Raw genomic sequence first — 57,671 nt, 5'->3', positions numbered from 1 at the left:
AGGAGCAGGCGGGCACGGTCCAGGGCGCGGCGCACCGAGTGCTCCAGCACGGCCAGGTCTTCCAGGGGCTTGATCAGGTAATCGGCAGCGCCCAGGCGCAGGGCTTCGACAGCGTCGTTCATGACACCGGCACCGGACACGACAATCACCGGCGTTTGCGGGGCAAGCTCGGTCACCTGGCGAATCAGCTCCAGGCCGCCCATCTGGGGCATGCGCAGGTCGCAGATCACAAGGTCGGGCTTGTCGCGCTCGAATACCTGGAGACCCTGTTGGCCATTACTGGCCTGCAGGACGCTGAAGCCACTGTCTTCCAAGTAGGCCGCGAGGCTCGCGCGCACTACTTCGTCGTCATCGATTATCAGCAGCGTGGCACTGGTTTTTTGCATGTGGGCAAACGGCGCCAGAATTAGGTTGGCGTAGGCGGCTCGGCAATGGCCGGGCTCACGTACTGGATTCGCTTTCTAGCCTCTCTGTCCTACAAAGCATTGGGATTTCGCCCATGCACAACGGTAAAGCAGAGGTGCCCTTCTAAGGCGCAGACGGTACTCCCATCCGTGAGGGGTTTCAAGCTCATGGCGATGGTCGCCGGGCGTCTTTACCCTGCAAATCACCGGGAGTTATAAGAACCGCTTGGACCACAACACAAAGTAAGGTTGGAGCACGCATAAAAAAAGGCGACCATCAAGAGGTCGCCTTATTTCATTTCAAGATGTCACGGCTTAAAAGTCGTCGACAACCTTGCCATCCTTGACCTTGAACTCACGGTTCTGCAGGTAGGCGTTACGGATAAAGGTGTACTTGTCGCCGCTGATCAGCTTCTCGCTGTCGAGCAGGCTGGCGCGCACGTCAACGACGTTGAGGCCGAAGGTGCTGTTACGCCAGCCGATGTCGTTCATGTAGCGGTACGGCTGGGTGTAGCTGTCGACGTACTTGGACGGCGCATCACGCAAGGTGCTTGGGCCCAGCAATGGGATCATCACGTAGGGGCCGCTGCCGACGCCCCAGTAGCCGAGGGTCTGGCCGAAGTCTTCGTCGCTGCGCTGCAGCCCCATTTTGGTGCCGACATCGATAAAGCCCAGCACGCCAAAGGTGGTGTTGACCAACAGGCGAGCGGTGTCGACGCCTGCATTGTGCGGCTTGAGTTGCAGCACGTTGTTGGCCAGGTTGCCGACATCGCCGATGTTACGGAAGAAGTTGTGAACGCCGTCCTGCACAAACTGCGGGGTGACGAACTGATAGCCCTGGGCGATCGGCTTGAGGGCGTAGGTATCAACGGTGTCGTTGAAGGTGAAGATCGGGCGGTTGACGCTTTCCCATGGATCATCTTCCGACGCGGCTTGAGCGGCGAACGGTGCCAACAGGATGGTGGCACACACCGATAGCTGAGCGAAGTAGTGGCTCCAGCGCATAGCTTTTGCTCCTTGAATGGTCTGTCATGGGCGCTATGCCCTGAATAAGGCCGTCAGTATATGACGGAAGTGTGTGTTTAGGCAGCTACCAGGGTCCTGTCTCACGAAAAATGCACAAAATTCCTACAAACACTGTCAGTGTCATGGCCTTGTCATGCCACCCCGATAGTGTTGCTGCTATTTCAGGGACGTTCAGATGCCACACGCCGAGATTGCCATCGCCACAGCCTCCTCGTTGACCGCCGTGCTATTTGGCCTGAGTGGCTGCCTGGTGGATTTCGGTTCCCTGGCGCGTACCGACTCGCCCTGCCCCGGCTGCGTGGCTACACCCGGCGCCTTGAAAAGCCTGCGTAGCCTGAAAGAACAAGGCGTGCCCTGCGCCTGGCTGGATGAACTGCCCCCATCGGTGACCGCGCCCCTTTCCGCCAGCCTGCCGAGCTGGATCAAGGCCGCCTCGCCCTCCTCCATCCGCTGGCCCGCGCCCCACGCCTGCTGGCAAGCCTTGATGGAGTTGAACATTGAGCGCCTGGAAGGCTGCGTGCTGGTCAGCGGCGAGCCGCGCCTGCTGCAATCGGGCTTGAATGCCGGGTTGTGGACTATCGGCCTGGCGTCCTGTGGCTCGCTCTGCGGCCTGTCACCCGAGCAATGGCAGGCACTGACCGCGCAGCAACGCGAATACAAGCGCGGCAAGGCGACGGTAGCGCTCTATGGTCTGGGCGTGCACTCGGTGATCGACCACCTGGGCGAGTTGGGCAGTTGCCTGGCGGACATCAGCCTGCGCCGGCTCAAAGGCGAGAAGCCCTGATCAAGATCATGCACGGTTGGCCGCAGTGGATTAATCTACAGGCCAGCCCGTAGACCTTTCACGGCGTGCCGTGGTCTATGCCAGTGACTATCGATAAAAGGAAAGACGTCATGCCTGATCGCAAAAAGCTGGAAGAACAGGTCGAGATTCTGCGTGGGCAGTTGGAACAGGAGCCGCCGCTGTCGGAAGAAAAACGTGAAGCGCTGGAAGCCCTGATTGCCAAGTTTGAATTACAACTCGAACTTGAACCGGCGACTCAGACACCCAGTATTTCCGACGATGTGAATCAAGCGGCCATAGAGTTCGACGCTGAACACCCGGTCATTTCCGGGACATTGCGCAATATCATGATCACCCTGGGCAATATCGGCATCTAACCCGAACACAGGCCCAGCAAAAAACCAAAATGTGGGAGGGGGCTTGCTCCCGATAGCAGAAGTTCAGACACAGATGCTGTGACTGACACGCCGCTATCGGGAGCAAGCCCCCTCCCACATTTAGTTTTGTGTGCAGGCCTACTGGCGCGCCAGGCGCACGTTCAGGAATTGGGTGTTCTCAGTGCTGCGGTACGGGTTGATATCCAACCCTCCTCGACGCACATAGCGCGCATACACCGTCAACTTCTCCGGCTTGAGCAAGCGCTGCAGGTCGAGAAAGATGCGTTCCACGCACTGCTCATGAAAGTCCGAGTGCTGGCGAAAACTCACGATATATTCCAGCAGGCTGGCGTGATCCAGCGCCGCGCCACGGTACTCCACCACCACACTGCCCCAATCGGGCTGGCTGGTCACCGGGCAGTTGGATTTGAGCAGGTGGCTGTGCACACTCTCCTCAACAACACGCGAGTCATCACAGCGCAGCAGCTCCGGGCGCGGGTGCTCGTAGCTGCTGACATTGATATCCAGGCCGTCAATACACGCACCCGGCAACGCCATCACACCTTCGGCCTCGATGTCGGCCAGGCTGCGGATGCGCACGGTCACCGGCTTGCCGGCAGCGGCGCTGAGGTCAGTGCGCAAGGTAGCTTCAAGGCTTTGCGTATCGGCAAACGCAGTCTGGTTCAGCGAGTTGAGGTACAACTTGAACGACTTGGACTCGATGATGTTCGGCGAGTCCGCCGGAATGCTGAACTCACCGATGGCCACCACCGGCTTGCCCGATGGCAGCAACCAGGACAATTCAAAGCAGTTCCAGAAATCCACGCCCTTGTACGGCAGGGTGTCGGCGCTCAGGCCCAGTTCGGCCCACTTGGCGGCACGCGGAATCGGGAACAGCAACGAAGGCGTATAGGTAGAGATGTATTCACTGGACTTGCCCAGCGGCGAATGTTCGGCTGCGGGATGCATGGCGGAAACCTGGCTAAATAAACCGCGCCAGTCTACCAGCCTTTGCCCCCTGCCTTAACAAACGCCTCACTCAACGGTCAGCTTGCCGACCATGCCCGCCTGATAATGGCCGGGAAGGTTGCAAGCGAACTCCAGGCCAGTGGCCTTGGTGAAGGTCCACGTCAGTTCGGCCGTCTTGCCCGGCTCCACCAACACACTGTTGGGATCGTCATGCTTCATGCCGCCCATATCGCCGTGGCCCATGGCGCTGTGGTCCATCTTGCCCATACCGGTGGCGGTGAGCATGCCGCTGGCTTGCATCTGCAGCATCTCTTTCTGGTGAGCGGCATGCATCGCCGCGTCGCCCAGGTTGAATTCGTGGAGCAACCGGCCTTTGTTGACCAGTACAAACCGCACGGTTTCACCGGCTTTTACGTCCAGGCTCTTGGGCTCGAAGGCAATGTCCTGCAGGGTGACTTCCACGGTACGCGTGGCCTTGGCTGCCGGAGCCGGCTGGCCGAACGCGTAACCATGAGCCGCATCCGCCAGCGCATTGAAGCTAAGCGCCAATAAGCAGCCCGCCATTAACAGGGATGTACGCAACGCCATTTCTCACGCTCCAAAAATAGGTGACCAGCTTGGGCCGCACTTTAAGATAGCCTCGCTGCCAGCCAGCTGACTGCTAGATTACAACTTTGTCAGCTTGCGCCCATACCCTTGCGCCCACGGTATAAAGGCCCGCGCTTACCCCTTGCCAAGAGCCCAACATGAAACTGCTGATCGTCGAAGACCAACCCAAAACCGGCCACTATCTGCGTCAAGGCTTGGCCGAGGCGGGCTTTACCACCGAACTGGTGGCCGACGGCACGACCGGCCAGCACCTGGCGCTGAGCGGGGATTATGACTTGTTGATCCTCGATGTGATGCTTCCGGGCCGCGACGGCTGGCAGATCCTGCAGGCGGTGCGCAGTGCCGGCCTGGACATGCCGGTGCTGTTCCTCACCGCTCGCGATGCGGTGGAGGACCGCGTACATGGCCTGGAACTGGGCGCCGACGACTACCTGGTCAAGCCCTTCGCCTTTTCCGAACTGCTGGCCCGGGTGCGCACTTTGTTACGCCGTGGCAGCAGCACACCGCAGGAAACCACCCTGCAACTGGCCGACCTGCGCCTGGACCTGATCCGTCGCCGCGTCGAGCGCGACGGCCAGCGCATCGACCTCACCGCCAAGGAGTTTGCCCTGCTGGAAATGCTGCTGCGTCGCCAGGGCGAGGTGCTGCCCAAGACGCTGATCGCGTCCCAGGTGTGGGACATGAATTTCGACAGCGACACCAACATTATCGAAGTGGCGATCCGCCGCCTGCGCCTGAAAGTCGACGATAACTTCCCCAACAAACTGATCCACACCGTGCGCGGCATGGGTTACGTGCTGGAGGAGCGCTTCACGTGATCAAGCGCCTGTCCCTGACCAGCCGCCTGGCGCTGCTGTTTGCCGCCTGCACCGCGGTGGTCTCGTTGATCGCCGGCGTACTGTTCAATCGCGCCAGCGAAGCGCACTTCGTCGAGCTGGACCAGCAACTGCTCGACAGCAAGCTGGTGGCCCTGCGCAGTGCCTTGCAGGGTGTCGACTCACGTGAAGCCTTCGCCCTGCGCGGCCCGCAATTGCGCGCCGAGCTGGATCACCAGCCCGACTTCACCGTGCGCATCACGGCGGCCGGCCAGCGCTGGGTGGACGGTGCGCCGAACCTCAGCGTGCCCGCCGCCCCGGGCCTGCACAGCCTGCAAAACGCAGGCACCGACTACCGTGTGTACAACGCGCCGTTGACGCCCGGCCAACCCGGTTCGCCACAGCTGAGCCTGATACTCGACATCACCCACCACCAGCACTTCCTGGAGCATATGCAACGCTTGATCTGGCTGACCGTCGGCCTCTCCGCGCTGGCTACCGCCCTGCTCGGCGCCTGGGCTGCGCGCAGTGGGTTGCGACCGTTGCGGCGCATGGGCGAGGTGGCCGCCAGCGTATCAGCCCACTCGCTGACCCAACGCCTGCCCCAGGCGCAAATGCCGGTGGAGCTGGCGGAACTGGCCCAAGCTTTTAACGCCATGCTGGAGCGCCTGGACGACGCGTTCCAACGCCTCTCGGCGTTTTCCGCCGATATCGCCCACGAACTGCGTACCCCGCTATCGAACCTGCTGACCCAAACCCAGGTCATTCTCACCCAGCCACGCCCACTGGAGGATTACCGCGAGGCGCTGCACAGCAACCTGGAAGAGTTGCAGTGGATGGCGCAACTGGTCAACGACATGCTGTACCTGGCCAAGGCCGACCACGGCTTGCTGATGCCCAACCGTGAAGCCCTGAATCTGGGCGATGAGGTCGACGCACTGTTGGAGTTTTTTACCCTGCTGGCAGAGGATGCGCAGGTCACGCTGGTACGCGAAGGCAGCGCCCATACGCTGGGCGATCGCGGCATGTTGCGCCGGGCCCTGTCGAACTTGCTGGATAACGCGCTGCGGTTTACTCCACCAGGCGGTGAAGTGCGGGTGCGGATAGAGAGTGGCGTGACACTGACAGTTGAGAACACCGGGGAAGGTATTCCTGCGCAGCTGTTGCCGCGGTTGTTTGACCGGTTCTACCGAGCCGACCCGTCAAGACGGCCAGGCAGCAGTGAACATGCGGGGCTGGGGTTGGCGATTACCCAGTCGATTGTGCGGGCGCATGGGGGGAGGATTTATTGTGAGTCGCAGGCGGGCTGGACCAGGTTTGTGATTGAGTTGCCCAAGGGAGATTGATGCAAGCTGGGCCGGCCCTATCGGGGGCAAGCCCCCTCCCACATTTTGCCCTCATTGTTCCTGTATAAACGCGGTCCAGTGTGGGAGGGGGCTTGCCCCCGATAGCGGTCTAAGACCTTACGAATATCTCAAGGCATGGGCCGGCTCAATCTTCGCCGCCCGATACGCCGGGTAAATCGTCGCCAAAAAGCTCAACACAAACCCCGCCGAGCAAATCAGCAACACATCCCCACCTTGCAGCTCCGAAGGCAGGTTGCTGACAAAATACACATCCGAACTGAAGATATGCTGCCCGCTCACCCGCTCCAGCCAACCTACCAGTTCACTGACGTTCAGCGCCGCAATCACCCCCAGTACGCCGCCGATCAAGGTGCCGACCACGCCGATCACCGTGCCCTGCACCATGAAGATAGCCATGATCTGCCGAGGCGTGGCGCCGATGGTGCGCAGGATCGCGATGTCCGCGCCCTTGTCGTTCACCACCATGATCAACGTGGCGATGATGTTGAACGCAGCGACTGCGACGATCATCAGCAACAACAGACCGATCATGGTCTTTTCCATCTTCATCGCGCTGAACAGGCTGCCCTGGGTGTGGGTCCAGTCATCCGGCTTGTAAGCCGCGCCGAGGCTGGCAGCGATATCCGCCGAGACTTTGGGCGCTGCGTACAGGTCCTTCACCGCCAGGCGCACGCTTTGCACCTGGTTGGGCTGCCAATGCTGGATTTCTGCCGCGTCGGCCATGTGGATCAGGGCCATGGAGCCATCCAGCTCGGCGCCGACTTTGAAGATACCCACCACGTTCAACCGCTGCATACGCGGGGTGATGCCACCCGGCGCGCTGCTCAGTTCCGGCACGATCAGGGTCAGCTTGTCGCCCACGTTCAGGCGAAAGCGCCGCGCGGTGATATCACCGACCACCACGCCAAACTCGCCGGGTTTGAGGTCGTCCAGTTTGCCGCGCACGATGTGCTGGGTCACGATCGACACCTTGCCTTCCTGGGCCGGGTCGACGCCGCTGATCTCGATCGGCTGCATGGCGCCCTTGTAGGAGAACATGCCGTCCATCTGCGTGAAGGGTACGGCGGCGGTGACTTGGGGATTCTTCATCGCCGCGGCCGCCACCGGTTGCCAGTCATCAATCGGCTTTACGCCGACGATGGTGGCGTGGGGCACCATGCCGAGGATGCGCGAGCTCATTTCGCGCTGGAAGCCGTTCATCACAGACAGCACCACGATCATGGCCAATACGCCCAGGGCGAGGCCGATCATCGAGGTCATCGAGATAAACGAGACAAAACGGTTACGGCGCTTGGCGCGGGTATAGCGCGTGCCGATGAAAATGGATAACGGTCTGAACATTCGCGTACACCGCCTGAAAAAATGAAAAAGCCCGACGCCAGGCGCCAGGCTTGAAACAGGTCAGATGGCGACCAGGTGACCTTCCTGCAGGTGCAACACGCGGTCCATCTGCCGGGCCATGCTCATGTCATGGGTCACCACCAGGAACGCGGTGCGCATCTGGGTGCTCAGTTCCAGCATCAAGTCCTTGATGCCCTGGGCGGTGTGGGAGTCGAGGTTGCCGGTGGGCTCGTCGAGCATCACCAGGCCCGGGTTGTTCACCAGGGCGCGGGCAATCGCCACACGCTGGCGCTCACCGCCGGAGAGTTCGGCCGGCTTGTGCTCCAGGCGATGGCCGAGGCCGACGCGTTCCAGCAAGGCGGTGGCACGTTGGCGCGCCTCCGGGATCGCGGTCTTGCCGATCAACAGCGGCATGCACACGTTTTCCAGGGCGGTGAATTCCGGCAGCAGGTGGTGAAACTGGTACACAAAGCCCAGCGAGCGGTTACGCAGTTGGCCTCGGGCCTTTTCATTCAACGCCGACAGTTCTTCGCCGGCCAGCCATACGCTGCCCTGGGACGGCGTATCGAGGCCGCCCAACAGGTTCAGCAAGGTGCTTTTGCCGGAGCCGGAACTGCCGACGATCGCCACGCGTTCGCCCGGATGCAGTTCCAGTTGCAGGTTCGACAGCACGACCACCGATTCCGGGCCTTCCTCGTAGGATTTGCCCAGGTTGCGGCAGCTCAGGATTGCTTTTTCACTCATGCCCGATTCACTCATAACGTAATGCCTGTGCTGGCTGGGTACGTGCCGCGCGCCAGGCTGGATACAGGGTGGCAAGGAAGCTCAGGACCAACGCGGCGCCGCCCACCATCAGCACGTCCTGGGTTTGCACCTGGGACGGCAAGTAGTCGATGAAGTAGACGTCAGCGTTGAGAAACTTGTGGCCGATCACTTTTTCAAGCAAGGCGATGGCGGCGCTGACGTTCAGCGCGGCCAGAATGCCCACCGCGGTACCGATCAGGGTGCCGACCACGCCAATCACGGTGCCCTGCACCATGAAGATCGCCATGATCTGCCCCGGCGTGGCGCCCAGGGTACGCAGGATGGCGATATCGCCCTTCTTGTCGTTCACTACCATCACCAGCGTGGAAATGATGTTGAACGCAGCCACGGCGACGATCAGCAGCAACAGCAGGCCGATCATGGCTTTCTCCATGCGGATGGCCTGGTAGAGGTTGCCGTGGGTACGGGTCCAGTCGCGGGCGTAATACTCGGATTCACCCAAGTGCTGGGCAATTTCCCAGGCGCCGCGCGGGGCGTCGAACAGGTCGTTGAACTTCAGCCGCAGGCCCTGCACCTGGTCGGGCTGCCAGCGATGCAGGCGGGCCAGGTCGGTGAGGTTGGTCAGGCCGATGTAACCGTCGATCTCGCCGGCGCCGACGTGGAAGGTGCCCACCACGGTAAAGCGCTTCATGCGCGGGAACATGCCGGCCGGGGTCACGGTGACTTCCGGCGCAACGAAGGTCAGCTTGTCGCCAACCCCCACGCCCAGCTTGGCTGCGGCCTTGTCACCAATAACGATGCCGAAGCTGCCGGGCGCCAGCTCGTCGAGCTTACCTTGCAGCATGAACTTGTCGATGATCGAGACGTTGCGCTCCTGGGCCGGGTCGATGCCATTGAGCAGGATCTTCTGCACCTTGCCGTCGTTGGTCAGCAACCCCTGCATCTGGGTAAACGGCGCGACCGCCACCACCTTGGGGTTCTGCTTGACCTTGGCGGCCAGGCTTTGCCAGTCGTTGATGGGCGCATCGCCCTCAATGGTCGCGTGGGGCACCATGCCCAGCACGCGGGTACGCATCTCATGATCGAAGCCGTTCATCACCGACAGCACCACGATCATCACAACCACGCCCAGGGCGAGACCGATCATCGAGGTCAAGGAAATGAACGACACAAAATGATTGCGACGCTTTGCACGGGTATAACGCGTGCCGATAAAAACGAAGAGAGGTCTGAACATGTCGGGGCTTGTTCGGAGGAAAAGAAGACGTCCCGGTGGCGGGGTCTGGTAAGCAGCTTTACACTCAGACCATTACCGTTACCTGGGGTTCGCCATGTCGACATTAGATGAAGAAGAGCGCCGCGAATACTACCGTATCGACGACATGATCGCACTTCAAATCAGCACATTGTCTGGCCCCGACGCGGCGAGCAAGGAAGTGTTGCTGGATGATTCGCCGCTGTTCAATCTGCTCAGCGAACTGCACCTGAGCGAATTCGAAGCCCAGCACCTGCTGCGTCAGATCAGCGAGAAAGATCGCAGCCTGGCGGCCTTCCTCAAAGTGCAAAACAAGCGCCTGGATCTGCTCAGCCAAGTCATGGCCCGCGGCCTGCTGGCTGAAGTGGGCGCGCCGCAACCGGTGATTCTTTCCGAAGGCGGCATCGACTTCCGGCACCCTACCCCGCTGGCCCCCGATACCCATCTGGCAGTCAAGCTGGTGCTGATGCCCCAAGCGCTCGGCCTGTTACTGCGCGCACGGGTAACCCATTGCGATCCCCAGGGCGAGGGCTTTGATGTGGGCACGGAATTCGAATCCATGACCGATGCCCAACGCCAACTGCTGGCGCGCTACATCCTGCAAAAGCAGGCGCAGGAACGCCGTCTGGCGCGAGAGCAAAGCGACGACCTCTGAATACCTATTCATTCCGCCAGCGATCCTGGCGCAAAGGAGCAACTGTGACCCTGATCTACGGCCATCGCGGTGCCAAAGGCGAAGCACCGGAAAATACCCTGACCAGTTTTCAGGAATGCCTCAAGCACGGCGTACGTCGTTGCGAACTGGACCTGCACCTGTCCATGGACGGCGAGCTGATGGTCATCCATGACCCGACCCTCAAGCGCACCGCCGACCGGCGCGGCAAGGTCGTCGAGTACTCGGCGGCTGATCTGGTGAAGATGGACGCGCGCAAAGGCGGCCCGGGTTGGGTCAGCCCGTGCCCGATCCCACGCCTGGAGGAGCTGTTCGAAAAGTGCGACTTCGATCACTGGCAACTGGAAGTCAAAAGCGCTTCACGCACTCGCGCTGCAACCACCGTGCTGGCAATCCGTGAGATGGCCGTACGCTTTGGCCTGATGGACAAGGTCACGGTGACCTCAAGCTCTCGGGAGGTGTTGAAAGCCGCGGTAGAACTCACCCCGGACCTGTCACGCGGCCTGGTGGCCGAATACGCCTGGCTCGACCCGTTGAAAGTCGCGCAGAACTACGGCTGTGAGTACCTGGCATTGAACTGGACGTTATGCACCCCTGAGCGCCTGGAGAAAGCCCAGCGCCAGGGTTTGCATGTATCCGTGTGGACGGTCAACGAACCTGCGCTGATGCGCAGGCTCGCCGACTTCGGCGTAGATAGCCTGATTACAGACTTTCCCGGTTTGGCCACTGCCACTCTCGGGAATTACTGAAATCGGTCTCCCCGGCCGGCTCAGGCCACCGGCCGGAGCCGCTCAAAAAAGCCGGTTGAGGCCGTCGTAGGCGGCTACCCGATAGGCTTCGGCCATGGTCGGGTAGTTGAAGGTGGTGTTGACGAAATACTTGAGGGTATTTTGCTCACCCGGCTGGTTCATGATCGCCTGGCCAATGTGCACGATCTCCGACGCCTGGTAGCCGAAGCAATGCACGCCGAGTACTTCCAGGGTCTCGCGGTGGAACAGGATCTTCAGCATGCCTTGCGGCTCACCGGCGATCTGCGCACGTGCCATGCTCTTGAAGAACGCCTTGCCGACTTCGTAAGGCACCTTGGCCTTGGTCAGTTCGTGCTCGTTCTTGCCGATGGAGCTGATCTCGGGAATCGTGTAGATCCCGGTCGGTACGTCGTTCACGTAGCGCCAGCTGCCGTTGTCGACAATGCTGCCAGCGGCCGAGCGGCCCTGGTCATGGGCGGCACTGGCCAGGCTTGGCCAGCCGATCACGTCACCGGCACCGTAGATATTGGTTACGCAGGTGCGGTAGTTCTCGTCCACCTCGATCTGGCCACGGCTGTTGACCTTGACCCCGATATTTTCCATACCCAGCTTGTCGGTGTTGCCGGTACGGCCATTGCACCACAGCAAGGCGTCGGCCTTGATCTTCTTGCCGGACTTGAGGTGCAGGATCACACCGTTGTCCAGGCCTTCGACCCGCTCGTACTCTTCGTTGTGGCGCACGGTGATGTTGTTGTTGCTGAAGTGGTAGCTCAACGCCTGGGAAATTTCCGAGTCGAGGAAGCTCAGTAACTGGTCACGGTTGTCCACCAGCTCCACCAGTACCCCCAGGCCGCTGAAGATCGAGGCGTATTCGCAGCCGATCACGCCGGCGCCATAGATGATCAGTTTGCGCGGGGTGTGGCCCAGGCTGAGGATGGTGTCGCTATCGTAGATACGCGGGTGGTGGAAATCGATGTCCGCCGGGCGATACGGGCGCGAACCGGTGGCGATGATGATGTGCTTGGCCACCAGCTTCTCGACCACGCCATTGGCGCAGACCACTTCGACGGTTTGCTCGTCGGCGAAGCTGCCGGTGCCGAAGAACAGGTCGACGCGGTTACGGGCGTAGTAGCCGGTACGCGAAGCGACTTGCTTGGAGATGACTTTTTCGGCGCTTTTCAACACGTCCGGGAACGAGAACCAGCGCGGCTCGCCAATGGCCCGGAACATCGGGTTGGTGTTGAACTGCATGATCTGGCGCACGGAGTGACGCAACGCCTTGGACGGGATGGTACCCAGGTGGGTGCAGTTACCGCCGACCTGACGACGGCTATCGACCATCGCCACCTTGCGCCCTGCTTTGGCAGCGTTCATCGCCGCACCTTCTCCAGCCGGGCCGGAACCCAGTACCACCACGTCGTAGTTGTAGACAGCCATGCGTACTCCTCAGAACAGGCCAGGCGTACGGTTGGACGCCGGGCTAAATCATGCCGCGGCCAGCGGTCATGAAGGACAATTTGGCTCAAGTGTGTGAACCGGGGCACAGTCTATAGAAGGCCGAGCGCCGCGAACATTAACCCTTGGTCGCGTCGTAGGCCAGTGTTGCCATACTACAGGACGCAAATCAGCGCCGAATTGAGGGTGAGCCTTATGCGACAACTATTTTTTTGTTTAATGCTGATAGTGTCGCTCACGACGCACGCCAACGATGCAAAGCGGCTCAAGCAGGCAAGCTTCCCCGCACAGGTCGAGGGGCTGGCCCTGAAAAACCAGGCGGTGTTCAACTATCTTTGGGCGGATGTGTATGCGGCGGCGCTGTATGCACCGGCTGACCTCGCTGCAAAGCAAGCCTGGGAGCAACAGAAGGCTGTGCGCCTGGCGTTGTATTACTTTCGCGACATTGACCGCGATGATGTAATCAAGGCGGCCACGGTAACCCTGGAACGCCAGCAAGCCAATGCTCGATTAAAGCCGCAGTTGGATCAGTTGCACGCCAGCTTTCGCAACGTCCGCAGCGGTGATCGTTATGCCCTGGATTTTCGTCCGGGCCGTGGGTTGAAGCTGGAGATCAATGAGCAGGTGGTGTTCAGCAGTCGTGATGAGGAACTGGCGCGGGCCTACCTGGGCATCTGGCTGGCGCCCAAAGGACTGTCTGATGAGTTGCGCGACAAGTTGCTGAATTGATGTGTCGGCTGTAGCACCGCCATCGGGGGCAAGCCCCCTCCCACAGTTGACCGAGGCCACCCTGAAGGAATACGACCCAATGTGGGAGGGGGCTTGCCCCCGATGAGGCCCTCCAGGCAACGCAAAACCCACAGCCATAAAAAAGCCCCGAACCAGTCGGGGCTTTCTCATTCAGCCCAAAGGCTTAGCGCGGGAACGCAGGCGGGTTGACCCCAGCCATGTCTTCCATCACGCGAACCACTTGGCAGCTGTAGCCAAACTCGTTGTCGTACCACACGTACAGCACAACACGGTTGTCCTGGGTGATGGTCGCTTCAGCGTCCACCACACCGGCGTGGCGCGAGCCAACGAAGTCGGTGGAGACCACTTCCTGCGAGTTGACGAAGTCGATCTGCTTGTGCAGATCGGAGTGCAGCGCCATGTAGCGCAGGTACTCGTTCATCTCTTCGCGGGTGGCGGCTTTCTCAAGGTTGAGGTTGAGAATAGCCATCGACACGTTCGGCGTCGGTACACGGATCGCGTTACCGGTCAGCTTGCCGGCCAGCTCAGGCAGGGCCTTGGCAGCAGCGGTGGCAGCACCGGTCTCGGTGATCACCATGTTCAACGCGGCGCTACGACCACGGCGATCGCCCTTGTGGAAGTTGTCGATCAGGTTCTGGTCGTTGGTGTACGAGTGAACGGTTTCAACGTGGCCGTTGACGATACCGAACTTGTCATTCACAGCTTTGAGCACCGGCACGATGGCGTTGGTGGTGCAGGAAGCGGCGGACACGATCTTGTCGTCAGCGGTGATTTCAGCGTGGTTGATGCCGTGCACGATGTTCTTGAGCTTGCCTTTGCCAGGCGCGGTCAACACGACACGGTCGATACCCGGGCAAGCCAGGTGCTGGCCCAGGCCCTCGGCATCACGCCATACGCCGGTGTTGTCCACCAGCAGGGCGTCCTGGATGCCGTACTGGGTGTAATCCACCTCGGTCGGGTTCTTCGCGTAGATCACCTGGATCAGGTTACCGTTGGCGGTAATGGTGTTGTTTTCTTCGTCAATGGTGATGGTGCCGTTGAACGAGCCGTGTACCGAATCGCGACGCAGCAGGCTGGCGCGCTTGGTCAGGTCGTTCTCGGCGCCTTTGCGCACCACGATGGCACGCAGGCGCAGGCCGTCGCCGCCACCGGTTTTCTCGATCAGGATGCGCGCCAGCAGGCGGCCGATACGGCCGAAGCCGTACAGCACCACGTCGGTGCCTTTGCGGGCGGCAGCGTTTTGCTGGCCAACCACATCGGCCATTTCTTCACGCACGAACTGCTCGGCACTGCGGCCGGCGCCTTCCTTGCGGAATTTGTAGGCCAACTTGCCCAGATCTACCGAAGCCGCGCCGAGCTTGAGCTCGCTCATGGCTTTAAGCAGTGGGAATGTTTCGTGGACGGAGAGTTCGCTGTCGTCGGCGGAGCGATGGCGCGCAAAGCGGTGAGCTTTGAGAATCGCGATGACAGACTGGTTGATCAGGCTGCGGCCATAGATCGAGCTCACCACATTGTTATTGCGGTACAGCTGGCCGATAAGCGGAATCATCGCTTCTGCGAGTGCTTCACGGTCGATCCATTCACCAAGACACTGGTCGGGCTTCTGAGTCACGGGAACCTTCCACATGTAGGGGCAGAAAAAAGGGGCTACATTATGCCGTCCGAGTGTCCGGGGAGCAATGCGCCCCGGACAACAAAAACGGCTTGCGAAAAACTGAAACCTCGCTGGAGCCCAGTAAATACGCGGGCTCCAGAAGGCCACCAGTCGAGCGCCATCGCCGACTTGTCCGTAACCCTCCTAAACATTCGCGCATTTTGGCACTACATATTGAGTCAAAACCGGTCATTGTTTGTCTTAGCCACTACATTTCCTGTAAACCGTAATAGGCACAGTCAGCAACTGACAGGCGGCACCTGGGGCCGTTACAATTACCGACTTTGTCGCAACGCTTGGAGCTCAACCTTCCGTGCCCGTTCTGCGTCTACCGCTACTCCCTGCCGCGGCAGGTAAACAGCACTGGGGCAACCTGCCCGGTGCCGCCCTGAGCCTGGCCATTGCCGAGGCTGCCAGCGCAGCCAAGCGCTTTACCCTGCTGCTCACCGCCGACAGCCAAAGTGCCGAACGGTTGGAGCAGGAGCTGAGCTTCTTCGCCCCGGATTTGCCGGTGCTGCATTTTCCCGACTGGGAAACCCTGCCTTACGACCTGTTCTCGCCGCACCAGGACATCATCTCCCAGCGCATCGCCAGCCTGTACCGCTTGCCGGAACTGGCCCACGGCGTGCTGGTGGTGCCGATCACCACGGCGCTGCACCGCCTGGCGCCGACCAAGTTCCTGCTCGGCAGCAGCCTGGTGCTGGATATCGGCCAGAAGCTCGACGTAGAACAGATGCGCACGCGCCTGGAAGCCAGCGGCTATCGCTGCGTCGACACGGTGTACGAGCACGGTGAGTTCGCAGTGCGCGGCGCCCTGATCGACCTGTTCCCGATGGGCAGCAAGTTGCCGTATCGCATCGACCTGTTCGATGACGAAATCGAGACCTTGCGCACCTTTGATCCGGAAAACCAGCGCTCCATCGACAAGGTCGACTCGATCAAGCTGCTGCCGGCGCGGGAGTTCCCGCTGCAAAAAGACGCGGTCACCCGTTTCAAGGCGCGCTTTCGTGAGCGCTTTGACGTGGATTTCCGTCGCTGCCCAATCTTCCAGGACTTAAGCAGCGGGATTACCCCAGCGGGTATCGAGTACTACCTGCCATTGTTCTTCGACGAAACCTCCACCCTCTTCGACTACCTGCCCCAGGACACCCAGGTGTTCTCGCTGCCAGGCATCGAGCAGGCGGCGGAAAACTTCTGGAACGACGTGCGCAACCGCTATGAAGAGCGCCGCGTCGATCCGTCCCGGCCTTTATTGCCGCCCGCCGAATTGTTCCTTCCCGTAGAAGACTGCTTCGCCCGCTTGAAAAACTGGCCGCGCGTGGTCGCCAGCCAACAAGATGTAGACGCCGGCAGTGGTCGGGAACGCTTCCCCGCGGGAACCCTGCCCGACCTGGCGATCCAGGCCAAAGCCACGCAACCGTTGGAAGCGCTGTCCAACTTCCTCGGTGACTTCCCTGGCCGCGTGCTGTTTACCGCCGAGTCCGCCGGGCGCCGCGAAGTGCTGCTGGAGCTGTTGGAACGCTTGAAACTGCGGCCCAAGACCGTCGACAGCTGGCCGGATTTTGTAAATAGCAAAGAGCGCCTGGCGATCACCATCGCCCCCTTGGACGAAGGCTTGTTGCTGGACGACCCGGCCCTCGCACTGATCGCCGAGAGCCCGCTTTTCGGCCAGCGCGTGATGCAACGCCGTCGCCGGGAAAAACGCGCAGACGCCAACAATGACGCAGTGATCAAGAACCTCACCGAGCTGCGCGAAGGCGCCCCGGTGGTGCACATCGACCATGGTGTAGGCCGCTACCTGGGCTTGCAGACACTGGAGATCGACAACCAGGCCGCCGAATTCCTCACCATGGAATACGCCGAGGGCGCCAAGCTCTACGTGCCGGTGGCCAGCCTGCACCTGATCGCCCGTTACACCGGTAGCGACGACGCTTTGGCACCGTTGCATCGCCTGGGCTCCGAGACCTGGCAGAAAGCCAAGCGCAAGGCCGCCGAACAGGTTCGCGACGTGGCCGCAGAATTGCTCGACATCTATGCCCGCCGTGCCGCCCGCGAAGGTTACGCGTTCGCTGACCCGAAAGCCGACTACGCCACCTTCAGTGCCGGCTTCGCCTTCGAAGAAACTCCGGACCAGCAAACCACCATCGAGGCGGTGCGCGCCGACATGCTCGCGCCCAAGCCGATGGACCGCCTGGTGTGTGGCGACGTGGGCTTCGGCAAAACCGAAGTGGCCATGCGCGCCGCCTTTATTGCAGTGCACGGCGGTCGCCAGGTGGCGATCCTGGTGCCGACTACCCTGCTCGCCCAGCAGCACTACAACAGCTTCCGCGACCGCTTTGCCGACTGGCCAGTGACCGTGGAGGTGATGAGCCGCTTCAAGTCCGCCAAGGAAGTGAATGCCGCCGTTGCCGACCTGGCCGAGGGCAAGATCGATATCGTCATCGGCACCCACAAACTGCTGTCGGACGACGTGAAGATCAAGAATCTGGGCCTGGTGATCATCGACGAAGAACACCGCTTCGGTGTGCGTCAGAAAGAACAGCTCAAGGCCCTGCGCAGTGAAGTCGACATCCTTACCCTCACCGCTACGCCGATTCCGCGCACGCTGAACATGGCCGTATCGGGTATGCGCGACCTGTCGATCATCGCGACGCCACCCGCACGCCGCCTGTCAGTGCGCACCTTCGTGATGGAGCAGAACAAGAGCACGGTCAAGGAAGCACTGCTGCGTGAACTGCTGCGCGGCGGCCAGGTGTATTACCTGCATAACGATGTGAAGACCATCGAGAAATGCGCCGCCGACCTCGCCGAACTGGTGCCGGAAGCCCGTATCGCCATCGGCCACGGGCAGATGCGCGAGCGCGAACTCGAACAGGTAATGAGCGACTTCTACCACAAGCGCTTCAACGTGCTGATCGCCTCGACCATCATCGAGACCGGCATCGACGTGCCCAGCGCCAACACCATCATCATCGAGCGCGCCGACAAGTTCGGCCTGGCGCAGCTGCACCAACTGCGCGGCCGCGTCGGGCGCAGTCACCACCAGGCCTACGCCTACCTGCTTACACCGCCGCGCCAGCAAATTACCAGCGACGCGGAAAAGCGCCTGGAAGCCATCGCCAACACCCAGGACCTCGGCGCCGGCTTTGTGCTGGCCACCAACGACCTGGAAATCCGTGGCGCCGGCGAACTGCTGGGGGACGGCCAGAGCGGGCAGATCCAGGCGGTCGGCTTCACGCTATATATGGAGATGCTCGAACGCGCAGTGAAAGCCATCCGCAAGGGCGAACAACCGAACCTCGATCAACCCCTGGGCGGCGGCCCGGAGATCAACCTGCGCTTGCCGGCATTGATTCCTGAAGACTACCTGCCGGATGTTCATGCGCGACTGATCCTCTACAAGCGCATCGCCTCGGCCACCGACGAAGAGGGCCTCAAGGACCTGCAAGTAGAGATGATCGACCGCTTCGGACTGCTGCCCGAACCGACCAAGAACCTGGTGCGCCTGACCCTGCTCAAGTTGCAGGCCGAGCAGTTGGGGATCAAGAAGGTCGACGCCGGGCCGCAAGGTGGGCGTATCGAATTCGAAGCGCAGACGCCGGTCGACCCGTTGGTACTGATCAAGCTGATCCAGGGCCAGCCCAACCGCTACAAGTTCGAAGGGGCTACGCTGTTCAAGTTCATGGTGCCGATGGAACGTGCCGAAGAACGCTTCAATACCCTGGAGGCGCTGTTTGAGCGCCTCATCCCGAAATCCGCTTGAAGGACGCCGCCATGCGCTTGTTCCGCATTCTGAGCCTGTTGTTGGTGGTACTCACGCCTTCGGCATTTGCCGACAGCCCGTACCAGGTGGAAATGATCCTGGTGCGCCAGAATGCCGAGCCGGTGATCAACAGCCGCGCCGCGCCGGAAAACTGGGATGAAGGTGCACCGCGCCTGGGCGAGCGGCTGAGCCCGCCGCGCCTGGGCAACATCGTCGAAAAATTGCGCGCCGATTCCAACTACACCGTGCTCGCGCACAAGGCCTGGGAACAGAACCTGGGCGAGCAGCCGGTGAGGATCGCGATCACCGACGGCCAGGAGCAATTCGGCCAGTTCCCTATCGAAGGCGTGCTGAGCCTGCAACTGGGTCGTTTCACCGACATCGATGCCGACTTCTGGATCAACCAGTTCGACGGCAACGGCAGCGTGATCGCCAGTGAACACCTGGCGCAGAAAGACGTACGCACCAAGAACAACCAGCTTAATTACCTGGACGGCGGCCACCTGGCGTTGCTGATCAAGATCACCTCGCTGACCGCCAAGCCGCCCAGCGCACCACCGCCCGACATGCAGGACTGATCCAGCGCCATGCCCCTCACTTCGCCTCTGACCAAACCCCTGGCCCCTTCGTGGGCCAATCGCTTCAAAGAGCAGAGCCTGGAGCGCGGGCGGCGTTACGCACTGGAAAATCGCGTGCGCATCGTCGAGTGCGGTGACAGCACCATTACCGCCAGTTGCGAAGGCTCCGGCGGTAACGTCTATCGGCAAACCATCTCGTTGCGTGAGTCGGCCAAGGGCCTGCTGATCCTGGTGGATAGCCGCTGTACCTGCCCGGTGCACACCAACTGCAAACACATCGCGGCGGTGTTGCTCAAGGTCCAGGAAACCCTGGCCTATCCGGCGGCGACCCAGGATGCGCAACTGCTGGAAAAACTCCAGGCCGTGCTGGATAACCGCGTGGTCCTGCCGCAGGTGGTCATGGAGGATGTGCGGCCCGTGCCACGCCTGTGGCTGGCCAGCGTCGAGTTCAGCGCGTTCGAACCGCGCAACGGCAAGATGCAGCGCTATATCCAGCACCGTGCGGCACTGTCGTTCAACTACCTGGGCAATTACGTCAGTGGGCAAAAGAACGCCGATATCATCGTGCGCCAGGACACCCAAAGCCTGCGAATCAAGCGCCACCCCGAGCTGGAACAAGCCTGTCGCGAACAGCTGCGTCTGCTGGGTTTCAAGATCGCTACGCGCCAAAGCAAGGCCTTGCCTGAAAGCGCCGGCGAGCTGTTCGAGATGGTCAATGACAGCGCCTGGCTGAACTTCACGCTCAACTCATCGCCCACGCTGCGGGCCGAGGGCTGGGAGCTGCAAATCGATGAAGACTTCGGTTTCGACCTGAGCCCGGTGGACGACTGGTACGCCAGCGTCGATGAAGCGCCGGAGCGTGACTGGTTCGACCTGGAGTTGGGCATCATCGTCAATGGCGAGCGGTTGAGCCTGCTGCCGATCCTGTTGAACCTGATGCGCTCCCACACCGAGATCCTCAACCCGGAAAAACTCGCAAGGCGCCGCGATGATGAACTGATCCTGGTGAATATCCCCGGGCTGCCCAACGGCCACGGCCCGCTGCAAGTGGCGCTGCCCTACGGGCGCTTGAAGCCGGTGCTGGCGACTCTCGGCGAGTTCTACCTGCAAGAAACCGGCACCACGACGTTGCGCCTGGCCAAGGCCGACGCGATCAGGCTCAACCCGCTGGAAGACCTGCCGTTGCAATGGGAGGGTGGCGAGAAGATCCGCAACTTCGCCCAACGCCTGCGGGACATCAAGGACTTCACCTGCGTGGCGCCCGAGGGCCTGAACGCAACCTTGCGCCCCTATCAACTGGAAGGCTTGAGCTGGATGCAGTCACTGCGCCAGTTGGAAGTGGGCGGGATTCTCGCGGACGACATGGGCCTGGGCAAAACCCTGCAAACCCTGGCGCATATTCTCACCGAGAAAATCGCCGGGCGCCTTGATCGGCCCTGCATGGTCGTGATGCCCACCAGCCTGATTCCGAACTGGCTCGACGAAGCAGCGCACTTCACCCCGCAACTGCGGGTGCAGGCGCTGTACGGCGCAGGGCGCAAGAAACACTTCGCCAACCTGCACGACTACGACCTGCTGCTGACCACCTATGCCCTGCTGCCCAAGGACATCGACACGCTCGCCGCCCTGCCCTTGCACGTCTTGATCCTGGATGAAGCGCAGTACATCAAGAACCCGTCCAGCAAGGCCGCCCAGGCCGCACGCGAGCTGAATGCCCGCCAGCGCCTGTGCCTGAGCGGCACGCCATTGGAAAACCACTTGGGTGAACTGTGGTCGCTGTTCCACTTCCTGTTGCCGGGTTGGCTGGGCGACGTGAAGAGCTTCAACCGTGATTACCGCGTGCCGATTGAAAAGCGCGCCAGCGAAGTGCGACTTCAGCACCTCAACGGTCGGATCAAGCCCTTCCTGCTACGCCGTACCAAGGAACAGGTGGCCACGGAATTACCGCCCAAGACCGAGATCATCCACTGGGTCGACCTCAACGAGGCCCAGCGCGACGTGTACGAAACCATGCGTCTGGCCATGGATAAAAAAGTCCGCGACGAAATCACCCGCAAGGGCGTGGCCCGCAGCCAGATCATCATCCTTGAAGCGCTGCTCAAACTGCGACAAGTGTGCTGCGACCTGCGCCTGGTCAACGACGCCACTCTGCCGGCGCGTGGCAGCAGCTCGGGCAAGCTCGACAGCCTGATGGACATGCTTGACGAGCTGTTTGCCGAAGGTCGCAGGATTCTGCTGTTCTCGCAGTTCACTTCGATGCTGAGCCTGATCGAAATCGAACTGAAAAAACGCGGGATTGCCTACGCATTGCTGACCGGCCAGACCCGTGACCGACGTACACCGGTGAAGGATTTCCAGAGCGGCAAGTTGCAGATCTTTTTGATCAGCTTGAAGGCCGGTGGCGTGGGTTTGAACCTGACCGAAGCCGACACGGTGATTCACTACGACCCGTGGTGGAACCCGGCCACGGAAAACCAGGCCACCGACCGTGCGTATCGCATCGGGCAGGAAAAGCCAGTGTTTGTGTACAAGATGATTGCGCGGGGCACGGTGGAGGAGAAAATTCAGCACTTGCAGAAGGAGAAATCCGACTTGGCGGCGGGCGTGCTGGATGGGCGTACGACTGGGGATTGGCAGTTGGGTAATGAGGATATCGAGGCGCTCTTCGCACCACTGCCTAATAAGCAAGAGAAGCGCTGACTGTTAGATCGCTATCGCAGGCAAGCCAGCTCCCACACTTGAATGTATTCACACATCAAAATGTGGGAGCTGGCTTGCCTGCGATGGCCGCGACGCGGTCCTCAGCCAGGCAAAGGAGCAAACAGCGCCTCAATATCCCGCTGCTCCAGCTTCCAACCGGCACTGGCGCCCCCTTCCAACACACCATCAGCCAAGGCCGCCTTTTCCAACTGCAACGCCTGGATCTTCTCTTCCACCGTGCCCCGGGCAATCATCTTGTACACAAACACCGGCTTATCCTGGCCTATACGATAAGCCCGGTCGGTGGCCTGACTCTCCACTGCAGGGTTCCACCACGGATCGTAATGAATCACCGTATCGGCCGCCGTCAGGTTCAAGCCCGTACCGCCCGCTTTCAGGCTGATCAGGAACAACGGTGTCTTGCCGTCCTGGAAGTTCTTCACTGGCGTACGTCGGTCAAGGGTGTCTCCCGTCAGGATCGAATACTCAAGCCCACGCTGCTTGAGCTCTTCTTCAATCAACGCCAGCATCGAGGTGAATTGCGAGAACAACAAAATCCGCCGCCCCTCGCTGAGTAACTCTTCCAGCATCTCCATCAGGCTGCCCAACTTGCCAGTGCCGGCCTTGACAGCTTTAGTCACCGGCGCAGATTTGACCAGGCGCAAGTCACAGCACACCTGGCGCAGTTTGAGCAGTGCTTCGAGAATGATGATTTGGCTACGGGCCACGCCATGCCGACTGATTTCGTCGCGCACCTTCTTGTCCATCGCCACGCGTACCGTTTCGTAGACATCCCGCTGTGCGTCGCTCAGCTCGACCCAGTGGACGATTTCGGACTTGGGCGGTAATTCCGTCGCGACCTGCTCCTTTTTACGTCGCAACAGGAACGGTTTGATACGTGCGCTGAGGTGCTGCATACGCTGCGCATTACCGTGTTTCTCGATGGGCGTACGGTAATCACGATTAAAGGTTTTGCTGTCGCCCAACCAGCCCGGTAACAGGAAGTGGAACAGCGACCACAGCTCACCCAAGTGGTTTTCCAAAGGCGTACCGCTCAAGCATAAACGCTGACCGGCCTCCAACTGACGAGCAGCCTGGGCCGCTTTGCTGTTGGGGTTCTTGATGTTTTGCGCTTCGTCCAGGATCAGCACGCTCCAGCGCTGAGGCTGCAGGACTTCGAGGTCCCGCGGCAACAGTGCATAGGTGGTGAGTACCAGGTCGTAATCGGTCAAGCGCATGAAGTCAGCCTGACGCTGCGCACCGTGCAGTGCCAGGACTTTGAGCTGTGGCGTAAAACGCGCAGCTTCGTCCATCCAGTTCGGGATCAAGCTGGTGGGCATTACCGCCAGTGCAGGCGCCTGTAAACGGCCAGACTGCTTTTCGCAGAGCAAATGTGCGAGCGCCTGCAGGGTTTTGCCAAGCCCCATGTCGTCACCCAGGATCCCGCCGACTTCCAGCTCGCGCAGTGTTTGCATCCAGTTCAGCCCTTCGAGCTGATAGCCGCGCAGTTCCGCGTTCAGGCCCCGAGGAGCCGGCACATGAACGTGAATGGAGTCTTTAAGGCGCTTGGCGAAATCACGCAGTCGCTTGCCGCCCTGCCAGACCAAGGGTAGTGCATCCAGGTTACTGAGCCGTGCCGCATCCGGCGCACTCAGCCGCAGTGCATCGCCTTCCGGTGCACGCAGGTAGAGTTCGCCGAGGGTCGCCATCAGGGGTTTGATACGACCGTAGGGCAGCGCGACTTTGGTATGAGTTCGGGCGCCCAGACTGACCAACACGCGCTCCTGATCATCACGCTCGGCCATGTAGGCGGCGTCAAGCAGTTTGGGTTGACGACGCATCAAGTCTAATACGATTGGCAGCAGACTGTGACGCTCGCCGTTGACCTCAATGCCCAGCTCAAGGTCAAACCACTCGTGGCCGGGCGACTCTTCGATGTCCGCGTACCAGCCGTCTACAGCCTCCACATCGTAATAAAACCCCGGATGGATGACGACGTCCCACCCTGCCTCACGCAAAACCGACAGCCCGCTCTCAACAAACGCCAGCCAGGCTTCATCATTGGGTAGATCGAACATCTCTCCTGCACTGGCAGGCAGCGCACGGGTTTTACGATTGACCGTTTTGAAGCCGATTTTTGTGAGCGTCTTGCGCAGGGCTTTTTCAGCCGCCGGCTTGCGTTGAATGCGCTGGGTTTCGGTGCCGTTGAGAAACAGGATGTCCTCAGTGCCCTTGCCGCTGACCTGGCTGGTGTTGTAACGGAAAGCCAAGGCAGCGCGGTGTTCCAGGGTGATCACCCGCCGATAGTCGGTCTGGCTGTACATGTAGGACTCGTCGCTTCCCAAGGTAAGGCACCCTTGAGGCTCCAACGTATCGACTACACGCTCGGTCAGCTTGCGCGGCGGCGGAATCACCTTGGACGCCGCGCTGATGCGATGACTGAATAACGCGACTTGATCAGCAGGAATCATCGGCAAGTTGCACAGATGCATGGCCAGATTCTCATCCAGCCCGTGCTCAACCACCCCGATTGCCATGTTATCGAGGTCAAGATAATGAAGCGGTTTGAGGGGCAACACGTCGTCCAACTCGAGCCCGTCACTGATCCAACTGGGAATGTAATTGCCATCGGGCATCACAGCCCAATCGAAACGAGCGGTGCGGGCCGGGCCAGGGTTAAGCGCCAGTCTTGGGCCCACCTCAAGAAACAGGCGCTGGGTTTTCAACGCCAATTGGAGAATTTCAGCCCCCATCTCGCCCGCCAGCTGAAAGCTGCTGCCATAACTCCCATAAGAGCGGCCCAACATCAGCAGTCGACCAATACGCGTATCCAGCTCATGCATATAACCAGGGGCGCGCCGCAATGTCTCATCCATCGAGTACAGCGGCCTGATATCGCTGTAGTCACCTTTTTTCGTCAAGCGCGCCCGGTACACGTCCAACAACCAGCCACTGGAATAAACCTCGGGAGTGATCTGATACAGCAAACAGGTACCGGTATTCTTGGGCTGAACCTCACCCACCTGGGTGGGCTCAGGAATACTCTCAAGCCAGCTTTCGAGCTGCGGACTCAGACGGTCGGCCACCTGCTTTTTCGGTTCGTTCAGCTCGTCATACAGCGCGGTCAACGTAAACAAGGTTGCAGCGGCGTGCTTGCAATTGATCGCCACCGGGCAAGAACACACGCACCTGAGGCCCGTCCAACGGGATGTTGCCCCCTCCAGGGTAATCGCCAGGCTATAGACATTCCGGCCAGACCCCTTGCACTGTGCAATCAGTCTGTCCTGTCCGAATTCTTTTATCTCAAGACGATTTTCGCCAGCATACTCAAAGCCACGCTCCAGCGAGCGAGGGTCAAAGTATTCCTGCCAATCCAACTCGACGATACGTGCAATCAGGTCATTCATGGAGCAGAACTCTACAGCGGTCAGCAACGAGATTTAAAGCAGGGCGACTCCTACAAGGCGGTAAGAGATAGCTACAGCCATATCCAGACGCTTCTTACACCAAGCTTCTTAACAGCACAGGCGCCGTTCACTCAATCAGATGAGCGTCCCGCAACGCTGTGAGAGCCGTCAACCAGCGCGGATCCTGTTTGTAATCAGTCGACGCAACCGCCTGCCCACGCATACGCGCAATCCGCGCCGACGGCGTAACCTTCATCCGCTGCGCGGCGGTGAGTGCCAGCTCGGCAGCCGCGCGGTCATTGCACACCAGCCCCATGTCACAACCCGCCGTCAGCGCCGCCTCGATCCGACTCGCCGCATCGCCGACCACATGGGCGCCCGCCATGGACAGGTCATCACTGAAAATCACCCCGTCGAACTGCAACTCGCCGCGCAGGATGTCCTGCAACCAACGGCGTGAGAACCCGGCGGGCTGGCTGTCGACCTGCGGGTAGATCACATGCGCAGGCATTACTGCGGCCAATTGCTTGCTCAAGCGTGCGAAAGGCACCAGGTCATTGGCACGAATCTGTTCCAGGCTGCGTTCGTCATTGGGAATCGCGACGTGGGAATCGGCCTCGGCCCAACCGTGCCCGGGGAAGTGCTTGCCGGTGGCGGCCATGCCGGCGCTGTTCATGCCGCGAATAAAGGCACCGGCCAGTACGGCGGCGCGCTCGGGGTCGCCTTCGAAGGAGCGAGTGCCGACCACGGCGCTGCGTTGGTAATCCAGGTCCAGCACTGGGGCGAAACTCAGGTCGAGACCCACGGCCAGTACTTCGGTGGCCATGATCCAGCCGCACTGTTCTGCCAGGTATTCAGCGTTGGGGTTATCGGCCAGCGCGCGCATGGCTGGCAGGCGCACAAAGCCCTGGCGCAGGCGCTGTACGCGCCCGCCTTCCTGGTCGACCGCCAGCAGCAGGTCCGGGCGCACCGCACGGATCGCCGCACTCAGCTCGCGAACCTGGCGTGGATGCTCGATATTGCGCGCAAAAATAATCAGGCCGCCCACTTCCGGTTGGCGCAACAGGTGACGATCCTCGGCCGTCAGCCAGGTACCGGCAACGTCGACCATCAAAGAACCTTGCAGGGCAGCAGTCATAAACCTTCCTTAAATAACGCACACAACCCGTCGTGCTGACCAGGCACGGTCAGCACGACGGGTTACGGATAAATAGCTGAAATCGGCATGGCGGCTAGCTTAGCGGATGCAAGTGGCCACGCACACCCAGGGGCGATCAAACCTTGGCGGCGACCGGTGCAGTTTTGCTGCGCGGGCGCAGTTGGGCGGCGGCCATGGTCGAGTCGGTGACGCCGGTCTCGGCGCGCATACCCGCAGCGAGGAACGGTACCATCAGGCGCATCACCTGTTCGATCGAGGTGTTCACGCCGAAATCGGTCTCGGCTATCGCTCGCAACGCCTTGATCCCGGACATGCTGAACGCCGCAGCGCCGAGCATGAAATGCACGCGCCAGAACAGTTCGATAGGCGGAATACGTGGGGCCGCCTCGTTGACCAGCAACATATAGCGGCGGAATACTTTGCCGTACATGTCTTCCAGGTAACGACGCAGGTGGCCTTGGCTCTGGCTGAACGCCAGGCCCAGCAGGCGCATGAAGATCGACAGGTCATTACCACTGCGAGGTTGCACGACCAACGCCTGCTCTACAAGAATTTCCAGCAGCTCTTCCAGGCTTGGCTTGTGATCAGCCTTGGCCTGGCGGCGCTCCAACTCACGGTCGAGGCTGGCACAGAATGGCCCCAGGAAGCGGGAAAACACCGCTTGGATCAGGGCTTTTTTCGAGCCGAAATGATAGTTCACGGCAGCGAGGTTGACCCCAGCCTTGCTGGTGATCAGCCGCAATGAGGTTTCAGCAAATCCTTTTTCCGCGAACAATTGCTCGGCAGCATCGAGAATGCGTTCAACGGTTTCCGACTGGGCCATGGCTACTCCGCCTGACAAACACTTGTTTGAAACATACGTTTCAGAGTGTGTCTTGTCAAGCCTGCGGGTTCGCTTTCCGGCCGGGCAGTCACCCCTTTCATCGCTATTTAATCACATCCCTTTCGCCGTGTAGGCAACACCCTATCTACGTTGTAGGAAGGGTGACGCATGACCGTCCAGCGGAGTCGCGCAAAAGGATGATTGCCAAGCGCAGTTCACTGTATATAATCCCAGTCACTGTATAAAAAGACAGAGCGATCAACATGCTAAAACTGACGCCACGCCAAGCCGAGATTCTGGCCTTCATCAAGCGCTGCCTTGATGACAACGGTTACCCGCCTACCCGTGCGGAGATTGCCCTGGAACTGGGGTTCAAGTCCCCGAATGCCGCGGAAGAACACCTCAAGGCGCTCGCTCGCAAAGGCGCGATCGAGATGACTCCAGGGGCTTCACGCGGTATCCGCATCCCTGGCTTTGAAGCCAAGGCCGACGAATCGACACTACCGATCATCGGCCGCGTCGCTGCCGGTGCGCCGATCCTGGCGCAGCAGCACGTCGAGGAATCCTGCAACATCAACCCGACCTTCTTCCATCCTCGCGCCGACTATCTGTTGCGTGTTCACGGCATGAGCATGAAGGACGTAGGCATCTTCGATGGCGACCTGCTCGCCGTGCATACCACCCGTGAAGCCCGCAATGGCCAGATCGTCGTCGCCCGTATCGGCGATGAGGTCACGGTCAAACGCTTCAAGCGTGAAGGCAGCAAGGTCTGGCTACTGGCCGAGAACCCTGAGTTCGCCCCGATTGAAGTCAACCTGAAAGATCAGGACCTGGTGATCGAAGGCTTGAGTGTCGGCGTCATTCGCCGCTAAAGGAGGCATCATGCAGCTCGTGCACACCCCACAACACACACAACTGTCGCTGTTCGAGGCCTTTATGGCCCAACCCCTTGCGCCCATCCTCAAGGAAACGGTCGAAGCCCCCTGGGGCGGTGAACCTGAGGCGTTCAGTGAATTGTCGTTGCGCGGTGCAGCCGAAAGCTGCCTGAACCTGCTGGCGCCAATTCTGCGCGAATTGAGCGAAGACCAGGACGCACGCTGGCTGACGCTGATCGCCCCGCCCGCCAGCCTGACCCAGGCCTGGCTGCGGGACGCCGGCCTCAACCGCGAGCGCATCCTGCTGTTGCAGCCACGGGGAGCGCAGAGCGCCCAGCAGTTGACCTGTGAGGCCTTGCGTCTAGGCCGCAGTCATACGGTGGTGAGCTGGTTGAATCCGTTGAATGCGAGCGCCAAGCAGCAACTCATCAGTGCCGCACGTACGGGCGACGCTCAGAGTTTGAATATTCGTTTGGGATAAAACTACAGCTTGGCTTGCAGTGATCGGGCTTGGAAGCCCCTTCACCACAAGACTTCAGTGAAGTACCCGCGGGCCGTCGTCCTTCTCCGGCTCGCCTTCAGCCAGGCGACCTGCCATCTGCACGCCCACGCTCAACATGGCTTTAGCCACTTCCACGTGCTGGCCCTGCAGGAACACTTTGGCATCTTCGGAAAAATCCAGAATAACCAGAGAACCTTCGTCCTCAGCCCGGCGCAGTTCGATTCGGCCATCAGGCAGTTCAACAATTTCCAGAAAGGACGTTGGCATAAAAGTCTGTTCTCCACGAAAGGCCGAGATTATATCAGTCATCCACCCAGCCTCGCAGAGGAACCGGGCAGGTTTCTTTACGGCTTGATGAATGGTGCCCGGCGAGCGCCTACCTTCAGCACTCGTTCAACCCCTCACGGAAACGCAGCGCCATCTTTTTCAGCTCCTGGCGCCAGCCTTCCAACTCTTCGCGCCCCAAGGGCTTGGGCTCATCCTGTTCCAACGCCACGGCAACGATCAGCGGCTGGGTGACATCGCCCTTGGGCACATGGGGAATACGTGGTGGATGGAACATATCGGCATGGGCCTTGAGCAGCCGTGCCACCCAACTGTCAGGGCTCTGGGCCATTTCCACCAACTCGGCCAACTCAGGGATCGCCATCGAATCGAGCACTTCACGATTCATGATCATTTCTGCACGGGGGGCACCCGCCTGGGGCAAGCGGTAGAACCCTGCAATTTCATGACACAGCCCCAGCAACGCGCCATAGAGATGGAACAAGGCCGCTTCGCGTCCCGCCTGCACCAGCGCGATGGCATTCATCTCCTTCCCTTCCTCTGCACGGCCAAGGGCGTCCAGGGATAAACCCGCGAAGTAAATTTTCTGATTGGTACGGGTATAGAGTTCGTTGGCCATGACGGCAATCTCCACAACGAATAGGCGTGATGCTGGCTGAACAGTGTCACGGATCAGCCGAACGTACTGCAAGTGCAAATGTGGGAGGGGGCTTGCTCCCGATGGCGGTGGGTCAGTTACAGATGTATCAACTGACACTCCCTCATCGGGGGCAAGCCCCCTCCCACATTGGATCTTCAGCACATTCGGTGGATCAAGCGCCCTGGCGCTTGTCCTCGACCTTCCACTTGCCGCCGTCGTAGAACGCTTTCCAGCCGGTAGGCTTGCCGTCCACTTCGGTCTGCACGTACTGCTCCTTGGTCTTGCGGCTGTAGCGGATTACGGCTGGGCGACCATCCGGGTCCTTCTTCGGCGCTTCACACAGGAAGTGGTACTTCGGATCGATCTCGTCCTTGTGCGGCACGATCTCCATCACCAGCGGCGCACGGGTCTCGCGGTTTTTCGGGAACTGGCTGGCAGCCAGGAACAGCCCCGAAGCACCGTCACGCAGGATGTAGGTGTCGTTGACCTTTTCGCACTTGAGCTCCGGCATCTTCACCGGATCCATCTTCGGCGGCGCCGCATCACCGCTTTTGAGCAGTTTGCGCGTGTTCTTGCAGGTCGGATTGGTGCAGCCGAAGAACTTGCCGAAACGGCCGGTCTTGAGCTGCATCTCGCTGCCGCACTTATCGCATTCCAGGCTCGGACCTTCATAGCCTTTGATACGGTAGGTGCCCTCTTCGATCTCGTAGCCATTGCAATCGGGGTTGTTACCGCAGATGTGCAACTTGTGCTTCTCGTCCAGCAGGTAGGCGTCCATCGCCGTGCTGCAGATCGGGCAGCGGTGCTTGCCACGCAGCACCAGCGACTCGGATTCACCCTCGTCATCAGCCGCGATTTCATCACCCGGCACCAGGTTGACGGTCGCCTTGCAGCGCTCTTTGGGCGGCAGGCTGTAGCCTGAGCAACCGAGGAACACGCCCGTGGAGGCGGTACGAATCTGCATTGGTCGACCGCAGGTGGTGCACGGAATATCCGTCATCACCGGCTGGTTGGCGCGCATACCGCTCTCAGGGTTCTCGGCTACTTCGAGTTTTTTCTTGAAGTCGCCGTAGAACTCATCCAGCACGTTTTTCCAGTCGCGTTCGCCCTGGGCCACGTCATCGAGGTTCTCTTCCATGCCGGCGGTGAAGCCGTAGTCCATCAGGTTGGAGAAGCTCTCGGACAGACGCTCGGTAACGATATCGCCCATCTTTTCCGAATAGAAACGACGGTTGTGCAGCGCGACGTAGCCACGGTCCTGGATGGTAGAAATGATCGCTGCATAGGTCGACGGGCGACCGATACCGCGCTTTTCCATCTCTTTCACCAGGCTGGCTTCGGAATAGCGCGCCGGCGGCTTGGTGAAGTGCTGGGACGGGTCGAGCTTGATCAGCTTCAACGTATCGCCCTGGGCCATGTCCGGCAGCACGTCGTCATCGCCAGGCTTGGCGATTTGCGGCATGACACGGGTGTAGCCGTCGAACTTGAGGATACGGCCCTTGGCGCGCAGCTCGAAGTCGCCAGCGCCCACACTGACAGTGGTAGACAGGTATTGCGCCGGCAGCATCTGGCAGGCCAGGAACTGGCGCCAGATCAGCTCGTAGAGGCGCTCAGCGTCACGCTCCATGCCGCTCAGCTTGGCGGGCGTGGTGTTGGCGTCGGAAGGACGAATCGCTTCGTGAGCCTCTTGTGCGCCTTCCTTGCTGCTGTAGACGTTCGGCTTCTCCGGCAGATAGGTCTTGCCGAACTCGCTTTCAATATACGTGCGCGCCATCGCCACCGCGTCTTGCGACAGGTTGGTGGAGTCGGTACGCATGTAGGTGATGTAACCGGCTTCATACAGACGCTGGGCCATCATCATGGTCTTCTTCACCCCGAAGCCCAGGCGGTTGCTCGCGGCCTGTTGCAGGGTAGAAGTGATAAACGGCGCCGACGGCTTGCTGCTGGTCGGTTTGTCTTCGCGCTTGACGATGCTGTAGCTGGAGGCCTTGAGCTTCTCCAGCGCGGCCATGGCCTGGGCTTCGTTCAGCGGCTTGAAGGCCTCGCCTTTCTCGCGGGCCACTTCAAAGCGCACGTTGGCGCCCTTGGCGGTGCCGAGATCGGCGTGCACTTCCCAGTATTCTTCGGGGTTGAACGCACGAATCTCACGCTCACGCTCCACCACCAGCTTCACCGCAACCGATTGCACACGGCCGGCGGACAAACCACGGGCAATTTTCGCCCACAGCAGTGGCGAGACCATGTAGCCCACGACGCGGTCGAGGAAGCGACGGGCCTGCTGGGCGTTGACGCGGTCAATATCCAGCTCGCCCGGCTTGGAGAAGGCTTCCTGGATGGCTTTCTTGGTGATTTCGTTGAACACCACACGCTTGTAGCGGCTGTCATCACCGCCGATGGCTTCGCGCAGGTGCCAGGCAATGGCTTCCCCTTCGCGGTCCAAGTCCGTCGCGAGATAGATGGTGTCAGCATCCTTGGCGAGCCGGCGCAGCTCTTCGATGACCTTTTCCTTGCCCGGAAGGATTTCGTACTTGGCCTTCCAGCCATGGTCCGGGTCCACACCCATGCGCGAGACCAGCTGCTTGCGCGCTTTCTCTTTAGGGCTGAGCACCGGACCTTCGCCCGCGGCCGCCTTGCCGCGCTTGGCGGCAGGCTCCTTGCTGGCGCTAGCCGAACCGCTGGTGGGCAGGTCTCGGATATGGCCGATACTCGACTTCACCACGTACTCGTTGCCCAAGTACTTGTTGATGGTCTTGGCCTTAGCCGGGGATTCCACAATGACCAGCGATTTGCCCATGGATCGGAAAATTCCTGAATTCGAGAAGTGAAAGGCAGTTGGCGCCTGTCGCGGCAACGCTATATATAGTGGCAACAAGGTGAGGTCAAGCGCAGCATTCTGCGCGACCTGCCCTTATTGCCCTTTAAAAAGACTGGGTTCGGCCTGGACCAAAGCAAAGCGCGGGACCTGCTCGCCGTCAACTTCAACGGTCTGAAGGAACATGCTCAAGGGACGCACCCAAAAGCCGTATTCGCCATACAGTGCTTGGTAAAACACCACTTCTTCTTCGGTTTCGGAGTGCCGTGCCACGCTGAAAACGCGGTACTGCGGCCCCTTATAATGTTGGTAGAGCCCTGGTTCGACTTTCATGCTCTGGCCCTCGTACAAAATTTGTTGAAAAAAAATATTAAAAAGTTCCAAAAAACAAAAACCGGGGCACTGGGCCCCGGCTTCCGTCAACCGAACGTTTAGACGCGTTCGAAGACGGTGGAGATGCCTTGGCCGAGACCAATGCACATGGTTGCAACCCCAAGGTTGCCGCCATTTTGCTTCATCACGTTAAGCAAAGTGCCGGAGATACGTGCACCGGAGCAACCGAATGGGTGGCCCAGGGCAATCGCACCGCCGTGCAGGTTAACCTTCTCGTTCATCTTGTCGAGTACTTTCAAATCTTTCAGCACTGGCAGGGCCTGTGCGGCGAAAGCTTCGTTGAGCTCGAAGAAGTCGATATCGGAGATGGAAAGGCCCGCGCGCTTCAAGGCTTTTTGTGTGGCCGGTACTGGACCATAGCCCATGATCGCCGGGTCCACACCTGCTACCGCCATCGAACGGATCACGGCCAGCGGCTGGATACCCAGGTCCTGGGCACGCTGCGCCGACATCACGATCATGCACGAAGCACCGTCGGTGATCTGCGACGACGTACCGGCTGTCACGGTGCCGCCCTTTGGATTGAACGCAGGCTTCAACGCCGCGAGGCTTTCCAGGGTGGTGTCCGGACGAATGGTTTCGTCGTAGTCGAACAGTTTCAGGAAACCGTTCTCGTCGTAGCCGTTCATCGGGATGATCTCATCCTTGAACTTGCCTTCCACGGTCGCCTTGTGGGCGAGCTGGTGGGAACGCAGGCCGAACGCGTCCTGGGCTTCGCGAGTGATGCCGTGCATCTTGCCGAGCATTTCTGCGGTCAGACCCATCATGCCCGAGGCTTTTGCCGCGTACAGCGACATGTGCGGGTTGGGATCGACGCCGTGCATCATGCTGACGTGGCCCATGTGCTCCACGCCGCCGACCACGAATACATCACCGTTGCCGGTCATGATCGCTTGCGCAGCGGTGTGCAGCGCGCTCATCGACGAGCCACACAGGCGGCTGACGGTCTGGCCCGCTGCGGTGTGCGGGATCTGAGTCATCAACGACGCCATGCGCGCGATGTTCCAGCCCTGCTCCAGGGTCTGGTTGACGCAGCCCCAGATCACGTCTTCGACTTCGTTCGGGTCAACCTTGACGTTACGTTCCAGCAGCTTGCTGATCAGGTGCGCCGACATGTCTTCAGCGCGGGTGTTGCGGTGCATGCCGCCCTTGGAGCGGCCCATCGGAGTACGACCGAAGTCGACAATCACGACGTCTCTTGGATTCAAGCTCATAAATATTCTCGCTCTAGTCGATTGGGCGCTTAACCGAAGAAGCTCTGGCCATTCTTGGCCATTTCACGCAGCTTCGCGGTCGGGTGGTACAGCGGGCCCAAATCAGCGTATTTGTCAGCCAGGGCAACGAACTCGGCCACACCGATCGAATCGATGTAGCGCAGTGCACCACCACGGAATGGAGGGAAACCAATACCGTACACCAGGCCCATATCGGCTTCGGCGGCGGTTTCGACGATGCCGTCTTCCAGGCAACGTACGGTTTCCAGGCACAGGGCGATCATCATCCAGTTGATGATGTCCTCGTCCGACACCTCACGCTGTTCGTAGATGACCGGAGCGAGCACTTCGTGCACCGACGGGTCGGCGACTTTCTTCTGCTTGCCCTTCTTGTCGGCCTCGTAGGCGTAGAAGCCCTTGCCGTTCTTCTGGCCCAGGCGCTTGGCCTCGTACAGCGCGTCGATCGCCGAGCGGCGGTCGTCTTTCATGCGGTCCGGGAAGCCTTCAGCCATCACGTCGCGACCGTGGTGGCCGGTGTCGATACCGACCACGTCCATCAGGTACGCCGGGCCCATGGGCCAGCCGAATTTTTCCATGACCTTGTCGATGCGCACGAAGTCCACACCGGCACTGACCAACTTGGCGAAACCGCCGAAGTACGGGAACAGCACGCGGTTGACCAAAAAGCCCGGGCAGTCATTGACCACGATCGGGTTCTTGCCCATTTTCTTGGCGTAGGCAACGGTGGTGGCAACGGCCAGCTCGCTGGACTTCTCGCCACGGATCACTTCCACCAGCGGCATCATGTGCACCGGGTTGAAGAAGTGCATACCGACGAAGTTTTCCGGACGCTTGAGGGCCTTGGCCAGCAGCGAGATGGAAATGGTCGAGGTGTTGGACGCCAGGATGGTGTCGTCTTTGACCTGGGCTTCCACTTCAGCCAATACCGCCTGCTTGACCTTCGGGTTCTCGACTACCGCTTCGACCACCAGGTCGACGTGGCCGAAATCGCCGTAGGACAGCGTAGGACGAATGCCATTGAGCACTTCAGCCATTTTTGCAGCGGTCATGCGACCTTTATCAACGCGGCCCACCAGCAGCTTGGCGGCTTCGGCCAGGCCCTGCTCGATACCGTGCTCGTTGATGTCTTTCATCAGGATCGGCGTGCCTTTGGACGCCGACTGATAGGCGATACCGCCGCCCATGATACCGGCGCCGAGTACGGCAGCCTGTTTCACGTCCTTGGCAATTTCGTCGTAGGCCTTGGCCTTTTTCTTCAGTTCCTGATCGTTCAGGAACAGGCCGATCAGGCTCTGGGCCGCCGAGGTTTTCGCCAGTTTGACGAAGCCTGCCGCTTCCACTTCCAGGGCTTTGTCGCGACCGAAGTTCGCGGCCTTCTGGATGGTCTTGATCGCTTCAACCGGGGCCGGGTAGTTCGGGCCGGCCTGGCCTGCCACGAAACCTTTGGCGGTTTCGAACGACATCATCTGTTCGATAGCGTTGAGCTTGAGTTTTTCCAGCTTCGGCTGACGCTTGGCCTTGTAGTCAAATTCGCCGCTGATGGCGCCCTTGATCAGGTTCAGCGCGGCTTCGGCCAGTTTGTCCGGAGCCACCACTGCGTCGACGGCACCGACCTTCAGTGCGTCCTCGGCCTTGTTTTCCTTACCGGCGGCGATCCATTCGATCGCATTGTCGGCACCGATCAGGCGCGGCAGGCGCACGGTACCGCCGAAGCCCGGGTAGATGCCCAGTTTGACTTCCGGCAGGCCGATCTTGGCGGTCGCGGACATGACACGGAAATCCGCTGCCAGGCACATTTCCAGGCCGCCACCCAACGCAATGCCATTGATCGCGGCAACGGTCGGCACGTTGAGGTCTTCGAAATCGCTGAAGATCTTGTTGGCTTCGAGGTTGCCAGCCACCAGCTCGGCATCGGGCAGCTTGAAGTTGTCGACGAATTCGGTGATGTCAGCGCCGACGATAAACACGTCCTTGCCGCTGGAGACGATCACGCCCTTGACCGAAGCATCTGCTTTGATGGTGTCTACGGCCTGACGCAGTTCGTTCAGGGTTAGACGGTTGAACTTGTTGACGGACTCACCCTTGAGGTCGAATTTCAATTCGACGATGCCACTTTCAAGAGCCTTAACCGTGATGGCTTTACCTTCGTAAATCATCAACTGATCTCCACGATATGGAAGCTGAACAGTACACACCGGACGCTGGTCGCTGGTTTGACATTGACAGTTGCATCAATGCTCACGCCAATCAGCCAGGCACACCCGCCAGTGCGATAGTCGGGATTCTGTACGAGTCGTCTGACAGGCAAACGCTCAATTCATACGCCCGTTTGATTTGGGTACGCCACCTTCATCCAATTCCGAGCAATTGTCAATCGCTCCAAAGGCTAGGAAAAACGCGACTTTCCAGTCATTTCAGAACCCGGACCACAGGCAGGCAACCCGTCAATATTCAAATATTCACAAGATCAATAATAGAAAAGATGTGGGAAGCGGCTGTACAGAAAGGGATATACGGCTAGGCTAGCGGGAACTTGCAGATTTACCGGCCTGCCTGGCCACCTCCAGCCCGATGATGAAGTCGGGCTTTTTATTGCCCGGCCTCTGTAGGAGTGTCAGGCCAAGGCCCTGAGCAACGCATCAATATCCTTCAACACACTCATGTCGCCCTTCTCGCCCCAGTACAAGGCGATCATCTGCTTGTCGGCCTCGACCTTGTAGACGTTCGCCGGCAGCGTCGCAAAATACGGCAACAACTTTTCATCCACACACTCTTCGCGCCATTGATTGACCCACACACCCGGCTCCAACTGCCAGTAACTCCAGATAGCCGGCGTGCTCCCACGCCGCGGTCGACAGTACTGCGCACAAGGGCTCGGCGGCTCTTGCTTGAGCCAGTGCGGCCATTCCTGGGGCGCCAACTGCATGGCCAGGCCGATGCGGCGTGCCTCCATGCGCAGGGCCATGCGCCCGCTCTGCCCACGCGACGGGCGCAGCCAGGCCAGGGGGCTTAAAACCACCGCAAGGATTGACACCACTATCCACACCGTCATATGTGTACTCCCGAATTTCTAGATGAGCGGATTTGACCTGACGCAACCCCATCCGCTTGAAAGCAGCCATACTGAACTTATTGCAGTCCCTTGGAGGAACGCCTCATGCCCTACAAACATATTCTGGTCGCTGTCGATCTGACCGAAGAGTGCGATCCGGTGATCAAGCGCGCGCAGGAATCCGCATTGGCCAATGGCGCCATACTGTCGCTGGTGCATATCGTCGAGCCCATGGCCATGGCCTTTGGCGGTGACGTACCGATGGACCTTTCCCAGTTGCAGCAACAACAATTCGACCAGGCCAAGGAGCGCCTGGACCGTTTGATTCTCAAATACCCGCACCTGAAAAAGGAAGACTGCCACCTGACATACGGCCAACCGCGTCAGGAAATCCACCACTTGGCCAAGGAAAAGGCCTGTGACCTGATCGTGGTCGGCAGCCACGGCCGTCATGGCCTGGCACTGTTGCTGGGCTCCACCGCCAATGATGTATTGCACGGCGCGCCTTGCGATGTACTGGCCGTCAAACTGGCAAAGAGTTCGTAAGACCGATGAAGGTCTAATGTGGGAGCTGGCTTGCCTGCGATAGCAGCCTGTCAGTTGATGCATCAGGTGGCTGTTACACCGCTATCGCAGGCAAGCCAGCTCCCACAGTTGAATCGCATTTCATATTAAAAAGCCCGGCGCTCATAGAAGAGTGCCGGGCTTTTTTATTGCGGTGCAATCACTCAGGCATCCAGCTCGGCCCAACGCTCAACCAACGCTTCCAGCTCCTGGTTCAACGTCTCCAGGGAAGCGATGACCGCAGCGGTTTCTGCAGCCGGGCGCAGGTAGAAACCGGCGTCAGCCATTTGCGCTTCTACCGCGGCAATCTGCTGTTCCTTGGCGTCGATCTCACCCGGCAAGGCTTCCAGCTCACGCTGCAGCTTGTAGCTGAGTTTCTTCTTGGCCGCGGGTGCAGCTTCCTGGGCCGGTGCAACCTCTTGCACAGGAGTCACCACCGCCGAGGTCAGGTCGGCCTTGCCGGACTTGCTCTCGGTCACGCCCAGCAGACGTGGCGAACCACCCTGACGCAACCAGTCCTGGTAACCACCGACGTATTCGCGCACCTTGCCTTCACCTTCAAAGACCAGGGTGCTGGTGACCACGTTGTCCAGGAATTCCCGGTCGTGGCTGACCATCAGCACAGTGCCGTTGAACGTCAGCAGCACTTCTTCGAGCAACTCAAGGGTTTCCACATCCAAGTCGTTGGTCGGTTCGTCGAGCACCAGCAGGTTGGCCGGTTTGCTGAACAGCTTGGCCAGCAGCAAACGCGCGCGCTCACCACCAGACAGGGCCTTGACCGGCGTACGCGCACGTTGCGGGCTGAACAGGAAGTCGCCCAGGTAGCTGAGTACGTGGCGGCTCTGGCCGTCGATGTCGATAAAGTCGCGACCTTCGGCGACGTTGTCGATCACGGTCTTTTCCAGGTCCAACTGGTGGCGCAACTGGTCAAAGTAGGCCACGTCGATGCGTGTGCCCTCTTCCACCTTGCCGCTGGTCGGCTGCAGACCGCTGAGCATCAGCTTGAGCAAGGTGGTCTTGCCAGTGCCGTTGGCGCCCAGCAGGCCGATACGGTCGCCGCGCTGCAGGACCATGGAGAAGTCCTTGATCAGGAACGGGCCGTCCGGGTGATGGAAGCTGACATTCTCCAGCACCATTACCTGCTTGCCCGACTTGTCGGCGGTGTCCAGCTGGATATTGGCCTTGCCGGTACGCTCGCGGCGCTCACTGCGCTCCACGCGCAAGGCTTTCAAGGCACGCACGCGGCCTTCGTTACGGGTGCGACGGGCCTTGATGCCCTGGCGGATCCAGACTTCTTCCTGGGCCAGCTTTTTGTCAAACAGCGCGTTGGCGGTTTCTTCGGCAGCCAGGGCGGCTTCCTTGTGCACCAGGAAGCTGGCGTAGTCGCCGTTCCAGTCGATCAGGCCGCCACGGTCCAGTTCGAGGATGCGCGTGGCCAGGCTCTGCAGGAAAGCACGGTCGTGCGTGATAAACAGCACGGCGCCCTGGAAGTCCTTGATGGCTTCTTCAAGCCAGGCGATGGCGCCGATGTCCAGGTGGTTGGTCGGTTCGTCGAGCAGCAGCAGGTCCGGCTCGGACACCAGGGCCTGGGCCAGCAGCACACGGCGACGCCAGCCCCCGGACAATTCGGCGAGGGTCTTGTCGGCCGGCAGTTGCAGGCGGCTCAGGGTGCTGTCCACCAGTTGCTGCAAGCGCCAGCCATCACGGGCTTCGAGGTCTTGCTGGACGTGCATCAGCTTGTCCAGGTCTTCCTCGGTGACGCAGTTCTGCGCCAGGTGATGGTATTGCGCGAGCAACTCGCCGACGCCGTCCAGGCCTTCGGCAACCACGTCGAACACTGTCCGTCCGTCGGCCACCGGCAATTCTTGCGGCAATTCGCCGATCTTGAGGCCCGGGGCACGCCAGACAGAGCCGTCATCAGGCTTCTGGTCGCCTTTTACCAGCTTCATCATGCTGGACTTGCCGGTGCCGTTGCGGCCGATGATGCACACCCGCTCACCACGGGCGATCTGCCAGGACACCTTGTCCAACAACGGCATGGCGCCGAAAGCAAGGGACACATCGCTGAATTTGAGCAGGGTCATACGCTTCTCCAAAAACTGGGCGCGCATTCTACCTGACTTGAGGGTGGGATGCGGTCGGCATTTTCTCTATTGACACGTTCTGTAGGACATTTCCGGCGAACTTGAACGAACCAGACGGCAAAGCTTTCGCGGGCCGCTGGCAAAAGGCTAAGCTAGAGGCAATCAGTGTCGGCAGTGCCGGTGCTAGTCGTGATTTCTCTGCACGGACGTCTCATGCGCAGTCGCCTTTTCAACTTTTTATCTTGTCTGCTTCTTTCCGCCACTGCCGTTCAAACCGCCCAGGCGGTGGACCTCACCACCCAACGTCAGTATTACGATCAAGCCAAACGCGCCCTGGCCAAGGGCGACAGCGGCCCGTACATGCAATACAGCCAGGCCCTGGCCGACTACCCGCTCACGCCGTACCTGGCGTATGACGAGCTGACTGCACGCCTGAAAACCGCGAGCAACGAGGAAATCGAACAGTTCCTCGCCAAACACGGCGACCTGCCCCAGGCCAACTGGATGAAACTGCGTTGGCTGCGCTGGCTGGCCGAGCGTGGCGATTGGCAGACCTTTGAAAAGTACTACGACACCAAGCTCAATTTCGTCGAGCTGGACTGCCTGCATGGCCAGTACCAGCTCAGCCACAATCTGAAGGCTGAAGGCTACAAGACCGCTGAAAAGTTGTGGATGACCGGCAAATCCCAGCCCGCCGCCTGTGACGCCACCTTCGGCCAATGGGCCGCTGCCGGCCAACTGACCGAACAGAAGATTTGGGACCGCACCAAGCTCGCCGCCGAAGCCCGCAATTACGCGCTGGCCAACAGCCTGGTGAAGACCCTGCCAACCCTCGGCGTCCAAGGCCGCCTGATGGTGGATGTGGCGCAAAAGCCTGACATGCTCAGCGATCCGTCACGCTTCCTGCCGGCCACCGAGGCGATGTCTGACGCCGTCGGCCTGGGCCTGCGCCGCCTGGCCCGCCAGGATCCGGACAAGGCCATGGCCCTGCTCGACGGCTACGCCAGCAGCATGCACTTCTCCCGTGACGAAAAGGTGTCGATTGCCCGCGAGATTGGCCTGACCCTGGCCAAGCGCTTCGACCCACGTGCGCTGGACGTGATGACCAAGTACGACCCGGAACTGCGCGACAACACCGTGTCCGAATGGCGCCTGCGCCTGCTGTTGCGCCTGGCACGCTGGGAAGATGCCTACCAGTTGACCCGCAAACTCCCACAAGACCTGGCCACCACTAACCGCTGGCGCTACTGGCAGGCGCGCAGCCTGGAGCTGGCCGAACCGAAAAACCCGCAGGCCCTGGTGCTGTACAAAAACGTGGCCAAGGAACGGGACTTCTACGGTTTCCTTGCTGCTGACCGTTCCAAATCCCCTTACCAACTGAACAACAAGCCGCTGGTGATGAGCCAGGCATTGGTCAACAAGGTCCGCAATACCCCCGGGGTGCGCCGCGCCCTGGAGTTCTACGCCCGTGGCCAGATCGTGGACGGTCGCCGCGAGTGGTACCACGTCAGCCGGCACTTCAACCGTGACGAAATGGTCGCCCAGGCCAAGTTGGCCTACGACATGAAGTGGTACTTCCCGGCGATCCGTACCATCAGCCAGGCGCAGTACTGGGACGACCTGGACATCCGCTTCCCGATGGCGCACCGCGATACCCTGGTGCGCGAAGCCAAGGTGCGCGGCCTGCATTCAAGCTGGATATTTGCCATCACGCGTCAGGAAAGCGCGTTTATGGACGATGCCCGCTCCGGCGTTGGCGCCAGCGGCCTGATGCAACTGATGCCCGGCACCGCCAAGGAAACCGCACGCAAATTCAGCATCCCCCTGGCCTCCCCGGCCCAGGTGCTGGACCCGGATAAAAATATCCAGCTCGGCGCCGCCTACCTGAGCCAGGTGCACAGCCAGTTCAACGGCAACCGTGTGCTCGCTTCCGCCGCCTACAACGCCGGCCCCGGCCGCGTGCGCCAATGGCTGCGCGGTGCAGACCACCTGAGCTTCGATGTGTGGGTTGAAAGCATCCCGTTCGACGAAACCCGCCAGTATGTGCAGAACGTGCTGTCTTATTCGGTGATCTACGGGCAGAAGCTCAATTCGCCGCAGCCGCTGGTGGATTGGCATGAGCGGTACTTCGACGACCAGTAAGGCACTGAACCTGCTTCCAATGTGGGAGGGGGCTTGCTCCCGATAGCGGTGGGTCAGCAACAAAACTGCTGATTGACACTCTGCTATCGGGAGCAAGCCCCCTCTCACATTGGCATTTCTGCAATGCTTATGGCGCTAGTGATCTGCGCTGAACTGCAGCGCCGCCAACCGCGCATACAGTGGATTGCTCGCAATCAACTCCTGGTGCGTGCCCACCGCCACCAGTTTGCCCTGATCCATCACCGCTATTCGATCGGCATTCTTGACGGTCGCCAGACGGTGAGCGATCACCAGTGTGGTTCTTCCTTGCATCAATTGCGGCAGCGCTTGCTGGATCAGGTGCTCACTCTGCGCGTCGAGGGCGCTGGTGGCTTCGTCCAGCAGCAGGATCGGCGCGTCGACCAACAAGGCGCGGGCGATGGCCAGGCGTTGGCGCTGGCCGCCAGAGAGGCCCAGGCCACCGTCGCCGAGGTGGGTCTGGTAGCCCTCGGGCATTTGCAGGATGAAATCGTGGGCATGGGCGATGCGCGCAGCGGCTTCGACCTGGGCCATGGTGGCGGACGGGTTGCCGTAGCGAATGTTGTCCTCGACGCTGCCGAAAAACAGCGCCGGGCTCTGGGACACCAGTGCAAAGTGGCGACGCAGGTCCAGGGGGTCCAGCTCGGTCAGCGGGCGGCCTTCGAGCAGGATGCGCCCTTGCTGGGGATCGTAGAAGCGCAGCAGCAGGTCGAAGATTGTCGATTTACCCGCGCCTGATGGGCCTACCAGCGCCAGGGTTTCGCCGGGATTGATGGTCAGGTTCAAGCCATCAATGGCGTAACTGTCCGGCCGTGAGGGGTAGCAAAAGCGCAGATCTTGCAGCTCCATGCGGCCACTGACCCGCTGCGGCAAGCGTTCGCTGCCATCGGCCGGCGCCTGGATGTCGTTGCTCGACTGCAACAGCTCACCGATACGCTCGGCCGCACCGGCAGCGCGCTGCAACTCGCCGAGCACTTCGCTCAGAGTGCCAACCGCACTGCCGACTATCAGGCTATAGAACACAAACGCCGCCAGCTCACCGCCGGAAATGCGCCCGCTGATCACGTCCATGCCGCCTACCCATAGCATCACGCCCACGGCGCCGAGCACCAGCATGATCACCAGGGTTATCAGCCAGGAGCGTTGCAGGATGCGTTTACGTGCGGTGGTGAACGCGTCCTCCACGGTAACAGCGAAACGCTGTTCGTCCTGCACCTGGTGGTTGTAGGCCTGCACCGTTTTGATCTGGCCCAAGGTCTCGGCAACATAGCTGCCGACGTCGGCAATACGATCCTGGCTCAAACGCGACAGGCTGCGCACCCGGCGCCCGAAGATCAGGATCGGCGCCAGTACCAGCGGCAGCGCCACCACCACGATGCTGGTGAGCTTGGGGTTGGTGATGAACAGCAACACGATGCCGCCGATGACCATCAGGGCGTTGCGCAGGAACAGCGACAGCGACGAGCCGATCACCGATTGCAGCAACGTGGTATCGGTGGTCAGCCGCGACTGGATCTCCGAGCTGCGGTTGTTCTCATAGAAGCCTGGGTGCAGGTAGATCAGGTGGTTGAACACTTGCCGGCGAATATCGGCCACCACGCGCTCGCCAATCCACGACACCAGGTAAAACCGCGTGAACGTACCCACAGCCAGGCCCAGCACCAGCACCATGAACAAGCCGATGGACTGGTTGAGCAAGTGCGGTGACTGGGTCATGAAACCCTGGTCGACCAGAAGGCGAATGCCCTGCCCCATGGACAAGGTGATGCCGGCGGTGACGATCAGCGCCAGCAAGGCGCCCAGGGCCTGCCAGCGGTAGGGCGCAATAAAGCGGCTGGCCAGGCGGATCGCACGGCGTTGACGGGTTGAGAGCATGGAAGGCACCACCAATGAGGAATCTGTACTTCAACATTGGGGGAACTTGCGCAAATAACAATGAGTCAGGTTAATTATGCCCGCCGATACAGGCCGCTAGAGGCTATCGGTCTAAGACTCATCTGGAAATATGTACCGGTTTCTGGTGGACTGGGTGTTCGAACCGATGAGCGTGCAAGGAGTTGTAACAGCGCGTTCATGCGGGGGATTTAAGATAGGTACACAACCTGATGAGGAGACAGGCCATGACCTTGCAAGATAGCAGCAACGCCAAGATTGAAGTGATCCGCCAGCAGCAGGTGTTGCCTTGCTCGTATATCGATGCCAAGGGCCACGAAGTGCAGATTACCGAAGAGATGATCCAGCAAGCCTGCAGCGAGCTGGAACAGCGACTGGTCAAACCTGCCCAGCAAGGCTGAAGTGCCCACGCTCTTTCAAACCCGGCCCAGGTGGCCGGGTTTTTTATGGGTGTTTACAGCGTTTCAGCGCCCAGAGCCGAAACGATAGCCGACAGCGCCGTCGACTCGCCCTTGATGCGCACTTTCAGGCCATCTATCTCACGGCGCTGCGGGTAGTGCTTGCGCAGCAAATCGAAGGACTGGCGCTGCTCCTGCACGGTCCCCACCAGGCTGCGACGAAAATCTGCATCATCACGGCGCGGGTCGTACACGCTGCGGCACAGGGCCGCCAGTGCCCAGACCGGATCGGTTGAAGCGTCCAGGTGGACTTCGGCCAGCCACGGTGCCGGCAATAAATCACTGAGCTGAACGCTCGGTTCGTGGCCCAGGTGCGCGCAAAATGCCTGGTAGATCTGCGCGGTGCCGCGCTGCTTGCCATCGAGGCTGTAGCCGGCGATATGCGGCGTGGCCAGCACGCACAGGTCAGCCAGGTCGACGTCCACTTGCGGCTCGCCTTCCCACACATCCAGCACCGCTTGCAGGTCTTCGCGGGCCAGCAGCACCTCGCGCAGCGCGGCGTTGTCCACCACCGCGCCACGGCTGGCGTTGATCAGCCAGGTGCCGGGCTTGAGTTGCTCCAGGCGCTGGCGGTCGAATAAATGCCAGGTGGCGCCATTGCCGGACTTGATCAGCGGCGTGTGCAAGCTGATCACATCGCACTGCTCGATGATCTGTTGCAGGCTGACGTAGTCGCCGTCCTCGGCGATCTGGCGCGGCGGGTCGCACACCAGCACGTTCCAACCCAGGCCCTTGAGGACCTTGACCAGTCGCCCGCCCACCTCACCGGCACCGACGACACCGTAGGTGCGCGAGCCCAACTCGACGCCTTCGATTTCGGCCAGGGTGTGCAAGCTGCCGAGTACGTAATCCACAACCCCCCGCGCATTGCAGCCAGGCGCGCTGGCCCACTGGATCCCTGCCCGCTTGAAAAAGTCCAGGTCCAGATGGTCGGTGCCGATGGTGCAGGTGCCGACAAAGCGTACGTTGCTGCCTTCGAGCAGGGCACGGTTGACGTTGGTCACCGAGCGCACCAGCAGCACGTCGGCCTGCTCGACGGTAGCGCGGTCGATGGACCGCCCAGGCACGCGGCGAATCTCGCCAAACCCCTGGAAAAAGTCATCAAGCAGCGGAATATTTTCGTCGGCAACAATCAGCATGGCAGGCTCCTTTGGCGGATCAGCAGTGTACAGGCATGGGATTCAACTAACACAACAGATCCCTGTGGGGCTGCATTACAAATCAGCAACACAGGTTTTTTCCTGACCACTGCGTCAAAGCGTAGAATCCGCCGTCCTTGCGACTGCTTTTTTATTGGACACCTGTACGTGAACACTGCCACCGCTACCCTTTCCCGCCCAGCCCGCATCAGCCGGGAAGTGCGCGGCCTGCTGACGCTGGCCTTGCCGATCATGATCGGCCAATTGGCAACTACTGCGATGAGTTTTGTCGATGCGGTGATGGCCGGGCGTGTCAGCCCCCAGGACCTTGCGGCGGTCGGCCTGGGTAACTCGATCTGGATCCCGGTGTACCTGCTGATGACCGGCACCTTGCTGGCCACCACGCCGAAAGTGGCCGAGCGCTATGGCGCGGGAAAACTCACAGAGATCGGGCCGTTGGTGCGCCAATCGTTGTGGTTGGCCGTGGTGGTCGGCCTCTGCGGCGCGGTGCTGTTGCTATGTGCCGAGCCGATCCTGCATGCGATGAAGGTCGAGCCAGACCTGATCGAGCCGTCCATGGGTTACCTGCATGGCATCGCCGCGGGGATGCCGGCAATTGCGCTGTATTACGTGCTGCGCTGCTTCAGTGATGGCCTGGGCCGTACGCGGCCGAGCATGGTCATGGGCCTGTGCGGTCTGGCGCTGAATATTCCGCTGAACTACATCTTCATCTACGGCCACTTCGGCGTACCGGCCATGGGCGGCGTGGGTTGCGGCTGGGCCACGGCCATTGCGATGTGGGTGATGATGCTCGGCCTGGCTGGCTGGACGCGCTGGGGCCCGGTGTACCAGAGCAGCGAACTGTTCAAGCGCTTTGACTGGCCGAAATGGGCGGTGATCAAGCGCATCCTGGGCATCGGCCTGCCGATTGGCGTAGCGATCTTCGCCGAGTCGAGCATATTCGCGGTGATTGCCCTGTTGCTTGGCAGCCTGGGCGCCACCGTGGTTTCCGGCCATCAGATCGCGTTGAATGTCAGTTCTTTGGTATTCATGATCCCCTACTCCCTGAGCATGGCCGTGACCGTGCGCGTCGGCCAGGCCCTGGGGCGTGGCGAACCGCGTGAAGCGCGCTTCGCCGCCGGGGTCGGCATGGGCACTGCACTGGCCTATGCGTGCCTGTCGTGCAGCCTGATGCTGGTGTTTCGTGAGCAGATCGCGGCGATCTACACGCCCGACCCGGTGGTCATCCACCTGGCGTCGATGCTGATTGTGTTCTCGGCGCTGTTCCAGTTCTCCGACTCGATTCAGGTCACTGCCGCCGGTGCTTTGCGCGGCTACCAGGACACCCGGGTGACCATGGTGCTGACCTTGTTCGCCTATTGGGGCGTGGGGCTGCCGGTGGGTTATGCCCTAGGGCTGACCGACTGGCTCGGCGAACCCAGCGGCCCAAGCGGTTTATGGCAAGGGCTGATCGTGGGTTTGAGCTGTGCGGCGGGGATGTTGCTGGTGCGCCTGGCGCGCAGTGCACGCCGGCGCATTCGTGCCGAAAAGGCGCTGGCTTAATCGGCTTTCTTGCGGATCCAGTACAGGTAGGTGCCAGCATCTTCCTGTTGATCCACCAGTTCGTGGTCAAGAAAAACGCAGAATTTGGGAATATCACGACGGGTCGACGGGTCGGTGGCGATCACCTTGAGCAAGCCGCCCGCCGGCAGGTCACGGATGTGCTGGTGCAGCATCATCACCGGCTCCGGGCAGTTGAGGCCGGTGGCGTCGAGGGTGCCGTCTACGGGTAAATCAACACTCATACTTCACTCCTGAAACAGGCCCGCTCTTATGTGGGAGTGGGCTTGCCCGCGATGACGTGGGCACATTCAACATAGATTTTGACTGTTATACCGCTTTCGCAGGCAAGCCAGCTCCCACAATTAATATCAGCGGCTTTTGGATTTCTTTACGTCCACCAGACGGCGCAGGTGACATGTCACTTCTTCGCGGTCGTGGTACAGCTGCTTGCAACCGATTTCCACCCGTATGCCACGCGCCTTGAAGCCCTCTTCGATGCGTTCGAGCAGGCGCTTCACTTCGGCGTAACGCTGCTTCATCGGCAACTTCAGGTTGACCACCGCCTCACGGCAATGCCCCTCGCCGATCCAGGTTTCCAGCAGCGCCGCGTTGCGCGCAGGCTTCTCGACGATATCGCAGACCATCCAGTCCACCGGCTGCTTGGGCACGAAGGTGAAGCCATCAGCCATCAAGTGCTGCACCAGGCCGGTGTCCATCAGGCTTTCGGCCATGGGGCCGTTGTCGATGGCGGTGACCAGCATGCCACGGTTGACCAGTTGCCAGGTCCAACCGCCCGGCGCTGCGCCGAGGTCGACGCCGGTCATATCACCGTGCAGGCGCTCGTCCCATTGGTCACGGGGGATAAAGTGATGCCAGGCCTCTTCCAGCTTCAAGGTCGAGCGGCTGGGCGCGTCACGCGGGAACTTGAGGCGCGGGATGCCCATCGGCCACATTGCCGAGTTGTTCGACTCGGCCAGCCCCATGAACACTTCGCGGCCGCTCTTGAAGGTCAGTAACAGGCGCGGCTTGCTCGGGTCGTCCACCAGCTTGCCGGCGCCCAGCAGGGCTTTGCGCAGGTGCACTTCGAATTTTTTGCAAAAGTTGGAGAGTTCCTTGCCGTCATTGGTGTCGACCATTTCCAACCACAGGCTGCCGCACACCGGAAAGTCGCGCAGGTGGGTAAGGATCACGCTGATGCGGTCGGTTTCCGGCAGGTCGATAAACACCCCGCGTGCCCACTGCCTTGGGAAGATCAGCTCGGCGAAGCGCTGGCCGTGCATCAAGCGCTGGGCGCCGTCTTCTTCCGTGCAGACAAATTCGGCGCAGGCGCTGCCGGTCTTGGCCTTGGCGTAGCCGGACACGTTCAGGCGCGCGGCGTGTTCCGCGATCTCGGAACAGACTTCGCCTTCAAAACCCGGGCGGCAGTGCATAAAAAGGGTGTTCATCTACTCTCCTGGTGAATCAACTGACCTTGCGCTATCGCAATGCCTGTCATGAAAACGCGCGCATGATAGCCGAGTTCGGAACCTTGGGCTCGGCGATAGAGTCCAGTTATTAGCCTGCTAATGAAAACAGCGCTAACGTGTTAGCTCTGTTCGTCCCGCCAGGTCCGTGGCCGTGCGGACCATAAGGAGTCATGTAATGTCATCCCTTGATAGCCTGAGAACCCTTAAGACACTGCAAATAGACAGCAAGACCTACCACTACTTCAGCCTGCCCGAAGCCGCCAAGAGCCTGGGTGATCTGGACAAGCTGCCGATGTCGCTCAAGGTACTGCTGGAAAACCTGCTGCGCTGGGAAGATGCCAAGACCGTTACCGGCACCGACCTCAAAGCCATCGCCGCCTGGCTCAAAGAGCGCCAGTCGGACCGCGAGATTCAGTATCGCCCCGCCCGCGTGCTGATGCAGGACTTTACCGGGGTGCCCGCGGTGGTCGACCTGGCCGCCATGCGCGCCGCCGTGGCCAAGGCCGGCGGTGACCCGCAGCGCATCAACCCGCTGTCGCCGGTGGACCTGGTGATCGACCACTCGGTGATGGTCGACAAGTTCGGTACCACCAGCGCCTTTGAGCAGAACGTTGACATCGAAATGCAGCGCAACGGCGAACGCTACGCCTTCCTGCGCTGGGGCCAGAGCGCCTTTGACAACTTCAGCGTCGTGCCACCTGGCACCGGCATCTGTCACCAGGTGAACCTGGAATACCTGGGCCGCACCGTGTGGACCAAGGACGAAGACGGCCGCACGTACGCCTTCCCCGACACCCTGGTCGGCACCGACTCCCATACCACCATGATCAACGGCCTCGGCGTACTCGGCTGGGGCGTGGGTGGGATCGAAGCCGAAGCGGCCATGCTCGGCCAGCCGGTGTCGATGCTGATTCCGGAGGTCATCGGCTTCAAGCTCACCGGCAAGCTCAAGGAAGGCATCACCGCCACCGACCTGGTGCTCACCGTTACACAAATGCTGCGCAAGAAAGGCGTAGTGGGCAAGTTCGTCGAGTTCTACGGCGACGGCCTGGCCGACCTGCCCCTGGCCGACCGCGCCACCATCGCCAACATGGCGCCGGAGTACGGCGCTACCTGTGGCTTTTTCCCAGTGGATGAGGTGACGCTGGACTACCTGCGCCTGTCCGGCCGCCCGGCTGAGACGGTCAAACTGGTGGAGGCCTACACCAAGGCCCAGGGCCTGTGGCGCAACGCCGGCCAGGAACCGGTGTTCACCGACACCCTGGCCCTGGACATGGGCAGCGTCGAAGCCAGCCTCGCCGGGCCCAAGCGCCCCCAAGACCGGGTATCCCTGCCGAATGTCGGCCAAGCGTTCAGCGACTTCCTCGACCTGCAATTCAAACCCACCAGCAAGGAAGAAGGCCGCCTGGAAAGTGAAGGCGGTGGCGGCGTGGCCGTGGGCAACGCCGATCTGGTCGGCGAGGCCGATTATGAATACGAAGGCAACACCTATCGCCTGAAAAACGGCGCGGTGGTGATCGCCGCCATCACCTCCTGCACCAACACCTCCAACCCCAGCGTAATGATGGCGGCCGGGTTGGTGGCGAAAAAGGCCGTGGAAAAGGGCCTGACCCGCAAACCTTGGGTCAAGACCTCACTGGCCCCAGGCTCCAAGGTGGTCACCGACTATTACAAGGCCGCGGGCCTCACCCAGTACCTCGACAAGCTCGGTTTTGACCTGGTGGGCTACGGCTGCACCACCTGTATCGGTAACTCCGGGCCGTTGCCCGAGCCTATCGAAAAAGCCATCCAGAAGGCCGACCTCGCCGTGGCCTCGGTGCTGTCGGGTAACCGCAACTTCGAAGGCCGCGTGCACCCGCTGGTGAAAACCAACTGGCTGGCTTCGCCGCCCCTGGTAGTCGCCTATGCGTTGGCCGGCACCGTGCGCATCGACATCAGCAGCGAACCGCTGGGTAACGATCAGAGCGGAAACCCGGTGTACCTGAAAGATATCTGGCCCAGCAGCCAGGAAATCGCCGAGGCGGTGGCCCAGGTCAGCACCAGCATGTTCCACAAGGAATACGCCGAGGTGTTCGCCGGTGACGAGCAATGGCAGGCGATTGAAGTGCCGCAGGCAGCGACCTACGTGTGGCAAAAGGACTCCACCTACATCCAGCACCCACCGTTCTTCGATGACATTGCCGGCCCGCTGCCGGTGATCAAGGACGTCAAGGGCGCCAACATCCTGGCCCTGCTCGGTGATTCGGTGACCACCGACCACATCTCCCCTGCCGGCAATATCAAGACCGACAGCCCGGCCGGACGCTACCTGCGCGAGCAAGGGGTGGAACCGCGTGACTTCAACTCCTACGGCTCGCGCCGGGGCAACCATGAAGTGATGATGCGCGGCACCTTTGCCAACATCCGTATCCGCAATGAAATGCTGGGCGGCGAGGAAGGCGGCAACACGCTGTATATCCCCACCGGGGAAAAAATGGCGATCTACGATGCATCCATGAAGTACCAGGCCTCAGGCACGCCGCTGGTAGTGATCGCAGGCCAGGAATACGGCACCGGTTCCAGCCGCGACTGGGCGGCCAAGGGTACCAACCTGCTGGGGGTCAAGGCGGTGATCGCCGAGAGTTTCGAGCGTATCCACCGCTCCAACCTGGTGGGCATGGGCGTGTTGCCGTTGCAGTTCAAGCTGGACCAGAACCGCAAGACGCTCAAGCTCACCGGCAAGGAGAAGATCGACATCCTCGGGCTGACCGATGCCGAGGTCGAACCGCGCATGAACCTGACGTTGGTGATCACTCGGGAAGATGGCAGCCGCGAGAAGGTTGAGGTGCTGTGCCGGATTGATACCTTGAATGAAGTGGAGTACTTCAAAGCGGGTGGGATCTTGCACTACGTATTGCGGCAGTTGATCGCGTCATAAGCAACACTGCAAACCAATGTGGGAGGGGGCTTGCTCCCGATGGCGGTGTATCAGCTAGGCATTTGCTGACTGATTCACTGCTATCGGGAGCAAGCCCCCTCCCACATTTGGCTGCATTTCAAGTTAAGAAATCACAATCAGCCGAACAACCACTTCCAGAGCAATACCAAGACGACTACCGCCAGCACCGGCCGCGCAATGCGGTACGCCTTGGGATGCTTGCGCTTCCACTGCTTGACCTGGCCACTGAACTTGTCGCTGAAGGTCTTGCTCCAGGCATAGGCCTGGTTGATGCCGCCCACGCGTTCGTCGTCAAGGTTCTGCGGCGCAGTAGCACGGCCCAGTTGCTTGCTGACCCAGCGGTTGACGCGGGTCATCACACGGTTGCTCAACGGCCGTTCGATGTCGCAGAACAGGATCACGCGGGTCTGCTCGGTTTCGTTCTTCACCCAGTGCACGTAGGTTTCGTCGAACATCACGTCTTCACCGTCGCGCCAGGCGTAGACCTGGCCGTCGACGAAGATGCGGCAGTCGTCAGAGTTCGGCGTGGACAGCCCCAGGTGATAACGCAACGAACCGGCGAAGGGGTCGCGGTGCGGGTTCAGGTGGCTGCCGCCCGGCAACAGCGCGAACATCGCGCCCTTGACGTTGGGGATGCTGCTGACCAGGGCCACGGTTTTGGGGCACAGGGCCTCGGCCGATGGCAGGGGTTTGTCGTACCACTTGAGGTAGAAGCGCTTCCAGCCTTTCTTGAAGAACGAACCGAAACCGGCGTCGTTGTTCTTTTCGGCGGCGCGGATGTAGCCCTCGTCGAACAGGTGCATGGCCTCTTCGCGAATCACTTCCCAGTTGTCCTTGAGCACGTCCAGTTCCGGGAACTTGCTGCGGTCCAGGTACGGCTTGGATGGCACCGCGGAAAACAGGTACATCAAGGCGTTATACGGGGCGAACAGCGCCGAATGGTTGACGAACTGGCGCAGCATCGGCAAACGGGCCTTGCCACGCAGGTGCACATACAGCGTGCTGCCGATAAACAGCAGCAACACCGACAGTTTGGCGGCCAAAGAAAAGGTCATGCAGCAACTCCTGGAAATAAGCGCCTGGCCGGCAAACTTGCGTCAACGGGAAACCAGACGTAACAGCCGGCCATGATAAACACTTGAGCCATTATGCAGAAGGCCCACGCCGACCGGATGACTTACATCAACCTTGTGGGACCGCTTTGAAGATCAGGCCTGGTTTTCCTGGTCGGTAAACACATCACTGAACAACATGCTCGACAGGTAGCGCTCGCCGGAGTCCGGCAAAATCACCACGATGGTCTTGCCTTGCATTTCCGGCTTCTCGGCCAGGCGTACTGCCACAGCCATGGCGGCACCGCAGGAGATACCGCACAAGATACCCTCTTCCTGCATCAGGCGCAGGGCCATGGCCTTGGACTCTTCGTCGGTCGCCAACTCCACGCGGTCGACCATCGACAGATCGAGGTTTTTTGGCACAAACCCGGCGCCGATACCCTGGATCTTGTGGGGGCTGGGCTTGATTTCTTCCCCCGCCAAGGCCTGGGTGATCACCGGGGAAACCATGGGTTCCACGGCCACCGACAGGATCGGCTTGCCCGCGGTGTTCTTGATATAGCGTGACACCCCGGTGATGGTGCCGCCGGTCCCCACGCCCGCCACCAGCACATCCACGGCGCCGTCGGTGTCGTTCCAGATTTCCGGGCCGGTGGTTTTCTCGTGGATCGCAGGGTTGGCCGGGTTTTCGAACTGGGCCGGCATAAAGTAGGTGGTCGGGTCGCCGGCGAGGATTTCATCGGCCTTTTCGATGGCGCCCTTCATGCCCTTGGCCGGCTCGGTCAGCACCAGCTCGGCGCCCAGGGCCTTGAGCACTTTGCGGCGCTCAAGGCTCATGGACGCCGGCATGGTCAGCAGCAATTTATAGCCACGGGCCGCCGCGACAAACGCCAGGCCGATACCGGTATTGCCGGAAGTCGGCTCGACAATGGTCATGCCTGGCTTGAGCTTGCCGCTGCTTTCGGCATCCCAGATCATGCTTGCGCCAATGCGGCACTTCACTGAATAACTCGGGTTACGCCCTTCGATCTTGGCCAGAATCGTCACGCCACGCGGTGCGATGCGGTTGATCTGAACCAGGGGCGTGTTACCGATGGAATGCGCGTTGTCTGCAAAGATACGGCTCATGAGGGATCCTGTTGGCGACTTTGAAGAAGGTCCCAAGGGTATGCCTCGTTCTCCAGGGCGTCCAGACGGGGGAACGTTGCGTTCATCAGAACAGTCAATCTCCTACAAGCAAGGAGAACTGCCCCATGAAACGTCGTTACAGTTGGCCGTTAGGGACAATCGCCGCTCTGGTGCTGGTCCTGATTGCCTTGAATATCGCGCTGCCCTACCTGGTGCGCAATTACCTGAACGAGAAACTCGCCAACATGGGCGATTACCGCGGCGAAATCGCCGATGTGGACCTGGCCCTGTGGCGCGGCGCCTACCGGATCAACGGCTTGCAAATCGTCAAGGTGGACGGCAAGGTCCCGGTGCCGTTCGTGAAGGCGCCGCTGATCGAGTTCGCCGTGAGCTGGCATTCACTCTGGTACGACCACGCCGTCGTGGCCGAGGGGCATTTTGTGCGTCCGCAGATCAACTTCGTCGATGGCGGTGCCAACAAGCAGGCGTCCCAGACGGGTAAAGGCACCGACTGGCAGGAACAACTGCGCAAGTTGCTGCCGATCACCCTCAATGAAGTGCGCATCGAAGACGGCGAGATTGCCTTCCATAACTTCAGCTCCAAGCCCCGGGTCAATATCAACGCCACTGGGGTCAACGCCAGCTTCTACAACCTGACCAATGTGGTGGATGTCAAAGGCAAGCGCGACGCCCGCTTCGAAGGCAAGGCACTGCTGCAAGGCCAGGCGCCGCTGGAGGCCAATGCCACCTTTGATCCGCTGAGCGATTTCGAAGAATTCGAGTTCCGCTTCCGCGCCCGCGACCTGCAACTCAAGCGCATGAACGACTTTGCATCGGCCTATGGCAAGTTCGACTTCAAGGCCGGCACGGGCGACGTGGTGATCGAAGCCCAGGCTGAAAATGGCCGACTCACCGGCTACATCAAGCCGCTGCTGCGTGACGTAGAGGTGTTTGACTGGCAACAAGATGTTGAAAACAAGGACAAGAATATCTTCCGTTCAATCTGGGAGGCCGTGGTCGGAGCCAGCGAGACGGTGCTGAAAAACCAGCGCAAAAACCAGTTCGCCACCCGTGTGGAGCTCAGCGGTAGCGTGCACCAGCAGAATGTCAGTGCGTTTTCTGCGGTGATCGCAATTCTGCGCAATGGGTTTATCCAGGCGTTCAATGCCCGGTATGAACAACCCAAGCCCAGCGCTGATTAACCCTGTGGGAGGGGGCTTGCTCCCGATAGCGGTGTGTCAGGTTTATATCTGTACCTGATCCACCGCTATCGGGAGCAAGCCCCCTCCCACATGTCCCTCATTGCTCAGGATATTGATGTGACCCGCCATTCAGAGACTGAATGCCCCGTCTGCGTTCACAGTCGCCGGGGCTGCGGGGTATAGTCGGGGCATTGATGAATCCGAGGAATGACCGATGAAGTTCGAAGGCACCCAGGCCTATGTGGCTACCGATGACCTGAAACTGGCCGTCAACGCCGCCATCACCCTGGAGCGGCCATTGCTGGTCAAGGGCGAACCGGGCACTGGCAAGACCATGCTTGCCGAGCAACTGGCCGAATCCTTCGGTGCCAAGTTGATCACCTGGCACATCAAGTCCACCACCAAGGCGCATCAGGGCCTCTACGAGTACGACGCAGTGAGCCGCCTGCGCGACTCGCAGCTGGGCGTGGACAAGGTCCACGATGTGCGCAATTACCTGAAAAAGGGCAAGCTCTGGGAAGCCTTCGAGTCCGAGGAGCGGGTGATCCTGCTGATCGACGAAATCGACAAGGCCGACATCGAGTTCCCCAACGACCTGTTGCAGGAACTCGACAAAATGGAGTTCTACGTCTACGAAATCGACGAGACCATCAAGGCCAAGAAGCGCCCGATCATCATCATTACCTCCAACAACGAAAAAGAGCTGCCGGATGCATTCCTGCGCCGCTGCTTCTTCCACTACATCGCCTTCCCCGACCGCACCACCCTGCAAAAAATCGTGGATGTGCACTACCCGGACATCAAGAAAGACCTGGTCAGCGAAGCGCTGGACGTGTTCTTCGATGTGCGCAAGGTTCCGGGCCTGAAGAAGAAGCCTTCCACGTCCGAACTGGTCGACTGGCTCAAGCTGCTGATGGCCGACAATATTGGCGAAGCGGTACTGCGCGAGCGTGACCCGACCAAGGCCATCCCACCGCTGGCCGGCGCTTTGGTGAAAAACGAGCAGGATGTGCAATTGCTGGAACGGCTGGCGTTCATGAGCCGCCGCGGTAATCGCTGATGCTGCTCAACCTGTTCAATGAAATGCGTGCGGCCAAGGTGCCGGTGTCGGTGCGCGAGCTGCTGGACCTGATCAACGCGCTGAAACAGCGCGTGACCTTCGCTGACATGGACGAGTTCTACTACTTGGCCCGAGCGATACTGGTCAAGGACGAGCGGCATTTCGACAAGTTCGACCGTGCCTTCGGTGCCTATTTCAATGGCCTGGAAAAACTCGATGACCATTTGCAGGCGCTGATCCCCGAAGAGTGGCTGCGCAAGGAATTCGAACGTTCCCTGAGCGAAGAAGAACGCGCGCAGATCCAGTCCCTCGGCGGCCTCGACAAGCTGATCGAGGAATTCAAGAAGCGCCTGGAAGAACAGAAAGAACGCCATGCCGGCGGCAACAAATGGATCGGCACCGGCGGCACCAGCCCGTTCGGTTCCGGTGGCTACAACCCCGAAGGCATTCGTGTCGGTGACGCCGGCAAGCGCCAGGGCAAGGCGGTGAAAGTCTGGGATCAGCGCGAGTACAAAAACCTCGACGATCAGGTGGAACTGGGCACGCGCAACATCAAGATCGCCCTGCGCCGCCTGCGCAAGTTTGCACGCCAGGGTGCGGCCGAAGAGCTGGATATCGACGGCACCATCGACCACACCGCACGCGATGCCGGGCTGCTGAATATCCAGATGCGCCCCGAGCGGCGCAACACCATCAAGCTGTTGTTGCTGTTCGACATTGGTGGTTCGATGGATGCCCACGTGAAAATCTGCGAAGAGCTGTTCTCGGCGTGCAAGACCGAGTTCAAGCACCTGGAGTACTTCTACTTCCATAACTTTGTGTACGAGTCAGTGTGGAAGAACAACCAGCGTCGCACTTCGGAGCGCACGTCCACCCAGGACCTGCTGCACAAGTACGGCGCCGACTACAAAGTGATCTTCATTGGCGATGCGGCCATGGCGCCCTATGAAATCACCCAGGCTGGCGGCAGCGTCGAGCACTGGAATGAAGAACCGGGGTATGTGTGGATGCAGCGGTTCATGGCCAAGTACAAGAAGCTGATCTGGATTAACCCCTATCCAAAAGATACGTGGGGCTATACGGCTTCCACGGGGATTGTGCGGGAGTTGGTAGAGGATCAGATGTACCCGCTGACGCTGCGCGGGTTGGAAGAAGGTATGCGTTTTCTCTCGAAATAGGCGGTGTTTTGACCGGCCTCATCGCAGGCAAGCCAGCTCCCACATGTTGACTGCATTTCAAGGTTGGAATGCATTCCTCTGTGGGAGCTGGCTTGCCTGCGATGCTTTTAGCGATCGGCAAACCGCTGCAAAAACTTGGTGTGCTGCCGATGCGCCGCCTCCTGCACCACCGGTGCCAACCGCACCTTCTCCCCCGGCAAACACTGCGCCAGCCGCGCCAAGGATAGAGGCGTCAACGCGCCCAACCGCGGATAACCGCCGATCGTCTGCCGGTCATTGAGCAACACAATCGGCTGCCCATCCGGGGGCACCTGGATCGCGCCCAACGGAATCCCTTCGGAAATCAACGACGGCCCCTGGTACTGCAACGGCGTGCCGAGCAAGCGCATACCCATGCGGTCGGCGCGGCTGTCCAGCGCCCATTCGGTGTTGAAGGCGTCGAATAAACTCTGCCCGCTGAACTGGCCGATCTGCGCGCCGATAATCACGTCCAGTGAGGCACCGGATTGCAACTCCGGCTTGGCCAGCACCTTCATTGCACCGCCCGTACCGGAATAAGCCAACCG

At 60.3% G+C, this 57,671-nt stretch carries 47 protein-coding genes (2 of these 47 cut by a window edge); 20 read left to right on the top strand and 27 right to left on the bottom strand.

The annotated features are described in order from the left end of the window. Both rssB and E4O97_RS18095 read right to left on the bottom strand, forming a co-directional pair. On the bottom strand, positions 1-386 hold the start of the coding sequence (gene rssB / locus E4O97_RS18100; RefSeq protein WP_005786210.1) for a two-component system response regulator RssB. It extends 796 nt beyond the left edge of the window; only the first 386 of its 1,182 coding nucleotides appear in the window; it begins with the start codon at positions 384-386; its stop codon lies beyond the left edge, outside the window. A 333-nt stretch (positions 387-719) separates the two neighbouring features. Continuing rightward, entirely contained in the window at positions 720-1,409 is a 690-nt protein-coding gene (locus E4O97_RS18095; protein ID WP_005786208.1) for a VacJ family lipoprotein, read from the bottom strand. Between the two features lie 196 nt (positions 1,410-1,605). Between E4O97_RS18095 and E4O97_RS18090 the strand changes: the two genes are divergently transcribed. Continuing rightward, complete coding sequence (locus tag E4O97_RS18090) at positions 1,606-2,214, top strand: HAD family phosphatase (RefSeq protein WP_248134165.1); 609 nt, start codon at positions 1,606-1,608, stop codon at positions 2,212-2,214. A gap of 110 nt (positions 2,215-2,324) precedes the next feature. Further along, positions 2,325-2,591: a DUF4404 family protein gene (locus E4O97_RS18085; protein ID WP_005786202.1), complete on the top strand. Its 267-nt coding sequence runs from the start codon at positions 2,325-2,327 to the stop codon at positions 2,589-2,591. 138 nt (positions 2,592-2,729) lie between these two features. Here E4O97_RS18085 and queF read toward each other — a convergent pair whose 3' ends face one another. Further along, complete coding sequence (gene queF / locus E4O97_RS18080; RefSeq protein ID WP_032877206.1) at positions 2,730-3,560, bottom strand: NADPH-dependent 7-cyano-7-deazaguanine reductase QueF; 831 nt, start codon at positions 3,558-3,560, stop codon at positions 2,730-2,732. A 66-nt stretch (positions 3,561-3,626) separates the two neighbouring features. Continuing rightward, on the bottom strand, positions 3,627-4,148 hold the full coding sequence (locus E4O97_RS18075; protein ID WP_032877207.1) for a cupredoxin family protein: 522 nt from the start codon (positions 4,146-4,148) through the stop codon (positions 3,627-3,629). 158 nt (positions 4,149-4,306) lie between these two features. Here E4O97_RS18075 and E4O97_RS18070 point away from each other — a divergent pair, with 158 nt between their 5' ends. Next, on the top strand, positions 4,307-4,987 hold the full coding sequence (locus E4O97_RS18070) for a heavy metal response regulator transcription factor (RefSeq protein WP_005786195.1): 681 nt from the start codon (positions 4,307-4,309) through the stop codon (positions 4,985-4,987). Then, positions 4,984-6,330, top strand: coding sequence for a heavy metal sensor histidine kinase (locus E4O97_RS18065; RefSeq protein ID WP_248161872.1), 1,347 nt, complete (start codon positions 4,984-4,986; stop codon positions 6,328-6,330). Before E4O97_RS18070 ends, E4O97_RS18065 begins: the two co-directional genes overlap by 4 nt. A 117-nt stretch (positions 6,331-6,447) precedes the next feature. Here E4O97_RS18065 and E4O97_RS18060 read toward each other — a convergent pair whose 3' ends face one another. From E4O97_RS18060 to E4O97_RS18050, 3 genes are read right to left on the bottom strand one after another with little or no spacing between them, the layout of a single operon-like run. Continuing rightward, a complete protein-coding gene (locus E4O97_RS18060) occupies positions 6,448-7,692 on the bottom strand; it encodes a lipoprotein-releasing ABC transporter permease subunit (RefSeq protein WP_005786190.1) in 1,245 nt (414 codons plus the stop codon). 60 nt (positions 7,693-7,752) lie between these two features. Next, the gene (lolD, locus tag E4O97_RS18055) at positions 7,753-8,436 is read right to left on the bottom strand and encodes a lipoprotein-releasing ABC transporter ATP-binding protein LolD (protein ID WP_019818240.1); all 684 of its coding nucleotides are present in this window, start codon (positions 8,434-8,436) and stop codon (positions 7,753-7,755) included. Between the two features lie 7 nt (positions 8,437-8,443). Then, complete coding sequence (locus E4O97_RS18050) at positions 8,444-9,694, bottom strand: lipoprotein-releasing ABC transporter permease subunit (protein WP_248161871.1); 1,251 nt, start codon at positions 9,692-9,694, stop codon at positions 8,444-8,446. Positions 9,695-9,788: 94 nt separating this feature from the next. Here E4O97_RS18050 and E4O97_RS18045 point away from each other — a divergent pair, with 94 nt between their 5' ends. Both E4O97_RS18045 and E4O97_RS18040 read left to right on the top strand, forming a co-directional pair. Then, positions 9,789-10,367 carry a PilZ domain-containing protein gene (locus E4O97_RS18045; RefSeq protein ID WP_078820629.1) on the top strand — a complete coding sequence of 193 codons (579 nt, stop codon included), beginning with the start codon at positions 9,789-9,791 and terminating at the stop codon, positions 10,365-10,367. Between the two features lie 44 nt (positions 10,368-10,411). Beyond that, entirely contained in the window at positions 10,412-11,134 is a 723-nt protein-coding gene (locus E4O97_RS18040; protein WP_003172585.1) for a glycerophosphodiester phosphodiesterase family protein, read from the top strand. A gap of 42 nt (positions 11,135-11,176) precedes the next feature. Here the strand turns inward: E4O97_RS18040 and sthA are convergent, their stop codons facing one another. After that, the gene (gene sthA / locus E4O97_RS18035) at positions 11,177-12,571 is read right to left on the bottom strand and encodes a Si-specific NAD(P)(+) transhydrogenase (protein WP_005786183.1); all 1,395 of its coding nucleotides are present in this window, start codon (positions 12,569-12,571) and stop codon (positions 11,177-11,179) included. 213 nt (positions 12,572-12,784) lie between these two features. On the opposite strand from sthA, the gene E4O97_RS18030 reads away from it, so the two are divergent. After that, entirely contained in the window at positions 12,785-13,318 is a 534-nt protein-coding gene (locus tag E4O97_RS18030; protein WP_078820627.1) for a chalcone isomerase family protein, read from the top strand. 184 nt (positions 13,319-13,502) lie between these two features. Here E4O97_RS18030 and E4O97_RS18025 read toward each other — a convergent pair whose 3' ends face one another. Then, the gene (locus E4O97_RS18025; protein ID WP_032803369.1) at positions 13,503-14,966 is read right to left on the bottom strand and encodes a glyceraldehyde-3-phosphate dehydrogenase; all 1,464 of its coding nucleotides are present in this window, start codon (positions 14,964-14,966) and stop codon (positions 13,503-13,505) included. Between the two features lie 340 nt (positions 14,967-15,306). Between E4O97_RS18025 and mfd the strand changes: the two genes are divergently transcribed. From mfd to E4O97_RS18010, 3 genes are read left to right on the top strand one after another with little or no spacing between them, the layout of a single operon-like run. After that, positions 15,307-18,756 carry a transcription-repair coupling factor gene (mfd, locus tag E4O97_RS18020; RefSeq protein WP_148852349.1) on the top strand — a complete coding sequence of 1,150 codons (3,450 nt, stop codon included), beginning with the start codon at positions 15,307-15,309 and terminating at the stop codon, positions 18,754-18,756. Positions 18,757-18,767: 11 nt separating this feature from the next. Beyond that, positions 18,768-19,334, top strand: a complete 567-nt coding sequence (locus E4O97_RS18015; protein WP_248161870.1) for a CsiV family protein — start codon at positions 18,768-18,770, stop codon at positions 19,332-19,334. Positions 19,335-19,343: 9 nt separating this feature from the next. Continuing rightward, a complete protein-coding gene (locus E4O97_RS18010; protein ID WP_078820625.1) occupies positions 19,344-22,034 on the top strand; it encodes a DEAD/DEAH box helicase in 2,691 nt (896 codons plus the stop codon). Positions 22,035-22,135: 101 nt separating this feature from the next. Here E4O97_RS18010 and E4O97_RS18005 read toward each other — a convergent pair whose 3' ends face one another. From E4O97_RS18005 to E4O97_RS17995, 3 genes are all read right to left on the bottom strand, one after another. Continuing rightward, positions 22,136-25,441: a DEAD/DEAH box helicase gene (locus E4O97_RS18005; protein ID WP_248161869.1), complete on the bottom strand. Its 3,306-nt coding sequence runs from the start codon at positions 25,439-25,441 to the stop codon at positions 22,136-22,138. Positions 25,442-25,568: 127 nt separating this feature from the next. Continuing rightward, positions 25,569-26,579, bottom strand: coding sequence for a beta-N-acetylhexosaminidase (gene nagZ, locus E4O97_RS18000; protein WP_248161868.1), 1,011 nt, complete (start codon positions 26,577-26,579; stop codon positions 25,569-25,571). A 136-nt stretch (positions 26,580-26,715) separates the two neighbouring features. Next, a complete protein-coding gene (locus E4O97_RS17995; protein WP_005786171.1) occupies positions 26,716-27,423 on the bottom strand; it encodes a TetR/AcrR family transcriptional regulator in 708 nt (235 codons plus the stop codon). Between the two features lie 263 nt (positions 27,424-27,686). On the opposite strand from E4O97_RS17995, the gene lexA reads away from it, so the two are divergent. After that, on the top strand, positions 27,687-28,295 hold the full coding sequence (lexA, locus tag E4O97_RS17990) for a transcriptional repressor LexA (RefSeq protein WP_003172575.1): 609 nt from the start codon (positions 27,687-27,689) through the stop codon (positions 28,293-28,295). Positions 28,296-28,305: 10 nt separating this feature from the next. Next, entirely contained in the window at positions 28,306-28,779 is a 474-nt protein-coding gene (gene sulA, locus E4O97_RS17985) for an SOS-induced cell division inhibitor SulA (protein WP_005786162.1), read from the top strand. A 54-nt stretch (positions 28,780-28,833) separates the two neighbouring features. Here the strand turns inward: sulA and E4O97_RS17980 are convergent, their stop codons facing one another. The 7 genes from E4O97_RS17980 to E4O97_RS17950 all read right to left on the bottom strand — a co-directional run bounded on the left by E4O97_RS17980 (position 28,834) and on the right by E4O97_RS17950 (position 37,217). Then, on the bottom strand, positions 28,834-29,067 hold the full coding sequence (locus tag E4O97_RS17980) for a hypothetical protein (RefSeq protein WP_005786160.1): 234 nt from the start codon (positions 29,065-29,067) through the stop codon (positions 28,834-28,836). 115 nt (positions 29,068-29,182) lie between these two features. Further along, positions 29,183-29,704, bottom strand: coding sequence for a DUF6586 family protein (locus tag E4O97_RS17975; protein WP_032877217.1), 522 nt, complete (start codon positions 29,702-29,704; stop codon positions 29,183-29,185). Positions 29,705-29,897: 193 nt separating this feature from the next. Continuing rightward, positions 29,898-32,519 carry a type I DNA topoisomerase gene (gene topA / locus E4O97_RS17970; RefSeq protein WP_005786156.1) on the bottom strand — a complete coding sequence of 874 codons (2,622 nt, stop codon included), beginning with the start codon at positions 32,517-32,519 and terminating at the stop codon, positions 29,898-29,900. 114 nt (positions 32,520-32,633) lie between these two features. Continuing rightward, on the bottom strand, positions 32,634-32,870 hold the full coding sequence (locus E4O97_RS17965; RefSeq protein WP_046071494.1) for a DUF1653 domain-containing protein: 237 nt from the start codon (positions 32,868-32,870) through the stop codon (positions 32,634-32,636). 98 nt (positions 32,871-32,968) lie between these two features. After that, a complete protein-coding gene (fadA, locus tag E4O97_RS17960; RefSeq protein ID WP_005786153.1) occupies positions 32,969-34,144 on the bottom strand; it encodes an acetyl-CoA C-acyltransferase FadA in 1,176 nt (391 codons plus the stop codon). A gap of 29 nt (positions 34,145-34,173) precedes the next feature. Beyond that, the gene (gene fadB / locus E4O97_RS17955) at positions 34,174-36,321 is read right to left on the bottom strand and encodes a fatty acid oxidation complex subunit alpha FadB (RefSeq protein WP_005786151.1); all 2,148 of its coding nucleotides are present in this window, start codon (positions 36,319-36,321) and stop codon (positions 34,174-34,176) included. A gap of 458 nt (positions 36,322-36,779) precedes the next feature. Further along, positions 36,780-37,217 carry a hypothetical protein gene (locus E4O97_RS17950; protein WP_032877219.1) on the bottom strand — a complete coding sequence of 146 codons (438 nt, stop codon included), beginning with the start codon at positions 37,215-37,217 and terminating at the stop codon, positions 36,780-36,782. Positions 37,218-37,322: 105 nt separating this feature from the next. Here E4O97_RS17950 and E4O97_RS17945 point away from each other — a divergent pair, with 105 nt between their 5' ends. Next, the gene (locus E4O97_RS17945; protein ID WP_005786147.1) at positions 37,323-37,763 is read left to right on the top strand and encodes a universal stress protein; all 441 of its coding nucleotides are present in this window, start codon (positions 37,323-37,325) and stop codon (positions 37,761-37,763) included. Between the two features lie 182 nt (positions 37,764-37,945). On the opposite strand, the gene E4O97_RS17940 is transcribed toward E4O97_RS17945, so the two are convergent. Continuing rightward, positions 37,946-39,865, bottom strand: a complete 1,920-nt coding sequence (locus E4O97_RS17940; RefSeq protein ID WP_248161867.1) for an ATP-binding cassette domain-containing protein — start codon at positions 39,863-39,865, stop codon at positions 37,946-37,948. Between the two features lie 213 nt (positions 39,866-40,078). Between E4O97_RS17940 and E4O97_RS17935 the strand changes: the two genes are divergently transcribed. Next, complete coding sequence (locus tag E4O97_RS17935) at positions 40,079-42,007, top strand: transglycosylase SLT domain-containing protein (protein ID WP_005786144.1); 1,929 nt, start codon at positions 40,079-40,081, stop codon at positions 42,005-42,007. 135 nt (positions 42,008-42,142) lie between these two features. Here the strand turns inward: E4O97_RS17935 and E4O97_RS17930 are convergent, their stop codons facing one another. Further along, on the bottom strand, positions 42,143-43,909 hold the full coding sequence (locus E4O97_RS17930) for an ABC transporter transmembrane domain-containing protein (RefSeq protein ID WP_179119801.1): 1,767 nt from the start codon (positions 43,907-43,909) through the stop codon (positions 42,143-42,145). 236 nt (positions 43,910-44,145) lie between these two features. Between E4O97_RS17930 and E4O97_RS17925 the strand changes: the two genes are divergently transcribed. After that, entirely contained in the window at positions 44,146-44,319 is a 174-nt protein-coding gene (locus tag E4O97_RS17925; protein ID WP_005786139.1) for a PA1571 family protein, read from the top strand. A 53-nt stretch (positions 44,320-44,372) separates the two neighbouring features. Here the strand turns inward: E4O97_RS17925 and pdxB are convergent, their stop codons facing one another. Then, positions 44,373-45,515 carry a 4-phosphoerythronate dehydrogenase PdxB gene (gene pdxB / locus E4O97_RS17920; RefSeq protein ID WP_078820620.1) on the bottom strand — a complete coding sequence of 381 codons (1,143 nt, stop codon included), beginning with the start codon at positions 45,513-45,515 and terminating at the stop codon, positions 44,373-44,375. A 168-nt stretch (positions 45,516-45,683) separates the two neighbouring features. Here pdxB and E4O97_RS17915 point away from each other — a divergent pair, with 168 nt between their 5' ends. Continuing rightward, complete coding sequence (locus tag E4O97_RS17915; RefSeq protein WP_032877223.1) at positions 45,684-47,078, top strand: MATE family efflux transporter; 1,395 nt, start codon at positions 45,684-45,686, stop codon at positions 47,076-47,078. Here the strand turns inward: E4O97_RS17915 and tusA are convergent. Both tusA and rlmM read right to left on the bottom strand, forming a co-directional pair. After that, positions 47,075-47,320 (bottom strand): sulfurtransferase TusA, encoded by a 246-nt coding sequence (tusA, locus tag E4O97_RS17910; protein WP_032877224.1) that lies wholly within the window; start codon positions 47,318-47,320, stop codon positions 47,075-47,077. The genes E4O97_RS17915 and tusA overlap by 4 nt on opposite strands. 126 nt (positions 47,321-47,446) lie before the next feature. Then, positions 47,447-48,523: a 23S rRNA (cytidine(2498)-2'-O)-methyltransferase RlmM gene (gene rlmM, locus E4O97_RS17905; RefSeq protein ID WP_078820619.1), complete on the bottom strand. Its 1,077-nt coding sequence runs from the start codon at positions 48,521-48,523 to the stop codon at positions 47,447-47,449. Between the two features lie 196 nt (positions 48,524-48,719). Between rlmM and acnA the strand changes: the two genes are divergently transcribed. Then, positions 48,720-51,461, top strand: coding sequence for an aconitate hydratase AcnA (acnA, locus tag E4O97_RS17900; protein ID WP_248161866.1), 2,742 nt, complete (start codon positions 48,720-48,722; stop codon positions 51,459-51,461). Between the two features lie 137 nt (positions 51,462-51,598). Here the strand turns inward: acnA and E4O97_RS17895 are convergent, their stop codons facing one another. Together E4O97_RS17895 and cysK are read right to left on the bottom strand one after the other, a co-directional pair. Continuing rightward, positions 51,599-52,537, bottom strand: coding sequence for an aspartyl/asparaginyl beta-hydroxylase domain-containing protein (locus tag E4O97_RS17895; RefSeq protein WP_032877227.1), 939 nt, complete (start codon positions 52,535-52,537; stop codon positions 51,599-51,601). A gap of 153 nt (positions 52,538-52,690) precedes the next feature. Then, positions 52,691-53,665 carry a cysteine synthase A gene (gene cysK, locus E4O97_RS17890; RefSeq protein WP_248161865.1) on the bottom strand — a complete coding sequence of 325 codons (975 nt, stop codon included), beginning with the start codon at positions 53,663-53,665 and terminating at the stop codon, positions 52,691-52,693. A 125-nt stretch (positions 53,666-53,790) separates the two neighbouring features. Between cysK and E4O97_RS17885 the strand changes: the two genes are divergently transcribed. The 3 genes from E4O97_RS17885 to E4O97_RS17875 all read left to right on the top strand — a co-directional run bounded on the left by E4O97_RS17885 (position 53,791) and on the right by E4O97_RS17875 (position 57,105). Continuing rightward, a complete protein-coding gene (locus E4O97_RS17885) occupies positions 53,791-54,867 on the top strand; it encodes a DUF748 domain-containing protein (protein WP_043046513.1) in 1,077 nt (358 codons plus the stop codon). 214 nt (positions 54,868-55,081) lie between these two features. Beyond that, on the top strand, positions 55,082-55,927 hold the full coding sequence (locus E4O97_RS17880; protein ID WP_003210690.1) for a MoxR family ATPase: 846 nt from the start codon (positions 55,082-55,084) through the stop codon (positions 55,925-55,927). Further along, entirely contained in the window at positions 55,927-57,105 is a 1,179-nt protein-coding gene (locus E4O97_RS17875; protein ID WP_078820616.1) for a VWA domain-containing protein, read from the top strand. Before E4O97_RS17880 ends, E4O97_RS17875 begins: the two co-directional genes overlap by 1 nt. Before the next feature lie 107 nt (positions 57,106-57,212). Here E4O97_RS17875 and E4O97_RS17870 read toward each other — a convergent pair whose 3' ends face one another. Further along, positions 57,213-57,671: the 3' portion of a biotin-dependent carboxyltransferase family protein gene (locus E4O97_RS17870; protein ID WP_148852356.1), read on the bottom strand. 456 nt of this gene lie beyond the right edge of the window; the window shows 459 of its 915 coding nt (coding positions 457-915); its start codon lies off the right edge, out of view; its stop codon occupies positions 57,213-57,215.

It is taken from the genome of Pseudomonas sp. W15Feb34, assembly GCF_023127765.1.
GTDB lineage: Bacteria > Pseudomonadota > Gammaproteobacteria > Pseudomonadales > Pseudomonadaceae > Aquipseudomonas > Aquipseudomonas synxantha_A.
This window is presented reverse-complemented; position numbering and strand designations above follow the sequence as displayed.

Excerpts from the sequence above, each read along its gene's own strand:
- E4O97_RS18095 (WP_005786208.1), bottom strand. The coding sequence starts at position 1,409 with ATGCGCTGGAGCCACTACTTCGCTCAGCTATCGGTGTGTGCCACCATC.
- E4O97_RS18090 (WP_248134165.1), top strand. The coding sequence starts at position 1,606 with ATGCCACACGCCGAGATTGCCATCGCCACAGCCTCCTCGTTGACCGCC.
- E4O97_RS18085 (WP_005786202.1), top strand. The coding sequence starts at position 2,325 with ATGCCTGATCGCAAAAAGCTGGAAGAACAGGTCGAGATTCTGCGTGGG.
- queF (WP_032877206.1), bottom strand. The coding sequence starts at position 3,560 with ATGCATCCCGCAGCCGAACATTCGCCGCTGGGCAAGTCCAGTGAATAC.
- E4O97_RS18075 (WP_032877207.1), bottom strand. The coding sequence starts at position 4,148 with ATGGCGTTGCGTACATCCCTGTTAATGGCGGGCTGCTTATTGGCGCTT.
- E4O97_RS18070 (WP_005786195.1), top strand. The coding sequence starts at position 4,307 with ATGAAACTGCTGATCGTCGAAGACCAACCCAAAACCGGCCACTATCTG.
- E4O97_RS18060 (WP_005786190.1), bottom strand. The coding sequence starts at position 7,692 with ATGTTCAGACCGTTATCCATTTTCATCGGCACGCGCTATACCCGCGCC.
- lolD (WP_019818240.1), bottom strand. The coding sequence starts at position 8,436 with ATGAGTGAAAAAGCAATCCTGAGCTGCCGCAACCTGGGCAAATCCTAC.
- E4O97_RS18050 (WP_248161871.1), bottom strand. The coding sequence starts at position 9,694 with ATGTTCAGACCTCTCTTCGTTTTTATCGGCACGCGTTATACCCGTGCA.
- E4O97_RS18045 (WP_078820629.1), top strand. The coding sequence starts at position 9,789 with ATGTCGACATTAGATGAAGAAGAGCGCCGCGAATACTACCGTATCGAC.
- sthA (WP_005786183.1), bottom strand. The coding sequence starts at position 12,571 with ATGGCTGTCTACAACTACGACGTGGTGGTACTGGGTTCCGGCCCGGCT.
- E4O97_RS18030 (WP_078820627.1), top strand. The coding sequence starts at position 12,785 with ATGCGACAACTATTTTTTTGTTTAATGCTGATAGTGTCGCTCACGACG.
- E4O97_RS18025 (WP_032803369.1), bottom strand. The coding sequence starts at position 14,966 with ATGTGGAAGGTTCCCGTGACTCAGAAGCCCGACCAGTGTCTTGGTGAA.
- E4O97_RS18015 (WP_248161870.1), top strand. The coding sequence starts at position 18,768 with ATGCGCTTGTTCCGCATTCTGAGCCTGTTGTTGGTGGTACTCACGCCT.
- E4O97_RS18010 (WP_078820625.1), top strand. The coding sequence starts at position 19,344 with ATGCCCCTCACTTCGCCTCTGACCAAACCCCTGGCCCCTTCGTGGGCC.
- E4O97_RS18005 (WP_248161869.1), bottom strand. The coding sequence starts at position 25,441 with ATGAATGACCTGATTGCACGTATCGTCGAGTTGGATTGGCAGGAATAC.
- nagZ (WP_248161868.1), bottom strand. The coding sequence starts at position 26,579 with ATGACTGCTGCCCTGCAAGGTTCTTTGATGGTCGACGTTGCCGGTACC.
- E4O97_RS17995 (WP_005786171.1), bottom strand. The coding sequence starts at position 27,423 with ATGGCCCAGTCGGAAACCGTTGAACGCATTCTCGATGCTGCCGAGCAA.
- lexA (WP_003172575.1), top strand. The coding sequence starts at position 27,687 with ATGCTAAAACTGACGCCACGCCAAGCCGAGATTCTGGCCTTCATCAAG.
- sulA (WP_005786162.1), top strand. The coding sequence starts at position 28,306 with ATGCAGCTCGTGCACACCCCACAACACACACAACTGTCGCTGTTCGAG.
- E4O97_RS17980 (WP_005786160.1), bottom strand. The coding sequence starts at position 29,067 with ATGCCAACGTCCTTTCTGGAAATTGTTGAACTGCCTGATGGCCGAATC.
- E4O97_RS17975 (WP_032877217.1), bottom strand. The coding sequence starts at position 29,704 with ATGGCCAACGAACTCTATACCCGTACCAATCAGAAAATTTACTTCGCG.
- topA (WP_005786156.1), bottom strand. The coding sequence starts at position 32,519 with ATGGGCAAATCGCTGGTCATTGTGGAATCCCCGGCTAAGGCCAAGACC.
- E4O97_RS17965 (WP_046071494.1), bottom strand. The coding sequence starts at position 32,870 with ATGAAAGTCGAACCAGGGCTCTACCAACATTATAAGGGGCCGCAGTAC.
- fadA (WP_005786153.1), bottom strand. The coding sequence starts at position 34,144 with ATGAGCTTGAATCCAAGAGACGTCGTGATTGTCGACTTCGGTCGTACT.
- fadB (WP_005786151.1), bottom strand. The coding sequence starts at position 36,321 with ATGATTTACGAAGGTAAAGCCATCACGGTTAAGGCTCTTGAAAGTGGC.
- E4O97_RS17950 (WP_032877219.1), bottom strand. The coding sequence starts at position 37,217 with ATGACGGTGTGGATAGTGGTGTCAATCCTTGCGGTGGTTTTAAGCCCC.
- E4O97_RS17945 (WP_005786147.1), top strand. The coding sequence starts at position 37,323 with ATGCCCTACAAACATATTCTGGTCGCTGTCGATCTGACCGAAGAGTGC.
- E4O97_RS17940 (WP_248161867.1), bottom strand. The coding sequence starts at position 39,865 with ATGACCCTGCTCAAATTCAGCGATGTGTCCCTTGCTTTCGGCGCCATG.
- E4O97_RS17935 (WP_005786144.1), top strand. The coding sequence starts at position 40,079 with ATGCGCAGTCGCCTTTTCAACTTTTTATCTTGTCTGCTTCTTTCCGCC.
- E4O97_RS17925 (WP_005786139.1), top strand. The coding sequence starts at position 44,146 with ATGACCTTGCAAGATAGCAGCAACGCCAAGATTGAAGTGATCCGCCAG.
- pdxB (WP_078820620.1), bottom strand. The coding sequence starts at position 45,515 with ATGCTGATTGTTGCCGACGAAAATATTCCGCTGCTTGATGACTTTTTC.
- tusA (WP_032877224.1), bottom strand. The coding sequence starts at position 47,320 with ATGAGTGTTGATTTACCCGTAGACGGCACCCTCGACGCCACCGGCCTC.
- rlmM (WP_078820619.1), bottom strand. The coding sequence starts at position 48,523 with ATGAACACCCTTTTTATGCACTGCCGCCCGGGTTTTGAAGGCGAAGTC.
- acnA (WP_248161866.1), top strand. The coding sequence starts at position 48,720 with ATGTCATCCCTTGATAGCCTGAGAACCCTTAAGACACTGCAAATAGAC.
- E4O97_RS17895 (WP_032877227.1), bottom strand. The coding sequence starts at position 52,537 with ATGACCTTTTCTTTGGCCGCCAAACTGTCGGTGTTGCTGCTGTTTATC.
- cysK (WP_248161865.1), bottom strand. The coding sequence starts at position 53,665 with ATGAGCCGTATCTTTGCAGACAACGCGCATTCCATCGGTAACACGCCC.
- E4O97_RS17885 (WP_043046513.1), top strand. The coding sequence starts at position 53,791 with ATGAAACGTCGTTACAGTTGGCCGTTAGGGACAATCGCCGCTCTGGTG.
- E4O97_RS17880 (WP_003210690.1), top strand. The coding sequence starts at position 55,082 with ATGAAGTTCGAAGGCACCCAGGCCTATGTGGCTACCGATGACCTGAAA.
- E4O97_RS17875 (WP_078820616.1), top strand. The coding sequence starts at position 55,927 with ATGCTGCTCAACCTGTTCAATGAAATGCGTGCGGCCAAGGTGCCGGTG.